General features: G+C 40.7%; 50 protein-coding genes and 2 pseudogenes (2 of these 52 only partly in view). 27 read left to right on the forward strand and 25 right to left on the reverse strand.

Annotated elements, in window-relative coordinates:
- The 12 genes from murE to lpxC form a co-directional block, all read left to right on the forward strand.
- Nucleotides 1-953 carry the 3' portion of a UDP-N-acetylmuramoyl-L-alanyl-D-glutamate--2,6-diaminopimelate ligase gene (murE, locus tag AAEZ18_RS05705; RefSeq protein ID WP_350549913.1) on the forward strand. 526 nt of this gene lie to the left of the window's left edge, so 953 of the gene's 1,479 nt are visible here — the last part of the coding sequence; the start codon falls outside the window, past its left edge; its stop codon occupies nucleotides 951-953.
- Nucleotides 950-2,332 (forward strand): UDP-N-acetylmuramoyl-tripeptide--D-alanyl-D-alanine ligase, encoded by a 1,383-nt coding sequence (locus AAEZ18_RS05710; protein ID WP_350549910.1) that lies wholly within the window; start codon nucleotides 950-952, stop codon nucleotides 2,330-2,332. The genes murE and AAEZ18_RS05710 overlap by 4 nt, the downstream gene beginning before the upstream one ends.
- Nucleotides 2,332-3,414, forward strand: a complete 1,083-nt coding sequence (mraY, locus tag AAEZ18_RS05715) for a phospho-N-acetylmuramoyl-pentapeptide-transferase (protein ID WP_011329155.1) — start codon at nucleotides 2,332-2,334, stop codon at nucleotides 3,412-3,414. The genes AAEZ18_RS05710 and mraY overlap by 1 nt, the downstream gene beginning before the upstream one ends.
- Entirely contained in the window at nucleotides 3,415-4,755 is a 1,341-nt protein-coding gene (gene murD / locus AAEZ18_RS05720) for a UDP-N-acetylmuramoyl-L-alanine--D-glutamate ligase (protein WP_350549907.1), read from the forward strand. It begins immediately after the preceding gene.
- On the forward strand, nucleotides 4,752-5,927 hold the full coding sequence (gene ftsW / locus AAEZ18_RS05725; RefSeq protein WP_041454565.1) for a cell division protein FtsW: 1,176 nt from the start codon (nucleotides 4,752-4,754) through the stop codon (nucleotides 5,925-5,927). The genes murD and ftsW overlap by 4 nt, the downstream gene beginning before the upstream one ends.
- Nucleotides 5,924-7,000, forward strand: a complete 1,077-nt coding sequence (gene murG, locus AAEZ18_RS05730; protein ID WP_011329152.1) for an undecaprenyldiphospho-muramoylpentapeptide beta-N-acetylglucosaminyltransferase — start codon at nucleotides 5,924-5,926, stop codon at nucleotides 6,998-7,000. The genes ftsW and murG overlap by 4 nt, the downstream gene beginning before the upstream one ends.
- A 42-nt stretch (nucleotides 7,001-7,042) precedes the next feature.
- Complete coding sequence (gene murC / locus AAEZ18_RS05735) at nucleotides 7,043-8,452, forward strand: UDP-N-acetylmuramate--L-alanine ligase (protein WP_225740939.1); 1,410 nt, start codon at nucleotides 7,043-7,045, stop codon at nucleotides 8,450-8,452.
- The gene (locus AAEZ18_RS05740) at nucleotides 8,449-9,369 is read left to right on the forward strand and encodes a D-alanine--D-alanine ligase (RefSeq protein ID WP_089368729.1); all 921 of its coding nucleotides are present in this window, start codon (nucleotides 8,449-8,451) and stop codon (nucleotides 9,367-9,369) included. Before murC ends, AAEZ18_RS05740 begins: the two co-directional genes overlap by 4 nt.
- A 1-nt stretch (nucleotide 9,370) precedes the next feature.
- Nucleotides 9,371-10,150, forward strand: a complete 780-nt coding sequence (locus tag AAEZ18_RS05745) for a cell division protein FtsQ/DivIB (protein ID WP_089368728.1) — start codon at nucleotides 9,371-9,373, stop codon at nucleotides 10,148-10,150.
- On the forward strand, nucleotides 10,147-11,379 hold the full coding sequence (ftsA, locus tag AAEZ18_RS05750) for a cell division protein FtsA (protein ID WP_011329148.1): 1,233 nt from the start codon (nucleotides 10,147-10,149) through the stop codon (nucleotides 11,377-11,379). The genes AAEZ18_RS05745 and ftsA overlap by 4 nt, the downstream gene beginning before the upstream one ends.
- Nucleotides 11,380-11,400: 21 nt before the next feature.
- A complete protein-coding gene (gene ftsZ, locus AAEZ18_RS05755; RefSeq protein WP_011329147.1) occupies nucleotides 11,401-12,651 on the forward strand; it encodes a cell division protein FtsZ in 1,251 nt (416 codons plus the stop codon).
- Nucleotides 12,652-12,754: 103 nt separating this feature from the next.
- The gene (lpxC, locus tag AAEZ18_RS05760; RefSeq protein ID WP_011329146.1) at nucleotides 12,755-13,666 is read left to right on the forward strand and encodes a UDP-3-O-acyl-N-acetylglucosamine deacetylase; all 912 of its coding nucleotides are present in this window, start codon (nucleotides 12,755-12,757) and stop codon (nucleotides 13,664-13,666) included.
- Between the two features lie 84 nt (nucleotides 13,667-13,750).
- Here lpxC and yjjG read toward each other — a convergent pair whose 3' ends face one another.
- The 3 genes from yjjG to AAEZ18_RS05775 form a co-directional block, all read right to left on the reverse strand.
- On the reverse strand, nucleotides 13,751-14,425 hold the full coding sequence (gene yjjG / locus AAEZ18_RS05765) for a pyrimidine 5'-nucleotidase (protein WP_350549901.1): 675 nt from the start codon (nucleotides 14,423-14,425) through the stop codon (nucleotides 13,751-13,753).
- Nucleotides 14,426-14,439: 14 nt separating this feature from the next.
- Nucleotides 14,440-14,985 (reverse strand): inosine/xanthosine triphosphatase, encoded by a 546-nt coding sequence (gene yjjX / locus AAEZ18_RS05770; protein WP_089368725.1) that lies wholly within the window; start codon nucleotides 14,983-14,985, stop codon nucleotides 14,440-14,442.
- 76 nt (nucleotides 14,986-15,061) lie between these two features.
- The gene (locus AAEZ18_RS05775) at nucleotides 15,062-15,967 is read right to left on the reverse strand and encodes a phosphoribulokinase (protein WP_011329143.1); all 906 of its coding nucleotides are present in this window, start codon (nucleotides 15,965-15,967) and stop codon (nucleotides 15,062-15,064) included.
- Nucleotides 15,968-16,083: 116 nt separating this feature from the next.
- Between AAEZ18_RS05775 and AAEZ18_RS05780 the strand changes: the two genes are divergently transcribed.
- Nucleotides 16,084-16,962, forward strand: a complete 879-nt coding sequence (locus tag AAEZ18_RS05780; RefSeq protein WP_011329142.1) for a hypothetical protein — start codon at nucleotides 16,084-16,086, stop codon at nucleotides 16,960-16,962.
- A 74-nt stretch (nucleotides 16,963-17,036) separates the two neighbouring features.
- Complete coding sequence (locus tag AAEZ18_RS05785; protein WP_011329141.1) at nucleotides 17,037-17,402, forward strand: hypothetical protein; 366 nt, start codon at nucleotides 17,037-17,039, stop codon at nucleotides 17,400-17,402.
- 260 nt (nucleotides 17,403-17,662) lie between these two features.
- Here AAEZ18_RS05785 and AAEZ18_RS05790 read toward each other — a convergent pair whose 3' ends face one another.
- The 6 genes from AAEZ18_RS05790 to AAEZ18_RS05815 form a co-directional block, all read right to left on the reverse strand.
- On the reverse strand, nucleotides 17,663-20,236 hold the full coding sequence (locus AAEZ18_RS05790; RefSeq protein ID WP_350549897.1) for a M1 family metallopeptidase: 2,574 nt from the start codon (nucleotides 20,234-20,236) through the stop codon (nucleotides 17,663-17,665).
- A 158-nt stretch (nucleotides 20,237-20,394) separates the two neighbouring features.
- The gene (locus AAEZ18_RS05795) at nucleotides 20,395-21,075 is read right to left on the reverse strand and encodes a site-specific integrase (RefSeq protein WP_011329139.1); all 681 of its coding nucleotides are present in this window, start codon (nucleotides 21,073-21,075) and stop codon (nucleotides 20,395-20,397) included.
- Between the two features lie 167 nt (nucleotides 21,076-21,242).
- Nucleotides 21,243-21,593, reverse strand: coding sequence for a DUF2750 domain-containing protein (locus AAEZ18_RS05800; RefSeq protein WP_011329138.1), 351 nt, complete (start codon nucleotides 21,591-21,593; stop codon nucleotides 21,243-21,245).
- A 17-nt stretch (nucleotides 21,594-21,610) separates the two neighbouring features.
- Entirely contained in the window at nucleotides 21,611-22,189 is a 579-nt protein-coding gene (locus AAEZ18_RS05805) for a glutathione S-transferase family protein (protein ID WP_011329137.1), read from the reverse strand.
- Nucleotides 22,190-22,249: 60 nt separating this feature from the next.
- Entirely contained in the window at nucleotides 22,250-22,531 is a 282-nt protein-coding gene (locus AAEZ18_RS05810; protein ID WP_011329136.1) for a peptidylprolyl isomerase, read from the reverse strand.
- 86 nt (nucleotides 22,532-22,617) lie between these two features.
- Nucleotides 22,618-23,193, reverse strand: coding sequence for a glutathione peroxidase (locus tag AAEZ18_RS05815; protein ID WP_350549894.1), 576 nt, complete (start codon nucleotides 23,191-23,193; stop codon nucleotides 22,618-22,620).
- Nucleotides 23,194-23,284: 91 nt separating this feature from the next.
- Between AAEZ18_RS05815 and AAEZ18_RS05820 the strand changes: the two genes are divergently transcribed.
- Complete coding sequence (locus tag AAEZ18_RS05820) at nucleotides 23,285-23,770, forward strand: GNAT family N-acetyltransferase (RefSeq protein WP_011329134.1); 486 nt, start codon at nucleotides 23,285-23,287, stop codon at nucleotides 23,768-23,770.
- A 42-nt stretch (nucleotides 23,771-23,812) separates the two neighbouring features.
- On the opposite strand, the gene queG is transcribed toward AAEZ18_RS05820, so the two are convergent.
- From queG to AAEZ18_RS05840, 4 genes are all read right to left on the reverse strand, one after another.
- Complete coding sequence (gene queG, locus AAEZ18_RS05825) at nucleotides 23,813-24,952, reverse strand: tRNA epoxyqueuosine(34) reductase QueG (protein WP_220488969.1); 1,140 nt, start codon at nucleotides 24,950-24,952, stop codon at nucleotides 23,813-23,815.
- 109 nt (nucleotides 24,953-25,061) lie between these two features.
- A complete protein-coding gene (locus tag AAEZ18_RS05830; RefSeq protein ID WP_350549891.1) occupies nucleotides 25,062-26,282 on the reverse strand; it encodes a methyl-accepting chemotaxis protein in 1,221 nt (406 codons plus the stop codon).
- Between the two features lie 24 nt (nucleotides 26,283-26,306).
- Entirely contained in the window at nucleotides 26,307-26,999 is a 693-nt protein-coding gene (locus AAEZ18_RS05835) for a glycerophosphodiester phosphodiesterase (protein WP_197181786.1), read from the reverse strand.
- A complete protein-coding gene (locus tag AAEZ18_RS05840; RefSeq protein WP_182676461.1) occupies nucleotides 26,996-27,862 on the reverse strand; it encodes a DMT family transporter in 867 nt (288 codons plus the stop codon). Before AAEZ18_RS05840 ends, AAEZ18_RS05835 begins: the two co-directional genes overlap by 4 nt.
- Before the next feature lie 311 nt (nucleotides 27,863-28,173).
- Between AAEZ18_RS05840 and AAEZ18_RS05845 the strand changes: the two genes are divergently transcribed.
- From AAEZ18_RS05845 to rlmB, 3 genes and pseudogenes are all read left to right on the forward strand, one after another.
- Entirely contained in the window at nucleotides 28,174-28,908 is a 735-nt protein-coding gene (locus AAEZ18_RS05845; RefSeq protein WP_086993265.1) for an enoyl-CoA hydratase/isomerase family protein, read from the forward strand.
- Nucleotides 28,909-29,165: 257 nt separating this feature from the next.
- Nucleotides 29,166-31,657, forward strand: a pseudogene (rnr, locus tag AAEZ18_RS05850) (ribonuclease R).
- Nucleotides 31,654-32,397 (forward strand): 23S rRNA (guanosine(2251)-2'-O)-methyltransferase RlmB, encoded by a 744-nt coding sequence (gene rlmB / locus AAEZ18_RS05855; RefSeq protein ID WP_011329127.1) that lies wholly within the window; start codon nucleotides 31,654-31,656, stop codon nucleotides 32,395-32,397. The pseudogene rnr and the gene rlmB overlap by 4 nt, the downstream one beginning before the upstream one ends.
- Before the next feature lie 186 nt (nucleotides 32,398-32,583).
- Here rlmB and AAEZ18_RS05860 read toward each other — a convergent pair whose 3' ends face one another.
- Nucleotides 32,584-34,740, reverse strand: a complete 2,157-nt coding sequence (locus AAEZ18_RS05860; protein ID WP_350594693.1) for a TonB-dependent receptor family protein — start codon at nucleotides 34,738-34,740, stop codon at nucleotides 32,584-32,586.
- A gap of 173 nt (nucleotides 34,741-34,913) precedes the next feature.
- On the reverse strand, nucleotides 34,914-35,759 hold the full coding sequence (locus tag AAEZ18_RS05865; RefSeq protein ID WP_011329125.1) for a LysR family transcriptional regulator: 846 nt from the start codon (nucleotides 35,757-35,759) through the stop codon (nucleotides 34,914-34,916).
- Nucleotides 35,760-35,886: 127 nt separating this feature from the next.
- On the opposite strand from AAEZ18_RS05865, the gene AAEZ18_RS05870 reads away from it, so the two are divergent.
- The 5 genes from AAEZ18_RS05870 to AAEZ18_RS05890 all read left to right on the forward strand — a co-directional run bounded on the left by AAEZ18_RS05870 (nucleotide 35,887) and on the right by AAEZ18_RS05890 (nucleotide 41,827).
- On the forward strand, nucleotides 35,887-36,486 hold the full coding sequence (locus AAEZ18_RS05870; RefSeq protein ID WP_179808116.1) for a hypothetical protein: 600 nt from the start codon (nucleotides 35,887-35,889) through the stop codon (nucleotides 36,484-36,486).
- 157 nt (nucleotides 36,487-36,643) lie between these two features.
- Entirely contained in the window at nucleotides 36,644-37,726 is a 1,083-nt protein-coding gene (gene gcvT / locus AAEZ18_RS05875) for a glycine cleavage system aminomethyltransferase GcvT (protein WP_011329123.1), read from the forward strand.
- A gap of 59 nt (nucleotides 37,727-37,785) precedes the next feature.
- Nucleotides 37,786-38,175, forward strand: coding sequence for a glycine cleavage system protein GcvH (gene gcvH, locus AAEZ18_RS05880; RefSeq protein WP_011329122.1), 390 nt, complete (start codon nucleotides 37,786-37,788; stop codon nucleotides 38,173-38,175).
- Nucleotides 38,176-38,339: 164 nt separating this feature from the next.
- Nucleotides 38,340-41,231, forward strand: a complete 2,892-nt coding sequence (gene gcvP / locus AAEZ18_RS05885) for an aminomethyl-transferring glycine dehydrogenase (RefSeq protein ID WP_350594690.1) — start codon at nucleotides 38,340-38,342, stop codon at nucleotides 41,229-41,231.
- Between the two features lie 455 nt (nucleotides 41,232-41,686).
- Nucleotides 41,687-41,827, forward strand: coding sequence for a helix-turn-helix domain-containing transcriptional regulator (locus AAEZ18_RS05890; RefSeq protein ID WP_350594688.1), 141 nt, complete (start codon nucleotides 41,687-41,689; stop codon nucleotides 41,825-41,827).
- Between the two features lie 65 nt (nucleotides 41,828-41,892).
- Here the strand turns inward: AAEZ18_RS05890 and AAEZ18_RS05895 are convergent, their stop codons facing one another.
- A complete protein-coding gene (locus tag AAEZ18_RS05895; RefSeq protein ID WP_182683938.1) occupies nucleotides 41,893-42,264 on the reverse strand; it encodes a hypothetical protein in 372 nt (123 codons plus the stop codon).
- A 524-nt stretch (nucleotides 42,265-42,788) separates the two neighbouring features.
- Here AAEZ18_RS05895 and AAEZ18_RS05900 point away from each other — a divergent pair.
- Nucleotides 42,789-43,403, forward strand: a complete 615-nt coding sequence (locus AAEZ18_RS05900) for an acyl carrier protein phosphodiesterase (protein WP_086997747.1) — start codon at nucleotides 42,789-42,791, stop codon at nucleotides 43,401-43,403.
- Nucleotides 43,404-43,455: 52 nt separating this feature from the next.
- Here the strand turns inward: AAEZ18_RS05900 and AAEZ18_RS05905 are convergent, their stop codons facing one another.
- Nucleotides 43,456-43,764 carry a hypothetical protein gene (locus AAEZ18_RS05905; RefSeq protein WP_011329115.1) on the reverse strand — a complete coding sequence of 103 codons (309 nt, stop codon included), beginning with the start codon at nucleotides 43,762-43,764 and terminating at the stop codon, nucleotides 43,456-43,458.
- Between the two features lie 366 nt (nucleotides 43,765-44,130).
- Here AAEZ18_RS05905 and AAEZ18_RS05910 point away from each other — a divergent pair, with 366 nt between their 5' ends.
- Nucleotides 44,131-44,469, forward strand: a complete 339-nt coding sequence (locus AAEZ18_RS05910) for a YajD family HNH nuclease (RefSeq protein ID WP_086997751.1) — start codon at nucleotides 44,131-44,133, stop codon at nucleotides 44,467-44,469.
- A gap of 392 nt (nucleotides 44,470-44,861) precedes the next feature.
- On the opposite strand, the gene AAEZ18_RS05915 is transcribed toward AAEZ18_RS05910, so the two are convergent.
- From AAEZ18_RS05915 to AAEZ18_RS05925, 3 genes are all read right to left on the reverse strand, one after another.
- Nucleotides 44,862-45,839 carry a GGDEF domain-containing protein gene (locus AAEZ18_RS05915; RefSeq protein WP_182676450.1) on the reverse strand — a complete coding sequence of 326 codons (978 nt, stop codon included), beginning with the start codon at nucleotides 45,837-45,839 and terminating at the stop codon, nucleotides 44,862-44,864.
- Nucleotides 45,840-46,088: 249 nt separating this feature from the next.
- Nucleotides 46,089-46,415, reverse strand: coding sequence for an SMR family transporter (locus AAEZ18_RS05920; RefSeq protein ID WP_011329111.1), 327 nt, complete (start codon nucleotides 46,413-46,415; stop codon nucleotides 46,089-46,091).
- Nucleotides 46,412-46,750, reverse strand: coding sequence for a DMT family transporter (locus AAEZ18_RS05925; RefSeq protein WP_011329110.1), 339 nt, complete (start codon nucleotides 46,748-46,750; stop codon nucleotides 46,412-46,414). The genes AAEZ18_RS05920 and AAEZ18_RS05925 overlap by 4 nt, the downstream gene beginning before the upstream one ends.
- A 101-nt stretch (nucleotides 46,751-46,851) precedes the next feature.
- On the opposite strand from AAEZ18_RS05925, the gene AAEZ18_RS05930 reads away from it, so the two are divergent.
- Both AAEZ18_RS05930 and AAEZ18_RS05935 read left to right on the forward strand, forming a co-directional pair.
- Nucleotides 46,852-47,754: a LysR family transcriptional regulator gene (locus AAEZ18_RS05930; RefSeq protein WP_089368717.1), complete on the forward strand. Its 903-nt coding sequence runs from the start codon at nucleotides 46,852-46,854 to the stop codon at nucleotides 47,752-47,754.
- Nucleotides 47,755-47,927: 173 nt separating this feature from the next.
- Complete coding sequence (locus AAEZ18_RS05935) at nucleotides 47,928-48,638, forward strand: VC0807 family protein (protein ID WP_011329108.1); 711 nt, start codon at nucleotides 47,928-47,930, stop codon at nucleotides 48,636-48,638.
- Nucleotides 48,639-48,701: 63 nt separating this feature from the next.
- Here the strand turns inward: AAEZ18_RS05935 and AAEZ18_RS05940 are convergent, their stop codons facing one another.
- The 5 genes and pseudogenes from AAEZ18_RS05940 to AAEZ18_RS05960 form a co-directional block, all read right to left on the reverse strand.
- Nucleotides 48,702-50,441, reverse strand: a complete 1,740-nt coding sequence (locus AAEZ18_RS05940; RefSeq protein WP_011329107.1) for a SulP family inorganic anion transporter — start codon at nucleotides 50,439-50,441, stop codon at nucleotides 48,702-48,704.
- Nucleotides 50,442-50,594: 153 nt separating this feature from the next.
- Nucleotides 50,595-53,541 (reverse strand): annotated as a pseudogene (locus AAEZ18_RS05945) (TonB-dependent receptor).
- Nucleotides 53,542-54,400: 859 nt separating this feature from the next.
- Nucleotides 54,401-54,916 carry a DNA starvation/stationary phase protection protein Dps gene (gene dps / locus AAEZ18_RS05950; protein ID WP_350546521.1) on the reverse strand — a complete coding sequence of 172 codons (516 nt, stop codon included), beginning with the start codon at nucleotides 54,914-54,916 and terminating at the stop codon, nucleotides 54,401-54,403.
- Between the two features lie 294 nt (nucleotides 54,917-55,210).
- A complete protein-coding gene (gene gss / locus AAEZ18_RS05955; protein ID WP_350594697.1) occupies nucleotides 55,211-57,079 on the reverse strand; it encodes a bifunctional glutathionylspermidine amidase/synthase in 1,869 nt (622 codons plus the stop codon).
- Between the two features lie 120 nt (nucleotides 57,080-57,199).
- A protein-coding gene (locus AAEZ18_RS05960; RefSeq protein WP_350594685.1) for a DUF6515 family protein crosses the window boundary here: on the reverse strand, nucleotides 57,200-57,671 show its 3' portion. The gene runs 140 nt beyond the window's last position; the window shows 472 of its 612 coding nt (coding positions 141-612); its start codon lies off the right edge, out of view — the gene reads right to left on this strand; its stop codon occupies nucleotides 57,200-57,202.

Below are 57,671 nucleotides of genomic sequence, written 5' to 3' on the forward strand. Positions count from 1 at the left end.
TGTCATCCCACGGATTAGTACAGCAGCGGGTTGCACAGTGTCAATTTAAAGCGGCGGTATTTACTAATTTATCGCGCGATCACCTCGACTACCATGGTGACATGGCGCGTTATGGTGATGCTAAGCTAATGTTGTTTAAAGACTTTGAACCTGAACTTGTGGTTCTTAATCAAGATGATGGACAAACAGAACAGTGGCTCGAAAAATACAGCTTTAACAGTTTAGTGTGTTACGGGCGAAAAAACTTACCACCTAAAAATGCACAGTTTGTGTACTTTTCAGACGTTACTTATTCAGCGCAAGGCATAGCAGCACAATTAACTACAAGCTGGGGCGATATTGCTATAAAGTCGCCGTTATTTGGCGAATTTAATTTATATAATTTAACTGCGGCACTTGCAACTTTATTGGGGCTAGGTTATCCGCTAGCACAATTAATTGCAGGCTGTGCGCAATTGCAACCGGTAGCCGGACGCATGCAAGCATTTAGCGCCAAAGGCAAGCCAACCTGTATTGTTGATTACGCTCACACACCTGAGGCGCTTGCGCTTGCGTTGCAAGCATTACAGCAGCATGTACCTGGTGGAGTAAGTTGTGTATTTGGTTGTGGTGGCGACCGCGATAAAGGCAAGCGGGCATTAATGGCACAAGCGGCAGAGCAAAATGCGGATAAGGTTATTATTACCAGTGATAATCCACGTTCAGAAAATCCTGACGCCATTATTGCCGATGTAGCACAAGGTTTAGCACAGCCAACAAAAGCTTATTTAGAGGCCGATAGAGCAACAGCTATTAGTTACGCTATAAGCAATGCCAAAGCAGACGAGGTTATTCTTATTGCTGGTAAAGGCCATGAAGACTATCAAATAATAGGTGATCAGCGCATCGATTTTTGCGATCGCCGTTACGTACAACAACAACTAAAAAAAGCAGTAAGAGGGACTCAAGCATGATCCCGATGGATTTTGATTGGCTAGCTAACGTGCTAGCAACCGATTATCAAGGTGATAATCAACCAGTGCTAAATATAAATACAGATACTCGCAGCATTTGCAGTGGTGAAGTGTTTTTAGCACTAAAAGGGCCAAATTTTGATGGTCATAAATTTATTGCCCAAGCAAAACAAAATGGCGCGATTGGCGTTATTGTGCAGCACAAAGTTGATGTTGATATTCCACAGTTTATAGTTGCCGATACCCGTTTAGCATTGGGAATTATAGGCGGCGCAGTAATGACGCAAGTAGCTCCTAAAACTATTGCCATTACTGGCAGCGTTGGCAAAACCACAGTAAAAGAAATGTGCGCTGCAATTTTATCTGTGCATGGTGATGTACTAGCCACTAAAGGTAATTTTAATAACGATATTGGCGTACCGCTAACCTTATTACGCTTAGAGCCGCAACACCGTTTTGCCGTTATAGAGTTGGGTGCAAATCATTTAGGTGAAATTGCTTATACCACCGCTATGACCAAACCCGATGTTGCCGTGGTATGTAATGTAGCCGCCGCTCACTTAGAAGGTTTTGGCAGCTTAATGGGTGTGGCTAAAGCCAAAGGCGAAATTTTTGATGGGCTTAAAGATGATGGCGTTGCCATTGTTAATTGCGACAGTGAGTTTAGCCAATATTGGCTAGATAAACTCGATGGCCGTAAAGTAACGCGTTTTTCGAGCAGTGAAAAACTCGATATTTGGGCTGAAAATATTAGCCTAGATGAAAATGCTCGCGCTAGCTTTACCCTATGCACTAAAAACGCACAAATACCGGTTAAGCTTGCGCTACCAGGTAAGCATAATATTAGTAATGCACTTATTGCAGCAGCACTAACCAGTGAGTTTGATGTCACCCTTGAGGATATAGCCAATGCGCTGGCAACCATGGGGGATGTAAAAGGCCGCGTTAATTTAATTAATGTTTCAGACTTATTAACTGTGGTTGATGATACCTATAACGCCAATGTTAAATCGGTTAAAGCCGCCATTGATTTACTAAGTGACATGCAAGGGCATCGTATTTTAGCACTGGGCGACATGGGTGAACTTGGCGAAGAAGCACGTCAATATCATCAAGAAGTAGGCGAATATGCATTAGAGCAAGGCATCAATGAGCTGTTTACTTTAGGTGTATTAAGTCGCTATGCCAGTGATGTGTATGGCCTGCCAAATAGGCACTTTTCAAACCGTGAGCAAATGCTGCAACAAATTCAAACAAGTATTAAAAAAGTAGATAAAAAAACCACCATAGTCGTGAAGGGATCACGCAGTTCTCGCATGGAGCTTTTAGTAACCGATTTAGTTAATGGCCAGCAACAAGCCATCAATGGAGTATTTTAATGTTAGTTTGGCTGGCAGAGTATTTAACCCAATATTACACGGGCTTTAATGTTTTTTCGTACTTAACCCTACGTGCGATTTTAGGGATTTTAACCGCATTAATGATGTCGCTTTATTTAGGGCCTAAGTTAATTCGCGCTTTGCAACGTATGCAAATAGGGCAAACAGTGCGCGATGACGGTCCACAATCGCATTTATCAAAATCGGGAACACCTACTATGGGTGGCTTACTGATTTTAGCGGCTATTTTTACCAGTACCTTATTATGGGCCGATTTATCAAATAAATATGTTTGGGCAACGTTATTTGTTATTGGCTCGTTAGGAGTGGTTGGCTTTGTGGATGACTACCGAAAAGTTATTCGTAAAGACCCTAAAGGTTTAATTGCTAAGTGGAAGTATTTTTGGCAATCAGTTATAGCCTTAGTTGTTGCTTGTGCATTATTTTTTACCAGCACTCAAGCCAATGAAACTTCGTTAGTTGTACCATTTTTTAAAGATGTATTACCGCAACTAGGCTTGTTTTACATTGTTATTACCTACTTTGCGTTAGTAGGAACATCAAACGCGGTAAACCTTACCGATGGACTTGATGGCCTTGCCATAGTACCCACTATTTTAGTGGCAGCAGCACTGGCAATTATTGCTTACTTAACTGGTAATGTGAATTTTTCGAATTACTTACATATTCCATATTTACCGCTGGCCAGTGAGCTTGTTGTGGTATGTACCGCAATAGTAGGCGCAGGGCTGGGCTTTTTATGGTTTAACACTTACCCAGCGCAAGTATTTATGGGCGATGTAGGCTCATTAGCATTAGGCGGTGCATTGGGTATTATTGCCGTATTAGTTCGCCAAGAGTTACTGCTTATTATTATGGGGGGAGTATTTGTAATGGAAGCCTTGTCGGTTATTTTACAAGTAGGCTCGTATAAATTACGCGGGCAACGAATTTTTAGAATGGCGCCTATCCATCATCATTACGAATTAAAAGGTTGGCCAGAGCCGCGGGTTATTGTGCGCTTTTGGATTATTTCAATCGTGCTAGTGTTAGCTGGCCTTGCGACGTTAAAGATTCGATAAATGCGATACTTAAGTGAGATAAAAAACAAACAAATAACAGTGCTCGGACTCGGTGTAACCGGCCTGGGCATTGTGCGTTTTTTAGTGTCTCAGGGTTTAACACCAACCGTGGTTGATAGCCGAATAAACCCACCGGGAATTGATTGGCTAAAACAAAATACGCCAACCTTAACTACCCGTTTTGGTGATTTGGACAGTGCCGATCTTTGCGCCAGCGATATGATCATTATTAGCCCAGGCCTTAGCTTAACAATTCCAGCAATTGCTAAAGCTATAAACGCAGGCGTTGAAGTGATTGGTGATGTTGAGTTGTTTGCCCGTATTAATACTAAACCTGTGGTTGCTGTTACGGGATCTAATGGTAAATCCACAGTAGTCACACTGGCGCAGCAGGTATTACTTGCTGCTGGTTATAAAGCAGCATTAGGTGGCAACATTGGCACCGCAGTGCTTGATTTACTACAAAGTGATTTAAGTAACAACGACGTTGATGTGTACGTATTGGAGTTGTCTAGTTTTCAGCTAGATACCACAACAAGTTTACAGCCAATTAGCGCCACCGTGCTGAATGTTTCAGAGGATCACCTCGATCGTTACGCCAGTTATCAAGCTTATATAGATTCCAAGCTGAGTATTTATAATAACGCAGCTTTAGTGATAACCAATGCAGACGACGAAGCCACGCATAGTAAAGCAAAATCCCAATTAAGTTTTGGTGCTAACCAGGGCGGTTACAGCCTTGGCGAATATCAGCAACAAACATATTTTATGCAGGCTAATAAAGCCTTTTTACCAGTAACTAGCTTGGCGGTAGTCGGCAAGCACAATTATTTAAATGCTCTTGCGGTAATGGCGCTACTTAGCCCGTTTAATATTAGTAAAGCACAATACAGTACAGCATTTAGCCAATTCAATGGCCTTGCACACCGCTGTCAGTTTGTTGCTGAACGTGCTGGAGTTAAATACTTTAATGACTCTAAAGCCACTAATGTGGGGGCTACTATTGCTGCAATAGATAGCCTTGCAACTAATGGCCAACAATTAATAGTTATTGCTGGTGGGGATGCAAAAGGAGCCGATTTAAACGCCCTTACACCTTACTTACAGCAGCATGTTAAAGCGCTAATTTGCTTTGGAAAAGATGCCAAAGATTTAATGGCATTAACCAATAAAAGCCATTTAACCAATAATATGAGCGAAGCGGTAACACTGGCTAAGCAATTAAGCGAGCCCGGTAATATTGTGTTACTTGCCCCAGCTTGTGCCAGTATTGATATGTACAATAACTACATGCAACGCGGCGATGACTTTATACAATGTGTTATGGCGGAACAGCCATGATGGCCTTTGCCGATATTAAAGAAGCACTAACGCCCAAGCCTTCGGCGCAGCTCTACGATGTACCATTATTGTATTGCATGCTGATGTTAATGGGGGTGGGTTTTGTCATGGTTACCAGTGCATCTATGCCTACAGCAGACAGATTATTTGGTAATATTTATCATTTTACTATTCGGCACGGTATATTTTTAGCTTTGTCGTTTTGTTTATTTTGGATCACCACTTCAGTGCCTATGAGCTGGTGGAAAAAAGCGAATCCGTACTTGTTGTTAGTGGGTTTAGGCTTATTACTTATAGTGCTTATTGTTGGCCGAGAAGTAAACGGTTCAACTCGTTGGATACCCATAGGGCCGTTTAACATTCAGGCATCTGAGCTGGCTAAGCTATTCTTTTTTAGTTATATATCAGGTTATTTGGTGCGTAAACGTAGCGAAGTCCAAGAAAACATAAAAGGTTTTATTAAGCCAATACTAGTATTTGCGGCTTATGCAGGATTAATTTTAATGCAGCCTGACTTAGGTACTGTGGTCGTTATGTTTGTAACTACCGTGGGTTTATTGTTTTTAGCTGGTGCCAAACTTTGGCAGTTTTTTGTATTAATTCTAACCGGTGTTGCCTTGGTTATCGGGCTAATAGTGCTAGAACCATACCGTATGGCGCGGGTTATTGGCTTTTTAGAACCGTGGGACGATCCATTTGGCAAAGGGTATCAGTTAGTGCAATCGTTAATGGCTTACAGTCAAGGTGATTGGTTTGGCCAAGGCCTAGGTAACAGCGTACAAAAGCTACAATACTTACCCGAGGCGCATACCGATTTTATTTTTGCGGTAATAGCCGAAGAGCTTGGTTTTGTTGGTGTATCGAGCATATTAATAGTATTAGGCACCTTAGTGTTTAGAGCCTTACTAATTGGCCAAAATGCGCTTAAAAATGGTAAAGAATACGAAGGCTATTTAGCGTTGGCAATAGGTATTTGGTTTGCTTTTCAAACCATGGTGAACGTAGGCGCAAGTGCGGGTATTTTACCTACTAAAGGGTTAACACTGCCGTTTATTTCTTACGGTGGGTCGAGTTTACTCATGATGACAATTGCTGCTGGTATTTTATTACGTGTTGATTTTGAAACTAAAATGGCGACCAAACAAGCCACGTCAGGTGGAGCTAAGCGATGAGTAAAAAGTGTGTTGTAGTTGCCGGTGGTACTGGCGGACATATATTTCCGGGTATTGCTGTGGCCGACTACTTAAAGCAGCAAGGCTGGCAAGTAAGTTGGATAGGCACTCCCGATAGAATGGAAGCAACGGTTGTTCCTAAGCATAATATTGATATTAATTTTATTAATGTAAAAGGCGTACGTGGTAACGGAATAAAGCGTCTTATTAAAGCCCCATTCATGGTGCTTAATGCAATATTACAAGCGCGTAAGGTATTGAAAAGCGAAAAGCCCGATGTGGTACTCGCTATGGGCGGTTATGTAACTGGCCCAACAGGTATTGCAGCTAAAAGTTTAGGTATTCCGCTGGTGATCCATGAGCAAAACGCCATTGCCGGTATGAGCAATAAGTGGCTTGCTAAGTTTGCTAATCGGGTATTGGCGGCTTTTCCAAGTGCATTTGCTACAGGGCAAGCCGAGTTAGTTGGTAATCCAGTGCGAGAAAGCGTGGCAAATATTGCAGTGCGAGAAGTATCAAGCCCAATCAATATTTTAGTGGTAGGCGGCTCATTAGGGGCGCAAGTACTTAATACAACTTTGCCTGCTGCGTTTGCAGAGCTGGGTAATACCAATGCTATAAGTGTTTGGCACCAAACGGGTAAAGGGCACTTAGGCAGTGTTGAAGCTGCTTATAAGTCGCATAAATTTAGCACTGAAAATACAAAAGTAGCTGAATTTATAGATGATATAGACACAGCTTACGGCTGGGCCGATATTGTTATTTGCCGCTCGGGCGCGCTCACTGTGAGTGAAATTGCCACTGCTGGTAAAATGGCAGTGTTTGTACCTTTTCCGCATGCGGTGGATGACCATCAAACAGCTAACGCACAGTATTTAGTTGTGGCAAATGGTGCATTACTAATGCCACAAGGGCAGTTTAATCAACAATCAATTGTTGCGCTTTTAAGCCCATATTTAGCTAAACCTTCATTAATTAAAGAAATGGCGGCAAATGCAAAACAGCAAGCCATTTTAGATGCCACAGCAAGCGTAGCTATGCACTGTGAGCAAGTAACCAATAAGAGAGCATAAGTGAAACAAACGTCAATAAGAGAGCAATATACACGACCAGCAATGCGTCGCATTGAAACCATCCACTTTGTTGGTATTGGCGGCGCAGGCATGGGCGGCATTGCCGAAGTACTCGCGTTTGAAGGTTATAGGATTACCGGTTCAGACATTGCGCACAGCGCTATGACAGACAGGTTAATTAAAGCCGGTGCAGAGGTGTTTATTGGGCATCACGAAAATAACGTAAAAGATGCCAATGTAGTGGTTGTTTCCAGTGCTATTGATGAAACAAATCCAGAAATTATAGCCGCAAAGGCCGCAAGAGTACCTGTGGTACGCCGCGCCGAAATGCTCGCTGAGCTAATGCGCTTTCGCCACGGTATAGCTATTGCGGGTACACACGGTAAAACTACAACAACCAGTTTAATTGCCAGTATTTATGCACAAGCTGGCCTTGATCCAACATTTATAATTGGTGGCTTGTTAAATAGTGCCGGCAGCAATGCAAAAGTAGGTAAAAGCGACTTTTTAATCGCCGAAGCGGATGAAAGCGATGCCTCATTTTTACACTTACAGCCAATGGTATCGGTGATCACTAATATTGAAGAAGATCACATGGAAACCTATGGCGGCAGCCTAGAAAAAATGAAAGACACTTATGTGGACTTTATTCATAACCTGCCGTTTTATGGCTTAGCTGTAGTGTGTATTGACTCTGAAGTCGCGAGCGAGCTTATACCGCGTTTTGGTCGCCCAGTGATTACTTATGGTGAGTCGAGCGATGCGGATTATCGCATGAGCGACTTTAGCCAGTCGGCAAACACGTGCAAGTTTACGGTAACCAATAAACAAGGCGAGAGCTTAACCGCAACGCTAAATATGCCAGGCAAGCATAATGCACTTAATGCCACTGCAGCTATAGCGGTAGCAAAAGATCAAAATATTGCTAATTTCGCTATTTTAGAAGCATTGCAAAAATTTGAAGGTATTGGCCGACGTTTTCAGCACTACGGTGAATTTGAAAACGAACGTGGTAGCGTAATGTTAGTTGACGATTATGGGCATCATCCGTCAGAAGTGGCCGCCACTATTACCGCTGCTCGTGAAGGCTGGCCAGATAAGCGTTTAGTTATGGTGTATCAACCTCATCGCTTTACTCGTACTCGCGACTTGTACGAAGATTTTGTAAAGGTATTAGCCGAGGTTGATCAGTTGTTATTACTCGATGTATACAGTGCTGGCGAAGAGCCAATTGTAGGCGCAGATAGTAAAAGCTTATGCCGTAGTTTACGCCAGCGCGGTAAAGAGCCCCGCCACGTAGCTAATAGCGCAGAGCTGGCAAGCGTATTAGCCGATTGCTTACAAAATAACGATTTAGTATTAACCCAAGGAGCTGGCAACATAGGGCAATTAGTAAAAACCTTAGCCGCTACGGGTATGTCGATAGAAAAACTTAAACAAGGTGAAGTATGACACAGTTAAATACGCAGTTTGGTAAAGTAGCGGTGCTGTTAGGGGGTAACTCAGCAGAGCGTGAAGTGTCATTAAGATCAGGACAAGCGGTATTAAATGCATTGCAAAATCATGGCATAAACGCCATTGCCTTTGACCCAAAAGAGCGCCCGTTATGGGAGCTAAATGAGTTAGCAATTGATAGAGTGTTCATTGCACTGCATGGTCGTGGTGGCGAAGACGGTACAGTGCAAGGTGCGCTTGAATTTATGAACCTGCCGTATACTGGCAGTAACGTACTAGGCTCAGCGCTGGCTATGGATAAAGTGCGTTGTAAGCATTTATTTAAATCGGCAGGGTTAAGTACCGCTCCTTATACCGTGGTTGATGCCAAAAAAGGCTTTGATGCAGCGGCAATAATGCAGCAATTTAAAAAAGTGATGGTAAAGCCGTCACACGAAGGCTCAAGTATTGGTATGGCACAAGCAAGCACGCCACAAGAGCTTGAAGATGCACTGAGTAATGCGTTTAAGTTTGATAGCCAAGTGCTAGTTGAACAGTGGATCAGTGGCCGCGAATTTACCATAACGGTATTAGGCGATGAAGTGTTGCCAGTAATCGAAATGACAACCCCCAATGGTTTTTATGATTACCAAGCTAAATATCAAGCAACCACCACGCAGTATCATTGCCCGGCAGATTTATCGCCTGCAGATACCGAGCACTTACAAGCAATGGCACTCGATGCATTTGATTTAGTAGGTGCTAGCGGCTGGGGACGCGTAGATGCAATGCAAGATCAGCAAGGTGATTTTTACTTATTAGAAGTAAATACAGTACCCGGTATGACCGAAAAGTCGCTTGTACCTATGGCGGCAAAAGCACATGGTGCAAGTTTTGAGCAATTAGTTGTTCGCATTTTGGAGCAAACACTTTAATATGCATCCCCTTTTAGAAAAAACGCTACAAATCAAACAGCAACTTAACTGGTCGCTAATTTTTGGGGTGAGTTTTTTTCTAGCTGTGGTAATCGGCTTAGTGCAAATTACTACAGGTGTATCGGATTGGTTGGTAGAAAATAAAGATGCCCAAATTAAACACTTAATGGTGCAGGGTAATCCTAAATATACCGACGAAATCGCTATTATTAGGGCGATTAAAAAAGCAGATTTAACTAGCTTTTTTGACCTTAATGTAAAGCATGTACAGCAATTGGTACAAGATTTACCTTGGGTGGCAAGTGTATCGGTGCGTAAACAATGGCCCGACACACTGCAAGTTTATGTAGTTGAGCACCGCGCTGTTGCGCATTGGAATAGTGACTTGTTACTTAATCAAAACGGCGATGCATTTGAAGCTAAAAGTAATAAGTTAAGTAAAAACTTACCTCAACTATATGGCCCAGAGGGCAGTGAGCAAGAAGCATGGATTGCGTTTCAGCAATTTGACGAAATGCTAAAAGTAAACGCATTAACGTTAAAAAGTTTAGCGTTATCGGAGCGTTTCTCATGGCAGTTGTGGCTAGATAATGGAGTGCGCTTAAATTTAGGGCGCAAAGATAAAGCTAAGCGTGTACAGCGTTTTATAGACGTTTATCCACGCATGGAAAAGCGTGCAGATGCTCAAATAGATGCAATCGATTTACGCTACGATACTGGCCTTGCAGTCAGCTTTAAGCCATTGCAAGAAGAACAATTACAAAATAAGAGTAAGGCATGACTAAGTCAGCAGAAAGAAACCTAGTGATTGGATTAGACGTTGGCACCTCAAAAGTGATTGCAACGGTAGGTGAAATCACCGCAGACAACAAACTCAGTATTGTTGGTGTAGGCACGCAGATATCCCGAGGTATGGATAAAGGCGGCGTAAACGATTTAAACTTAGTATCTGAGTCTATTCGCCGAGCCATAGACGAAGCCGAATTGATGGCTGATTGTCGTATTAGCTCAGTGTACCTTGGTATCTCTGGCAAGCATATACAATGCCAAAACGAAAGCGGTGTAGTAGCAATTAACAACACCGAAGTAACCGATGAAGACATTGAAAATGTGATTCATATTGCCCGCTCAGTGCCTATTTCAGCAGAGCGTAAAATGCTACATGCGTTACCACAAGAATACAGTATCGACATGCAAGAGGGGATTAAAAACCCACTCGGTATGAGCGGCGTACGTATGGAAGCACGTGCTCACATTATTACGTGCTCAAACGATATGGCAAAAAATATCGAAAAATGTGTACAGCGTTGTGGGCTTGAAGTTGACCAGCTTATTTTTACTGCACTTGCCTCATGTTACTCGGTACTGACCGATGATGAAAAAGAGCTGGGAGTAGCAGTACTTGATATTGGTGGTGGCACTATGGATATCACTATATACATTAATGGTGCACTGCGTCACTCAGCGGTTATTCCGGTGGCGGGTAACCAAGTAACTGGCGATATAGCAAAAATATTTCGCACACCTATATCACATGCAGAGGCACTCAAAGTACAATACGCCTGTGCTAGTAGCCAAATGGCCAGTAATGAAGACACCATAGAAGTACCGAGTGTAGGCGGACGCCCAGCTAGATTAATGTCACGTCATACATTATCGGAAGTGGTAGAGCCAAGATTTAGAGAATTATTTGAATTAGCGATGGAAGAAATTCGTCGCTCAGGGTTAGAAGACCAAATTGCAGCAGGTCTCGTTATCACAGGCGGAACTGCTAAAATGGCCGGCGCAATGGAAGTAGCAGAAGATATTTTCCAAATGCCGGTAAGAATAGGCAAACCAATTGGGATAGTTGGTTTGACAGACTATGTGGACGATCCTTCGTACGCAACCGCTGTTGGTTTGTTACAATACGGGCGTACCATGCAATCAATGAATGCACAAAAGTTGAAAGCAGAAGGGAATAATAATTTATGGAGCCGCATTACTAAGTGGTTCCAAGGCGAGTTTTAGTACTCAAGTCGGAGAGTAAACATGTTTGATATGATGGAACAACATAGCGAAGAAGCTGTAATAAAAGTAATTGGCGTGGGCGGCGGCGGCGGTAACGCTGTTGAGCACATGGTAAAACAGCAAATTGAAGGCGTATGCTTTATTGCTGCTAATACAGACGCACAAGCATTACGTAACTCAGCAGCGCACGTTACTGTACAATTAGGCACGCAAATAACCTCTGGGTTAGGAGCCGGTGCAAACCCTGAAATAGGTCGTCAATCAGCAGAAGAAGATGCTGATACAATTCGTGCCAGCCTTGAAGGTGCCGACATGGTATTTATTGCAGCAGGTATGGGCGGCGGTACTGGTACTGGTGCAGCGCCTGTAGTGGCAAAAATTGCAAAAGAGCTTGGTATTTTAACCGTAGCAGTAGTTACACGTCCTTTTGACTTTGAAGGTAAAAAGCGAGCTGCAGCTGCTGAACAAGGCATTAATGAATTGTCAGAAATTGTAGATTCACTTATTACAATTCCAAACAATAAACTGCTTAAAGTTTTAGGAAAAGGGACTACACTTTTAGATGCGTTCGCTAAAGCTAACGACGTATTATTTGGTGCGGTTCAGGGTATTGCAGAGTTAATTACTCGCTCTGGTCTGATCAACGTGGATTTCGCCGACGTACGTACAGTAATGTCAGCAATGGGTCCTGCAATGATGGGTACTGCGTCTGCATCAGGTCCTGATCGTGCACAAGAAGCAGCAGAAGCGGCTATCTCAAGCCCATTACTTGAAGACGTAGATTTAACAGGTGCTAAAGGTATCTTGGTTAATATTACTGCGGGTATGGACATTGCGATTGAAGAATTTGAGATTGTTGGTAACCACGTAAAAGCATTGGCATCAGAAAATGCTACTGTGGTTGTAGGTGCAGTAATTGACCCTGAAATGACCGATGAATTACGTGTAACTGTAGTTGCAACTGGCTTAGGTGGCGATCGTCGTCCGCAGTTTGGCATTGTTGATAATGGCTTTAAAAAAGCATCAGGTTCTGATGTAGCCAGCACTTCAAACCAAAGTAGCAGCATGTACGTACCAAGCTTTGCAAGCCAAGGCACAAGCGCTGAAGAAAACACAGCAAAGACGCAAGTTGAAAGTGACGAAAAAACAACTTCATCTAGTGCTAACAAAAGCACAACGAGTGCTGCAGCGCCAAGTAACAAAAAATCAGATAAGTCAGAAGGCGGAGATTATTTTGATATTCCTGCTTTTTTACGTAAACAAGCTGATTAATATAAACAGTATTTCGTTTGAAATGTGAACGAATATTGCAATTGCGGCGTATTTATGTTAGTATCCGCCGTCTAACTGTAACTGAATTTAAGTGAGCGAACCTATGATTAAACAGCGAACGATTGCACAAGTAGTCAAAGCCATAGGAATTGGACTTCATAAAGGTGAGAAGGTCACAATAACTCTCCGACCTGCGAGCGCAAATACTGGGATTGTATTTCGTCGTGTCGACCTTGATCCGGTTGTTGATTTTGAAACAACACCTGAAGCCGTTGGTGATACGCAATTATGTACCTGTTTAATTAACAAAGATGGTGTTCGCTTATCAACTACTGAGCACCTTATTGCCGCTGTTGCTGCAATGGGTATTGATAATCTAATTGTAGAATTAGATAGCTCAGAAGTGCCAATAATGGATGGTAGTGCATTACCATTCATTTATTTGTTACAAAAAGGCGGTATTGAAGAGCAAAATGCAGCAAAACGCTTTATTCGTATTAAAGAAAAAGTACGTATTGAAGAAGGCGATAAATGGGCCGAGTTAGAACCGTATGACGGTTTTCATATCGACTTTGAAATTGCCTTTGATCACCCAGCTATCAATGAAAGTCGCCAACGTATTGGTTTAGATATTACGACGAAAAGCTTTATTGAAGAAATTAGCCGTGCACGTACTTTTGGTTTTATGAAAGACATTGAATATATGCATGCTAACAACCTAGCATTAGGTGGCAGCATGGATAGCGCAGTAGTACTTGATGAGTTTAAAGTGTTAAATCCAAACGGTTTACGCTACAGCGATGAGTTTGTTAAGCATAAGATATTAGACTGTGTTGGTGACATGTTTATGACAGGTCATAACATTTTAGGTAAAGTAACTGCATTTAAATCGGGTCACGATTTAAATAATAAATTACTACGTAAATTAATGGCTACTGAGTCAGCATGGGAGTGGGCAACCTTTGAAACGCCTGTAACGATGCCTGCACCCGGCCTTGAATTAGCGCCAGCCTAATTTATTGCTCACACAGTTATAAAAAATGACGCTAATTAGCGTCATTTTTTTTGCCTATTGAAAATACTTTAAGTGCGTAGCTACCTACAGCTCTAAAATACTTTGTAACTGCTTCAAATGAGTAACGGTATAGGTAGGCTTTATACCCTCGGGCAACTGCTCGTTTGAGTGTTGTAACCAGCAGGTATCAATCCCCGCATTATTACCGCCTAAAATATCGCTTGTGGCAGTATCGCCAACCATTAATATTTGGCTTTTATCTGGGTTACCCATTAATTCAAAGGTATGGTCAAAAATAGCTTTATTAGGCTTAGCTATGCCCACTAATTCAGAAATGACTAACCATTCAAACATATCTTTTAAACCAGTATGCTCAAGGCGCACGGTTTGTAAACGTGCAAAACCATTAGTAATAATACCTAACTTAGCGTGGGGCTTAAGTTTATTTAACAGCTCTATGGCACCGGGTAGCGGCTCGCATATTTCTGCCATAGCATCTAAAAATGCATCATTAAGCTCTTTTGCTGGCACATTTAGTTTAGTAGCCCATTCGCTAAAGCGAGTAACCTGCAAGTAGTCGGCACTAATGTCGCCATTTTGGTAATCAACCCATAGTTGCTTATTGGTTTTTTGATAATGAAGATAGTCGGCTTGGCTAAAATCTACGTTATATGTTTTAAACATGCGAGTCATGCCCGCTAAAATATCAAATCTAAACAAGGTTTCGTCTGCATCAAACAGCACGTAACTGTATTTCATTAAACTTCCTAAAATTAATTTGTTTGGCAATAAAGCGCTGAATGTAAAAAAGGTGCCATGGCCAAAGTAAGTGCCTGAGTATAGGTACTTTCGCGGGTGGCGTGGTTATTAGTGAGTAAACCAATAGCGCCGCCTTGCTGCTTTATATTGGTGGTATTAAAAGTCTTATCCATAACATCGCCAAGCTCTGCACCATTAAGTAATGCGTTATACAGTATTTGCGGCAAAGGTAGGTTGCTACTGCGTCCTACAACTTGATTTACCGCGTTATCGATAACTACATAGGCAAAGGTTGCGGCACCGTAACTAAATTGCTCTGCACCGCCTTCCATGGCCACATAATAGTGGGCTTGGTAGTGCTCTTTGCAGTAATTCACTCGGTTTTGTGCGCCAATGCGAGTTTGCTCTTCACCAATAGGTTGATCAGGCACACCCGAGGGAGCATTTACACCTTGGCAGTCAATGTCACGCTCTGGAAAATATATGCTAAAAATGCACTTAGCAGCATTTATTTTTACTGGGTTTTTAGAGCCCACAATAACTTTTAATGGTTGCGACATGCTGATCTCACTTTAAGCAAAATCAGCAGTGTACGTGAGTTGGCTTTAACAAAAAAGGGCAGTGGGTTATCCAATATCAAATAGGTAAATCCAGTGGTGCTAGGTTTTCTAATGCTCGTTTTTTTAAAATAATATCTTTAATGAGTGGGGTAAGTACCAACTCCATTGCCAAGCCCATTTTACCGCCAGGCACTACCAAGGTATTAATACGCGACATAAAGCTACCTTGGATCATCTGTAAATAGTACGGAAAATCGACATCTTCAATGCCCCTAAAGCGGATCACCACAAAGCTTTCATCGAGTGATGGAATGTCTTTTGCGCTGAACGGGTTAGAGGTATCTACGGTAGGGACTCGTTGAAAGTTAATATGGGTGCGTGAAAATTGTGGAGTAATATGGTTAATATAATCGTCCATACTGCGCACTATAGATCCCATTACCGCTTCGCGTGAGTGACCACGATCAGAGGTGTCGCGGATCAGCTTTTGGATCCACTCAAGGTTGATAATGGGCACCATACCAATAAGTAAATCTACATGTTTTGCTACATCCACATTGTGCTCTTGATCTACAACAGCGCCATGCAATCCTTCGTAAAATAATAAATCGGTATTTTGCTCTAGGTTTTGCCACGGAGTAAATGTGCCGGGCAATTGGTTGTAAGGCACCGCTTCGTCAAAGGTATGTAAATAACGACGCAGTTTACCTTGGCCGGTTTCACCGTAGCTATCAAATAGGGTTTCTAGTAAACCAAAGTCGTTGGCTTCGCGGCCAAAGTAGCTAATATGTTTGCCTTCTTGTTGCGCGTCACGTACTTTTTTTTCCATTTCAGGGCGAGTGTAACGATGAAAGCTATCCCCTTCGATAAAAGCCGCACTAATGTTAAGGCTACGAAAAATATGTTTAATTGCATTCGTGGTGGTAGTTGTCCCCGCACCTGAAGAGCCGGTTATTGCAATAATAGGATGTTTAGCTGACATATTAATTCTCTTTTATAAGACCCGGTTAGTTATAAAGATGTTGCTGGTCTAGGTCAAGTGACGTAATCAGCAAATAACGTTATCATGGGGTGCTTAAAAATAAAACGAGATAGAGCATGAAATTTTTAAAACCACTACTAGGGTTGTTTTCAATAAGCGCTTTAACGCTCTCAGTAGCACAGGCAAGTATGCCCAAAAGCCAAGTATTATTAGCCGATTTAAATACTCCTTATGGCCTGCAAGTCACTATTGTGAGCGACAGTGATAGTTATAATAATCAGCCTCATATACACAATAATGGTGTTTACTTTACCCATGAAGTATTAAGTGTTGAGCAAAGCCAAACCGATATTGCTTACTACGACTTTGCAACAAAACAAATTATTAATATAACCAATACGCCAGTAAGCGAATACTCACCTACCGTAATGCCAAATAAACAAAGCTTATCGGCAATTGTGGTAGAGGCCAATGGCAAGCAAAAGCTATGGCAATATCCGCTTGATAGCGAAGTTGCAGCAAGTCGTATTTTTGACTGGATAGAGCCAGTGGGATATCACGCATGGGGTATAAATAACGATTTAGTAATGTTTATTTTAGGTGAGCCACATACATTACAATATAGCTTGGTTGCAGCGGCAAAAGGGCAAGTTGTGGCAAAAAACATTGGTCGTACGCTTATTTACAATCATACAATGGCGCAGTTTATATTTAGTTACACCCAAAATGAGCAACATATTGTAGCGCGTTTTAACCCACAAACTAAGCAGGTAGAAAACTTACTTAGATTGCCGCTACAAGTACAAGACTTTATCTTAAAAGACGACAGTACGCTGGCTTATGCGCTTAACAACCGTGTTTACCAACGTAACCTTAGTGGCAATAACACTGTATCGCAATGGCTGGATTTAACACCCTATTGCCATACCAATATTACCCGTATGAGTTATAACAACGACAAACTTGCTTTTGTTTGTGATGTAGCTGAGGACTAATTTAAATAAATTTCAGACTTTATAATGCGTATGCGTTAAGGTTATGCGCAAATTTAACTAATAGGGATTACAACGTGGCTTATAGTGCAGACGAGCTTACTGAGCAGCTAATTAAATTAGAGTGTAGAAGTAATTTTAAAATAAAGAATATTGCCGAATACATGTTAGTTAATTCAAAAGAAGCGTTTTACACGCACAGTGAAGGCGGCAAAGGTAAAATTATAATTCGCCCAGCATTTGAAGTGTTTAGTGATGATTTTACCGATATTGATGGGGTAGTGCGTACTCAGGGCTATTTTCATAGTAGCGAAATGACGCGTTTTCCTACGCGCATTTATAAAAGTGCACAGCCGATTCATTATGGTGTCGCGTTTAAAATAAACTCTGAGCAAGCAGCAAAAGATTTTATTGCTAAACTAACGATGATTTTAGGCGGGTAATAGTAAAGGTTTATAAATCAGCTTTCAGACTTCAGACTTCAGGCTTCAGATTTAACAAAATATCGGCCAAGCTGGGTTTAGGTTATAAGTAGGCAAGGCAGTATGCCGCGCTTTTTTAAAGCCTGGTAAATTTAACACCACAGCGCAAAATGCTAGGTATTAGTAAAAAACAAACCAAGCTCGCAGTAAATTATTAGCTACGAAGCTTGGTTTTGTTATCAGCTCTAGGCTCTAAAATAAAACCTAGAACCTTAATCTAGCTACTTACCTTTTAAGAAGTTATTAACCGATTCAAGCTCACGATTTTTCAGTGCAATACAATCATTAGTACTTTCTTCTAGTTTACTTAAAGTACGAGCGTAACCTGGTATTTCAGCTAACTTAGTATTAAAGAAGCTTTGTGTTGTGGCAAAGCTATTTGCATCACAATTTGCAGTTGTAAAATACGGTAGGTTAGGGATAAAAAACGGCGGTAAGCTTGCTGTTACTTTATCGTAATTACTGTAAACCCAGTCAATAAACAGCGCTTGGCGCTCATCAGTATAGCTTTGTCCTGCTAAAATAGTGCGCATGTCGGATGCGGTTACTTCATCTGTTAAGCTGTAAGCCAATACTGCTTTTTGCAGTGCAGGTTTTGCAAAGTAGCCCATAGCCGAGAGCATATTAGTACGTACTTGTGGATCTTTGGTGGTTTTAAAGGTTGCCATAAATTGATCAAGCAACGCTTTATCGCCGTTAAAAGCAGCTAAAGTTAAATAAGTACCTGCTAAGTACGGGTCTACTTTTTGTGGATCGTTTAAATAAACCTGAGTTTGCTGTTTTGCTTTATTGATCACATTTTGATCTTCGCCATCAAAACCTAAACGCGATACAACCGCTGCTCGAAGTTGTGAAATAGCGCCATCTTCACCTGCTTTTGCCTCTAAGCCGTATTTTTTAGCCGCAGGGGTTACTGCCCCACGAATAAATTTAGGCCATAAGTCTTTATTGCTATCGTCTTTAAAGGTGCGTTGTTGCGATACTAAATAGCCCAGCGCGGTATTAGCAACGCGAGGGTGGCTGTCGCTTATAAATACTTCAAGCGTTTGCATTAACTTAGCGGCCGATATAACACCAGCATCAAGTAGTGCATCGGTAGCAGATAATAACGCTAAACGTTCGCGGTCATCTAGCTTGTCAGCAGCATTGTCGATAAGCGCACTAAACTGTGCATCGTCCATCACCCAGCGGTAATAACCCAATGCGCCTTGATCGGGATAAATCCACTCGGGTGCAAAATCTAAATCTAGCGTTTGGCTTTGTTTATTAAGTAATACGTTCGCTGTTTTTACTTTATCGCCCGCGCCATATTTAATTGCAACAGGCACATTCCATAATTGCTCAGGCGCATCAACACCGGCATTTACAAAGCGACTTTGCGATAAAGTTATTTTACTACCTTGCTGAGCTACTTTAATCAGTGGGTAGGAAGATTGCTCAATAAACGATTTTAAAACACTCGCTACATCTTTATTAGAAGCTTTGCCAAGTGCTTGCCATAAATCGGCAGCTTCGGCATTTTTATAGGAAAATTCTTTTAAGTAATTTTGAATACCTTTTTGAAAGGCCTCTTCACCTATCCAGTTTTCAACCATAGCAAGTACCGAGCTACCTTTGCTATAAGCAAGGCCTAAACCATCCATAATATCGGCTTCGGTTTTAATTGGTTTACGAATTGGTTTAGTACTCAAACGTGCATCAAGTGGCATAACGTTATTTTGTGGTAAATCTAGGTGCGATTCAAATTCAGGGTTTAGTTGCTTGGTAATTTTTGCCGCCATCCAACTAGCAAACGCTTCGTTTAACCATAAATCGTTCCACCACTTCATCGTTACTAAGTTACCGTACCATTGGTGTGCAAGTTCGTGAGCAATAATAGACACATTGCGTTGTTTTTTACTGCGCGTAGCGGCAGCTAAATCAACCAATAAAATATCTTCTCGGTAGGTTACAAGTCCTGAGTTTTCCATGGCACCAAACGGAAATTCAGGTACAGCCACCGAATCTAGTTTTTGATACACATAAGGAATACCAAAATACGCCTCAAGTGCGCCTAGTACTTTTGGCATGTTTTCTTTTGCGTACTGGGCTAAATGAATTTTACCTTGTGGGGTAATTACGCGCCCTGGCACCGACATACCTTCAACATTAAGCTCTTCAAAAGGGCCCACAGCCATTGCTACTAAATAAGAAGGAATAGGCGGTGTTTTATCAAAAAAGTGGGTGGTCATGTCGCCATTTACTGTAGTTTTAAGCTCAGGTGTATTGGCATATACTTTTTGTGAGGTAGGCGCGGTAATAGTGAGCTGAAATGGAATTTTGTAGCTTGGCTCGTCAAACACCGGAAATGCACGGCGCGCATCACTCATTTCAAACTGAGTAAATAAGTAAGGTGTACCTTGATCTAATGTTTTATATAGCCCAACACTTTGGCGATTATATGGCGCTGAAAAATCAATTTTTAAGGTGTATTTACCCGGCTGAATTTGCTCATCACAGCTAAATTTTACTTTACCGGTTTTGAGCATTTCGCTGTTTAAGTCACAATTTTGCTCGCCAAGTAATTGTGCCATTTTAGTTGCGTAAGCCACGCCGTTTAGTTCTATGTAGTTAGTTGGCTTGAGTACTTCTAAAATAATTTCAGTCATTCCAGTAAAGGTATCTTGGCTTGGATCGAGTGTTAACGACACTGATTGACTGCTTGGTTTTGCGAGTTTTTCAATTACGAATTCGTTAGCATTTGCGGCGTTCATCGCGAATGCAACACTTACGGTTAAGAGGCTTTTAAGAAACATAGTATCCCTAGTTTATTATTGTTATAAATGACTAAAGCAGACAGCGTTACCACGCTACTTCAATAGAAACGGTATTATATGCGGATATCCTAGCAGCTTTCTTTTATGGAGTAATCGAATAACCCCGGATTTGGACGAGTAAAGAGTAACAAAGTTTGTCAGTGACTATCGCGATTGATAAAGCGCTGCCAATGCAGTTGTGAGTTAATAACGCGAATTTGCCCAATTATGCTATTTAACACTGCTACATTGCTATAATTTGGGTGTGGGTATTCGTTAAAGCCCATTAAATAATTAAACGCGTCTTTAGAGTTGGCTTGCAGTGCATAAATACGTACTTGCTGCTCAAAGTTAAGCCGCAGGCTACTTATAGCGGTTTTCATTCCGAGTTGGTCAATGTTTGGAATTGCACATTTTTGTAAGTAACCAGCGCGCTCGCCTTCGCCGCTAAACCAAATGCGAACTTTTTCGCTGTAGCGACCGGTTTTAGCTGGCAAGTCGAACATTAATCGCTGTTGGTTTTGGCTTTTTATAAATGCTAAATAGTCGTTAAAGCCAGCATTAATTAGCGCTTGATGTACAGGAATAAGTCGCGGTTTTATTTTTCCGTGGGTATGAAAACTAAAACATAAAATATTTTGCTCAACAGTTAAGTCATCAAGTGTTAAACAGCCTATTTCGTCACTATAAGCGCCCGTATAGTAAGCAATTAATGGCAACCAAAAATGCCAATGTTTTGCTTGTTCACGCACCACGCGCATATCGCCATAAATATAGCCAGTGTAAAGTGTGTGCAGCTCCATAGCTGAAAAAGGACGGCGACCAAGATGGGTTTTCAACGGTGTACCTTGAAAATAATGACAAAATACATTTTATACCCAAAACATAGCAAGATGCGAGTATGTTTTGGGTATAAATACTTATACCTCATTAATTAAAACAAAAAAGCCAACTAGCACGAATGCAGTTGGCTTTTTTTATGCTTTATTAATTAAGCTATAGTGAATTATTCACTTAATGCGCGTGCTAAACCTACTGGTTCAATTTCTACGCATACTTGGTCGTCATTCCAGTTAAGGCCAACTAAAGCATTGTCTTCGTTTAGGTCTTCAACCCATTCATCTAAAAATTCATCAAGGCCAATTTCTACTGGGCTGTACTCTTTCCACTCGTCTTTACACTGAGCTTTAGCAGCCGCTTCGCTTTCCCAAAGTAGTAATACGTCAGTCTCGTCAAATTGATTTGAATCACACACTACAAAGCCATTATCTTCTGCACCTAGTGCCCAAATTACTTCGCTCATACGTACTTTTTCAACAAAGTTGACTAGTTCTGATTCAATCTCGATATCGCTCATGTGTTTACCTTTTTAAATTAATGACTAGGACTGGTATTTATTGCTGCTTGGCGTTGGCCATATTGCTCATAAAAAGCAACAAGCGCTGAATGCTGACTAATGTCGGTTAGTTCACGAAAGCAAATCCAATCAAGCAGGCAGTATAAACTGATGTTGAGGTATTCACAGCCTTTAAATTCATCATCAGTTAAATGATCATTTAAAAAGTGTAATGTTTCAACAATACGTTCATTTTGCAAATTAAAAAATAACGCATCACTTTGCGTATCAAAACCAGAGCGCTGGCATAAAAGCATTTCCACTAAAGAGTCATTACAGGCATTAATAGTGGTAAGTAAGTGCTCTTGCGGCCAAGTTAATTTTGGCTGTGCTGTTTTTTCAAGTAAATAACGCAGTATTGAGTTTGAATCACTAAGGGTTAAATTGCCATCTACGAGAATAGGGATTTTGCGTGCTGGGTTTTTGCTCACCATAGTTGGGCGATCTTGCGCTGAAAAAATATCCAGATTAATAAACTCTAAATCACAGTTATTTTCCAGCGCCCATATTCTAATACGGCGTACATAAGGCGAGGTAACAGAACCAAATAGTTGCATAATTACTCCATAAAAAAGCCGCATAAGCGGCTTTTTTCAAAATTTACGGTACAGAATAAGTTACTCTGAACGGCTGGTTACTTCAAGTAAATGGTAACCAAACTGTGTTTGTACTGGGCCTTGTACTTGATTAATTGGCGCAGAGAACACCACTTTATCAAACTCTGGCACCATCATACCTGGGCCAAACTCACCAAGAGCACCGCCATCTTGACCTGAAGGACAGTTAGAGTGTGCTTTTGCTAACACAGCAAAGTCTTCACCTTGTTCAATTTTTTCTTTTAAATCTAAACACTGTGCTTCACTATCTACTAATATATGTCTTGCGCTTGCCACTGTCATAAAATCTCCTAATAATTAATCTGGTTGTTTTTTAATCATAATAACGTGTATTTTAGTTAGTTTAAACTAATTGTAACGGTTTTAACCTAGTTAATAGCTAATGTCGCTTCAATTGCTGCAGTTAGTTTTTCTGATTCGGGGGCTACTTTACTGTTAAAGCGCGTAATTGTTTTACGATCAGCAGACACTAAATACTTATAAAAATTCCAATTAGGTGAGCTGGTTTGGCTATTTAAGTGTTTAAAAATAGGGTTTGCATCGCTGCCGCGCACTGCGCTGGTGGCAAACATAGTGAAAGTAACCCCGTAATTAACAAAGCAGACTTTGGCGGTGTCTTGCTCGTTGTTTTCTTCTTGAAAAAAATCATCAGAAGGAAATCCCAATACCACTAAGCCTTGATCTTTATATTTATTATAAACCGCTTCAAGCCCTGCAAATTGCGGCGTAAAGCCACAGTTACTCGCTGTATTAACAATTAGCAGCGGTTGGTTTTCAAATTGGCATAAGTTAACAAACTCTTTTGAGCGTAGTTTACGCAAAGTAACGTTAGTAAAGTCTTGGCAGTTATTTTGTTTTTTAATGGGTTGCTCAGCTGTGCTTTGCGCTTGAGCTAATGCGGGTACAAGTAACGCCATTAATGCTAATAATATTATTTTTATCATTTTTAAAGCCTAAAGTTAAAAGGTTACATATTGTTTATAGCCTCAATGATACGCTAATATAAACGCAACTGATCAACCTTATCTAGACCTTATGACAATCCGTTTAGCACGCCCAGAAGATTTAAAAACTATAGTCGCAATTTATAACGAAACCATTGCCAGCAGAATGGTTACCGCCGATACCGAAGAGGTAAGCGTTACCGACAAGCAAGCTTGGTTTGATAGTCACACTTCTCAGCGGCCAATTTATGTATATTCTGAAAATGACCAAGTGTTAGCATGGCTTAGTTATAAACCGTTTTATGGGCGCGTAGCTTACGAAGGCACGGTAGAAATAAGTATTTATATTACCGCTAAAGCACAAGGCAAAGGTTTAGGTAAAACACTGATGGAGTTTGCCCAAACGCAAGCTAAGCAACTTAATATTAAAGTGCTGCTAGGGTTCATTTTTAGTCATAATTTACCCAGTATTAAACTATTTAAACACTTTAATTTTAGTGTGTGGGGCGAGTTACCACAGGTGGCCATTATGGATAATAACCCTTACAGCTTAACTATTTTTGGTAAGCACTTATAACCGTAGCGATTAATTAAAAGTGCTTACTCCACACCTAAACATTTAAGCGTCGCGGGGTAGGCCTTTTTCAACAATTCTGATAAGCCTTGCGGTTTTACGCAGTATAGTACCTTGCTTATTGCGTTGCTGTTGCAGCGCCCAATTTATATGCTCTAAAACCAGTTCACTGCAAGCTAAGCTTTTATCTTCTAGGGCATGAATAATGCTAGGGCTAAATTCAGCATTACCTAAGCCTACAGCCAAATTACGCAACCAACGCTCGTGGCCAATACGACGAATAGGGCTGCCTTCGGTGTTTTTTAAAAAAGTGGCTTCATCCCAAGCAAACAGCTCAAGCAGGTCTTTATCTTTTAATTGGGTGCGCGGATGAAAATCATTTTCGTCGGTAAGTTGGCCATAACGATTCCACGGGCAAACTAATTGGCAGTCGTCACAACCATAAATGCGGTTACCTAATAATGTTCGGTATTGCTCTGGAATAGGGCCTTGTAGCTCAATGGTTAAGTACGATATACACTTACGTGCATCTACCACGTAGGGCTCAACAATAGCGCCAGTTGGGCATAGCGTTATACAAGCTACGCATTTACCACAGCCTTCAAAGGTGTTTTCTGCATCTATGGGCAGCGGTAAATCAACAAATAACTCACCTAAAAAAAACCAAGAACCGGCTTCTTTATTAATAAGTAATGAGTGTTTACCGCGCCAGCCCAAGCCTGCTTTTTCAGCAAGTTGGCGCTCAAGTACCGGGGCTGAGTCGACAAAAGGCCTAAAACCGTATTCGCCAATTTCGAGCTCTATTTTTTGGCCTAATTTTTTTAAGCGATTACGCATTAATTTATGGTAGTCGCGGCCAAGAGCATAGCGACTTATATACGCTTTTTCTGAGTTTTTAAGGGTTTTGGCAAAACCTGCATCGGGGGGCAGGTAATTCATTTTTACCGAAATAACACGCTGCGTTCCGGGCACTAACTCAGCAGGGCGAGCGCGTTTCATACCATGAGCGGCCATGTAATCCATATTGCCATGGTAGCCGGCGTCGAGCCAGCGTTGCAGCTGCGTTTCATGCTTGCTTAAGTCTATATCAGTAATACCTACTTCGCTAAAGCCAAGCTCTTGTCCCCACGCTTTAATTTGTTGGGCAAGGTTTTTATAATCAGGAACTGCGTCGCTCACATGCATCACACGGTTAAATAAATAGCTGGGTAATTTAACATATTTAGCTTATGGGTAAAACGCTTGTTATACCCATAAGCTTGTTAGCAAATACCTATTTTTAATAAAATAGGTATTACTGCACAAAGCGTTTTAGTTGTTGTTGTGTTTGTTGGCTGAGGGTTTGTGATTGTTGGCAATCATTAAGTGCTGTATCTATGGTTTGTTTGGCTTGCTCGCCAAGCGCTACAATATGCTCTACCGATTGGTGGGTTTGATTTTGTGTTTGCTCAAGTAAGTGCACAGCCTCGGCAATTTGTTGTAACTGTTGCTGGTTATGCTCAAATTCAGTAAGCATATTAGTAAAACCATTAGAAGTACTATTAATTGATTTTTGCGCATTGTGTGAGTGAGTAATTAATTGCTCTGACTCTTTATTTGTTTCGTTTACTAGCTCGTTCATTTGGTTTATAAAATCACTAATTTGCCGCGTTGCACCACTTACCTTAATTGAAAGAGTACGCACTTCATCGGCAACTACCGCAAAACCACGTCCCGCATCACCGGCTCTTGCTGCTTCAATGGCGGCATTTAGGGCTAGTAGATTGGTTTGATCAGAAAACTCTTCCACCATTTTTAAAATGCTACGAATGTTTTCACTGTTTTCTTTTAAGCCTGAAATAGTTGCCGAAAAGCCGGTTAGCATATCGGTTATTAATTTTACTTGTTGCACTAAGGCCGACAACTCTGTTGCCGAAAGCTTAACAAAATTTAAATGCTCATTATTTACTTTATGCACGCTGTCGGTATTACTTACTATATTTTGTAAGCTCTGCGCTATTTGGTTGCTGGCATTTATAATGGTATGGCTTAAATGTATTTGTTGTCCGCTTAATTGCTCAGTCTGTTGCATAGACTGAGTTACTTGCTCGATACTTTGCACGCCTGCTTGGGCGCTATTGTAGGTTGTGTTTAGTAGCTGATTTAAATGAGTAGTAAAAAGATTGTATTGCTCGCTTAGTTCACGAAACTCATCATAAGTAAAATGGGGTAACTTTGCCGATAAGTCTGCATCTTGCTGGTTTATATTTATTAGCGTGTCGCGCATTGCCTTGACTGGGCGCACCATTAAAAATCGCATATAAAATAGGGTGAAAATAAAGCCAGCCACAATCACTAAAGCTAATGCCCAAAATAACCCAGTACTTTGTTGGTTTAGGGTTAAGCTTTCATACAGCCAAAATAAAGTAATAGCCTGAAATAAAAATACAAAACTTAAATTACCCACAATTTTGCGCGTTAAGGTAAAAAAAAGTGTTTTTTCTAAAAAATTATAAATTCGCATATAGCTACTCATTATGTACAGACCATTTGGTTATTATTAATCACCTAAGTAAGCTTTAGTTTGTGCCGGATAATTTGTAAAAATACCATCCACACCTAAATCTAGCATCAGCTTTATATCTTGTTGTTTGTCTACAGTGTACGCATAAATTATTAAACCACGTTGTTTTGCATCATCTACAAAGGCTTTATTTATAAAGTTTTTATCTACATGAACACTGTACGCGCCTAAGTCTTCAGCAAACTTTGCATAATTAATTGGTATAGATGACGTTAGTGCACCCATTTTTAGCCAAGGTAAGCGTTTTTTTAACCAGGCTAGTTGATGATGATCGAACGACGACACTAAAATGTTATCTGCTGATATGCGTTTTTCTGTAATGTTTTTTTCAACTTGAGCTGCAAACTGTTCAAGATTAAAAGTATGTTTTAGCTCTAAATTTAAGAGTGTTTGATTATTATTCCAATCAAAAAGTTGCTGTAAAGTTGGTACTTTTTCGCCATTACCAGCATTGAGTTGCATAATGTGAGCAGCAGTAAAGTTACACACTTTACCTACGCCGTTAGTGGTTCTATCAAGCCAAGTGTCGTGAATGATCATGTAATCATCAAGTGCGCTTTGTACATCTACTTCAATGCCGTCAACGCCTATTTGTAAGGCCGCCATAATGGCGCTTTGGGTGTTCTCTGGAAAGTGCCCACTGGCACCGCGATGGGCAAATACTTTCATTGGCGTGATTTCCGTGCAATAGACCAAGTTTCAAAACAAGCAGCGCTAACAATTAATGCACCACCAATAAAAGTGGCGATAGAGGGGCGCTCATGCAAAATAATAATAGCTAATAATGTGCCGTAAAGTGGCTGAAGGCAAGCAATTAGCCCCGCGGTTGCCGCCGATAAATGCTTTAAACTGGCAGCAAATAATGAGTGTGGAGCTGCGGTAAATATAACTCCCGCAACTAAAATAAGCACCAAATCGTGATTAGTGGTCGCATAAATAGGCACTTCAATAAACGCGCAAAGCATTAGGCTGGCAACCAAGGTTTGATAAAACATGGTTTGCGGGCCACCGTATTGATTAAAATAGCGCTTATGAATGATATTACGAATGGCAAAAAAGAACGCCGAAATAACCCCAGTGATCACCCCAAGTGTTACATCATTCCCTAAATTTGTATTAGGTATTAATAAATAAATGCCGATTAATACTACCGCCGCACTAATAATGTCTTTTGCTTTGGGCTTACTTTTATGAAAAAACGGTTCTAAAAATACGGTTATTACCGGGTAGCTAAAAAAAGCCAACATACCAATGGTGATCCCAGCAAGTTGCATTCCCGCAAAATAAGTTACCCAATGTATGCCTACTGCCACACCGAGTAACAGGGCAATTAAGTAATCTTTACCTTGGTTTAGCTTAATCGGTTTTTTTTGCATGCCGAGCAAAATAAAAATAGCGATGCCGGCTATGGCTGCACGATACACGGTAATGTCGAGTGCATTTAAACCAATTAACTTTGCAAATAGCGCAGTGCCGCCAAAGAGTAATACGGCAATGTGTAGGTAAATTAAACTTTGCTGTTGCGACTGCATGTTATTTCCTTATGTTGGCTCATCTAAATATTGCAGACAATGGTTAAGATGAATTTTTGATTTTTCGTGACAAATGTAAGCAAAGTTAGCTGTATTTAAGGTAATGTAACTAAAATCGAATTTACTTTTAATATTCGTTTAGCTTACACTCGTTAGTAGGTTACTGCGTTTAAAATTGATAAATACAGGAATTAAACGTTTATTTGTAAAGTTGTGCGTAAAAACACTAAACCAAGCTTGAGTGTATTAATAACAAAAACGCGCTGCTGAAACAGCATTAATAATTAAAATAATGAAAAATGAGGGAATAAATGACACGTTTTATAGCAATAAAAACCGAAGAAAGCACGGCCGTTTTAACCATGAATACCCCCGAAAACCGCCATAATCCAGAGTTTTTGGCTGAGTTTAATCAGCACCTTGATCAAATAGAAGCTGATAAAAATATTAAGTCGGTGGTGCTTACATCTAACAGTGAAAAAAATTGGTCATTGGGAATCGATTTAGAGTGGATGGCTAATACGAGTAATACCCCAGAAACAATTGCCGGCTTTATGAGCGATGTAACCGCGTTATTAAAACGCATTGTTACGTTTCCTATGCCGATTATTGCCGCGTTAAACGGCCATACTTTTGGTAATGGTGCAGTATTGGCCTGCGCTTGTGATTTTAGGCTAATGAAATCTGATAAAGGATTTTTTTGTTTTCCTGAAGTCGATGTGATGGTGCCATTTTTACCCTCAATGTTTCCTATTATTAATAAAGCTATTCCACAAGCCTTTTTTAACCGTTTAGCTATGTCGGGTATGCGAGTAGGGGCACAAGAGTTATTAGATAACAAAGTAGTAGAAGCTATTTTTGCCGATGAAGCTCAATTACAAGCAGGTGCGCTGGGCTTTGCACAACAGTTTAATAAAAACCGTTGGATTTACGCTCAAAATAAAACCCAAATGAATAAACAAATAGTGTTAACCATGGAAACAGAAGATCCGATCTTTATCGATAATATCAGTAAATTGTTATGGAAAAATTTACAGCAAAAATAATTCTAACTTAGCGTCAAACAGGCCTTGATGAGTTTGTTTGAGCTACTAATTTTAGTTACTAATTTTAGTTACTAATTTTAACTTATAGCAGAATAAACCCGCCACAAAATTAAGGGCGGGTTAAGCCCGGTTAGGCTAAGTTTTTAAATACAAAAAGTAAGGTAAAAGTGCTTTATTAAAAGTTTAATAGCTTTTACCTGTCTCATTTTAGCTATATGGGTTAAAATACCTACATAACCAAACTAACAAGATAGTGAATGTCAAACCAAGATCCAAATCTCAGTCGAGAACAAGAAAAGTACGAAAACCCAGTCCCTAGCCGTGAGTTTATACTTACTCACCTTCAAGAGCGTTCAAAACCTGCTAACTATGCACAGTTATGTGAAGAACTAGCGGTAAACGATGAAGAACGGCAAATCGCATTTAAACGCCGCCTTCGTGCTATGGAACGTGACGGTCAGCTGTATTTTAATAAGCATAAATGTTACGCCCTAATTGACGAAGCCGGTTTAACTAAAGGCAAAGTAGTAGGCCACAGAGACGGTTTTGGCTTTTTAGAAGTTGAAGGCGAGAATAAAGATTGGTTTATTGCTAAGCACCAAATGAACATGGTGTTACATGGCGACATTGTACTTGCTAAAGGCACTAAACGTGGCTCTGGCTCAAAATGCGATGCACGTATTATAAAAGTACTTACCAACGAGCGCGCGCCTATTGTTGGCCGCTATTTTGTTGAGCATGGTATTGCCGTTGTGGTTGCCGAAGATCCGCGTATTACCCAAGACATAATGATTTTACCGGGAAGCGAAAACGGCGCGCGCCATAACCAAATGGTGCAAGTTAAAATAACGCAAAACCCCACCCGAAATATGAACGCGGTAGGTAAAGTAATTGACGTACTTGGCGAGCATTTAGCCCCAGGTATGGAAATAGAAGTTGCCCTGCGTAACCACGATATTCCGCACGTTTGGCCTGAAGAAGTTGAAGCGCAAGTAGCCCACCTTGGCGAATTTGTTGACGAGGCTGACAAGCAAAACCGCGTAGATTTACGCGACCTACCTTTAGTAACCATAGATGGCGAAGACGCACGCGACTTTGATGATGCCGTTTATTGTGAGCCTAAAAAGTCAGGTGGTTGGCGTTTATGGGTTGCTATTGCCGATGTGTCGCATTACGTAGGTATGAACACCCCGCTAAACAAAGAAGCCATAGAGCGCGGTAACTCAGTGTATTTTCCTGAGCAAGTAATTCCTATGCTGCCTAAAGTATTGTCTAACGGCTTATGTTCGCTTAACCCTGAAGTTGACCGCTTATGTATGGTTGCCGAAATGACAGTGTCAGATTCGGGCAAGCTTTCGGGTTATAAGTTTTACGAAGCGATAATGAATTCGCATGCACGTTTAACTTACACCAAAGTAAATGCCATTTTACAAAACGATGAGAAACTACGTAAAGAATATGCGCATGTAGTGCCACATTTAACCGATTTACAGCAAATGTATTTAGCGCTTAAATCGGCTCGCCAAGAGCGTGGTGCAATTGAGTTTGAAACTCTCGAAACTCGTTTTGTATTTAACGCACAGCGTAAAATAGAATCGATAGTGCCGGTTATTCGTAACGATGCGCACAAACTTATTGAAGAATGTATGATTTTAGCCAACGTATCGGCGGCTAAATTACTTGAAAAACACGAAGCCAGCACGCTATTTCGTGTGCATGACGAGCCAGATAGCGAAAAACTAGGTAACTTTACTAAGTTTTTAGGCGAACTTGGTATTGAGAGCACGTTAAGCGACGAGCCAACACCTAAAGAAATTACTCAAGTACTAGCTCGTTTAGGCGATCGCCCAGAAGCAGAGCTTATTCAAACCATGCTGCTGCGCTCAATGAAGCAAGCTGTGTATCAACCAGATAACATAGGCCACTTTGGTTTAGCCTTATCTGCTTATGCGCACTTTACTTCACCAATTCGTCGTTACCCCGACTTAGTAGTGCATCGTGCTATAAAAGCGGTACTAAAAGCACAAGGCCAACATACTTCAGGCGAATACGCATACACAGATGACGAAGTAGATAAGTTAGGTGAGCAGTGTTCTACCACAGAGCGCCGCGCCGACGATGCTACTCGCGAAGTAGCCGATTGGTTAAAATGTGAGTTTATGCAAGATCACGTTGGCACTGAGTTTGATGGTGTTATTTCATCGGTAACCAATTTTGGTTTATTCATTCGTTTAGATGATTTGCAAATTGATGGCCTTATTCATGTTGCCAACTTAGGCAATGAATTTTTTGCCCATGATGCCGCAAAACATTGTTTAATAGGCGAGCAAACGCACAAAGTATATCGCCTTGGCGATAAAGTAACGGTAAGTGTTGCATCGGTTAGCTTAGAAGACAGACGCATAAACTTAACCCTTAAAGGCGATAAAGCGCAAGACCGATACACGCGCCGCCGTGGGCCAAAAGGCACTGATAAATCTGAGCATGCACCTGCGAGTGTACGTTCACAGTTAAAAGCAGGCAAAGTACCGGGTAAAAAATCGCATGGCGATGAAAAACCTAAAGGTAAAAAAAGGCCAGCAAGCAAAGATAAAGGTAAACCTGCAAATAAGTCGGCAACTCAACCAGCAGACAAAAAAGCAGTAGATGCCACAGCAAATAAAAAACGAAAAAAAAGGCCGTTAAAAAGCCTAAAAGAGTAGGCAAAAATGCCCGCAAACGTAATACCCCAGGAGCAGAAAATACGTGAGTAATGAATTAATTTTTGGTTTTCATTCTGTTGAAGCGATTTTAGCAAGCGAACCAGAGCGTTTTGTAGAAATTTACGCGCTTAAAGGGCGTGACGATAAACGCTCAACCCCGATTATTGATGAAGCACTTAAATTTGGTATTTCAGTACAGTACATGCAACGCAAAGCCCTTGATAGCAAATCAAAAGGCGAGCAGCATCAAGGTATTATTGCCAACGTAAAAGCAGCACCAACGTTTAACGAAAAAGATCTTGATGCGATTATTGCACGTGAAGATACTCCATTTTTGTTAGTGCTTGATGGCATTACTGATCCGCATAACTTAGGTGCATGTTTACGTAGTGCCGACGCCGCTGGCGTACATGCTGTAATTGTACCTAAAGATCGCTCAGCTAAGCTTAACGGCACAGCGCGTAAAGTTGCCTGTGGCGCAGCCGAAACAGTACCGCTTATTCAGGTTACTAACCTTGCACGTACATTGCGCGAAATTAAAGACGCTGGTGTTTGGGTTGTAGGCACTGCAGGCGAAACAGATAACCACGTATTTGATGCCAGCTTAACAGGGCCAATGGCTATTGTTATGGGTGCCGAAGGCGAAGGCATGCGCCGTTTAACCCGCGAGCATTGCGACTTGTTAGTTAAAATACCTATGGCGGGAACGGTTTCAAGCTTAAACGTATCGGTAGCCACAGGTATTTGTTTATTTGAAGTATTACGCCAACGTAGCGTTAATAACTAAGTTATTAACTGGCTCGTTTAAGCAATAAAAAACCGAGGTTGAAAATTCAACCTCGGTTTTTTTGTGTTCGTAATTTAATGCGGTTGTTATAAACGGTTCAATAACAAGGCAATAATTTAGATGTGTAGTGTTTCCTGCATAAAAAATTATTACCGCTGTTAGTGAGCCGTTTAACCAGCATAAAGCTTAAAAGCTGTAAGTGTAGCCCAACTGTAGGGTACGAGGCTTACCTGGTTGAATACCGCCATTAGCACGATTAGCAATGTAGGTTTTATCAAACAAGTTATCAACGCTTAAGTATACTTTTTGATTGTCGTCGATGCGGTATTTAGCGGCTAAATCCCATACCACACGGCTATTAATAGCATTTAAGCCAGAGTCGGTTAAATCTGCATGTGAGTCAGATACATAGCGCAGTTGGCTGTGTACAACAAATGCTGATAATTCAGCACCCATAGAGAGTGCTACTTGGTTTTTTGGCACGTAAGGCATAGCGTCGCCTTTTTCTACTGTGCCCCAAATTTCTGAATCAAAAGTGTTTTTAAATTCAGAATCGGTGTAGGTGTAAGTTAGCTTAACCGGGAACATAACAGTATCGGTGTTAAAAGTATGGCCTGCACTAAATTCAACGCCAGAAACAGCTACTTCACCATAGTTATATTGATCGCCAATGTTCTCATCGCTACACCCTACAGCGGCAGTACAATTACCGTGCATGTTGTCGTAATCAGAATAAAACGCAATAATTTCACCATTAATACCGCTTACGTTATAGCGTGAACCAAATTCAATATTTACACTTTTTTCTTCTTCTTGGTCGGCATTACCCGGCGCGGCTGGTGCATAACCTTGTTGAATACCAGCAAGTAGAGTGATGTTGTCGTTTACTGTGTAAGTTGCACCGAGTGACGGCACTAAAATATCAGTGTCGTTCGACACGTTTTTAGTTAAACCATTGCTGCGTGTAGGATCCGACTTTGCCCACTCTTCACGGGTAATCGTAATGTCTTCGAAGCGCAGGCCTGCACTGATCACTAATGCATCTAGCGTCCATTCGTCTTGAATAAATAAAGTACGTGCAGTGGCACTATCTACGCGGTTACTGTCAGAACCCGGAACTCCGCGCTCTGTCAGTGTTATGCTTAAGTCTTGATTAAGCGTGTACTCGTCTTGCCACTGAAAGCGATCCATTTCGTCTTCATGGTAACGCATACCCACAGTTATATAGTGATTGCCAGCAGGAATATGCAGCTCAGACTGAATACCTTTAGCTTGGTAGTCGCGGTTATTTGCTTTTATAGCAATGCCTTCAATACCTTGTGCGGTAGGGTTGGCTTCAAATTCGCTGTACTGCTCAAGGTAGCTTTCGCTTACTTTACTGGCTTTATACCAGTTACGATGAAAGTCGTTTAAATATGCCGTAGCAAGTAGTTCGTAACCTGCACCAAAGCGATATGCATAGTTAAGTTGATAAGCATTGTGACGGGTATTCATTTCATCATTTTGCGATGCCGCATAACGACGGTATGGCGTTGCTTGGTAATCGGCATCGGTTAAGCCCATGTAAGTTTCGTCTGATGTTTCGTCTGAATACTTAATTTTTAGCTCAAGGTTATGCGCGTCATTTTTACCAAATGTATGGCCTAACTTTAATAGTAAGTCAGTTTTTTCAAAGCCGGTGTTGTCATCGCCAACTGGCAGGTCTTTAAAACCATCTGCGCCGTAGGTAAATACTTCAATTAAACCCGCGGTATTGTTTTTTTCTTTGGCAAAATAAGCATGGCCTTTATAGTAGCCATCGCTACCTAAGGCAGCATCAAGCATACCTGTTGAGCTATTAGGCTCGGTTGGTAAACTGCGCGATAATAAGTTTAAAACGCCGCCTGTAGTACGTGGACCATATTTAACCGATGCAGCACCTTTTAATACTTCAATAGACTCCATGCGGCCCATAGTAGGGAAGTAATAAGCCGAAGGAGCCGAGTAAGGCGCAGGTGCTACAAGTACACCATCTTCCATTACTGATATTTTGTCGTTACGACCAGTGCCAGTTCCGCGCATACCTATATTAGGGCGCAGGCCGTAGCCGTCTTCTTCTTGTACGTAAACACCAGGTACAGAGGCTAAAACACGAGAAATGTCGGTAAATTCAAATTTTTGCAGCTCAGCATCCGAAATAAACGTTGCAGAGCCCGGAATATCGTTAATAGCTTGTTGTGAGCCTATAACTGTAATTTGTTCAAAGTTACGCTCTACCTTACCCATATCTTTTGCCATTGCAGTTGCACTAATAGACAAGGCAACCGCAGTTGCAAGGGTAGATACTAAAAACTTATGTGCCATTGAGACTATCCTAAATTGGGTCAATTAACTAAATTGGCGCAATTTAAACACGTTAACGAATGAGAATCAATGTTATTCAGTGTTTGCGTGTGTAAGTTTTTATAACTAAAAATCTTCATATATATAACTTTTAATATATGAAGGTTTGTTGGCTAGTATGTGTATAAAGCAGGTTAGCCTAAGCGAAGTTTTATAAATTCGGCCAGTTTAAAAACGGCATTTTCTGGCTCACTGGCCGTTTTTACTAAGCTAATACCAATATCACCCAAGGATGGTAAAAATTTGGTTTTAAGTTGATAGTTTAGCTCGTTTGGTACAGTACTTTTAGCCAGCACTGTAATGCCTAAGCCTTCTTTTAACGCAGCAATAAGCCCAGTTAAATCGGCGTTGCTATACACAATACGATACTTTATTCCCGACCTTTCTAGCGCCTCTATAGCTCGGCGTCTGTAAATACACCCCTCGGGAGCGGTAACCAAAGTAACAGTGTCGTTTTGTGCCAGCGACAAGTCGCCCACCCATACTAGCTGATCTTGCTTAAAAATAGGAAATTGCTCCGAGTCGAGCTGCTCGTTGAGTGCCAGTACTAAATCAAACTGATCTTGGCGTTCTTGCGATAATAAATGCTTACTTAAACGCGATTTAACTTCCAGCGATACTTCAGGGTATAAAGCTACAAAGTCGCCAATAATAGAGGGTAAAATACGCGCTGCAAATTCGCTTGGAATACCCAAACGTACTCGGCCGGTAATACTTTCTGAGGTAAATAGCTGCAAAATGGCATCGTTGTGTTGCATCATTTGTTTAGCCATTGGCAATAATAGCTCGCCATATTGATTAAGCACTTGGCGTTGGCCTTGTTTTTTAAATAATTTATAACCGAGCAAATCTTCTAAGCGCTTTATTTGCAGGCTAACCGCAGGTTGCGATAAGCCAAGTAAATCGCCGGCTTTAGCAAAGCCGCTGGCCTCTACTACCATTACAAAAGTGCGTAAACTATCTGTTGAAATGTTTTTCATATTTAAAATCACAATTAATATCGCCATATATATAAGCATTATTTATCAATTGATTAATAATTACAATTTGTTGTTGTACAGCGGGAGCAATATACTTTTGATATTATAAGTTTGATAGGTGTTTGTTATGACTTTTAGCCCCATTATGTTTGCCCGCCATAGCAAAGCTAACAGCGCGGTTATTAATTCTTTGCAGGCCAGCAACAACCACGTTGTAATAGACTTTAGCGGCACAGAAGCCTCGGTATTTTTAAGTAATATACTAGGCCACGATTTAACTAAGTTAACTGCCAGTGGTTTGGGTTTAATTGGCACCCTTGATGGCGATTTTAATTCTGATTATAGCTATGCCGTTTACTGCTTTAGCGAAACCGCTTTTAGATTTATATTACCGCACTGCGCAAGTCTGCAATTACAAGCACTTATAAACGAGCAACAACTGCGTTATGACATTGATTATGTTATGCGTACTGACCTAGCAAGCTTTATTTTAAGCGGCAGTAATGCCTTTGACTCAATTGTAGAAGCCTTTAAATTAACGCCGGGTTTACGTCTTTCAGATGCACAATTATGTTACGGTACGCAAAGCGGTGACGTATTTATCACAGTCATAAATAAAAACGACCAGCAACAATTTGTACTGGTGGCTAAAACTCCTGAGCTGCAAAAGTGGCAAGAGTATATGCAAGCCCAAGGCTTTGCCCTTATTCAAGGCGCTGCAGCGTAAAATATTCACCCTAACTTGGGTGCTCACAGCTTAGTATTAATATTTGGCTGTGTTTAATTACAATTTGGCAGGCGTTAAATGCAGGCCATATTATTCCCCCTCATTAAATTGAGGCCACGCCCAAATAACTGGGTTAATTTAAAAGTGAAGGAATATCATGACTTCTAAAACAGTACTTTATGCTAAGCACCTTGAAGCGGGCGCTAAAATGGTTGATTTTCATGGCTGGGAAATGCCAATTAACTACGGCTCGCAAATAGAAGAGCACAATGCAGTACGCAACGATGCCGGTATGTTTGACGTATCGCACATGACCATTGTTGATATACAAGGCGAGCAAGCACAAGCATTTTTACAAAAACTAGTAGCAAACGATGTTGCTAAACTTACCGTACCTGGTAAAGCGTTATATACCCCAATGCTAAATGAGCAAGGCGGCGTAATTGACGACTTAATAATTTATTTTTTCAGTAACACCTCTTATCGCCTAGTTGTTAACTCAGCAACTCGCGAAAAAGACTTAGCTCACCTTGCTAAAATATCAGCCGATTTTGCCGTTACCGTTACAGAGCGTAACGAATTTGGCATGATTGCAGTGCAAGGCCCTAACGCTAAAGCTAAAACTGCCACATTATTAACAGCTGAGCAAAATGCAGCAATAGAGGGTATGAAACCGTTTTTTGGCGTGCAAACAGGTGATTTATTTATTGCCACAACGGGTTATACTGGCGAAGACGGTTACGAAATTGTAGTGCCAAAAGAGCAAGCTGCCGATTTATGGCAACAACTGTTAGACGCAGGAGTTGCACCAGCAGGTTTAGGCGCACGCGACACGCTACGTTTAGAAGCGGGCATGAACCTTTATGGCCTAGATATGGACGAAAGCGTATCGCCACTAGCGGCTAACATGGCTTGGACTATTGCATGGGAACCACAAAGTCGTGACTTTATTGGCCGTGATGTACTAGTACAACAACGCGCCGACCAAAGCACTGATAAACAAGTAGGCCTAGTGCTAGAAGAAAAAGGTATCTTGCGCAGTGGCTCTAAAGTAATTGTTGATGGTGGCGAAGGTGTTATTACTTCTGGCACTTTTTCACCAACACTGGGTTACAGTGTAGCGCTTGCACGTGTACCACGTTCAACGGGCGACACCGCTCAGGTAGAAATGCGTAAAAAATTAGTTACCGTAAAAGTAGTAAAGCCTGGCTTTGTACGTAACGGTAAATCAATACTTTAAAGTATAAATAAATTTAATTTTGGTGCTATCACCCAATATAAACCAAAGGACAAAACAAAATGAGCAATATCCCTAGCGAGTTAAAGTATGCCTCTTCACACGAGTGGGTTCGCAACGAAGGTGACGGTACGTTTACTGTTGGTATTACTGAACATGCGCAAGAGTTACTTGGCGACATGGTATTCGTAGAACTTCCAGAAGTAGGCGACGAAGTAGATGCAGGCGAAGAGTGTGCAGTAGCAGAATCGGTAAAAGCAGCATCAGACATTTACGCACCAATTGGTGGCGAAATTGTTGCAATTAACGAAGAGCTAGAAGACGCACCAGAAACAGTTAACACCGACGCGTTTGGTGACGGCTGGTTATTTCGCATTAAAGCATCAGATGAGTCTGAGCTTGAAAACCTACTAAATGCAGAAGACTACGCAAACACTATTGACGAAGATTAATCTTTAGTGAGTAAAAAGCCCCATTATTTAAAACATTGGGGCTTTTATGATTTTGCTGCTTACCTTTCCATACACTGTAAGTTATTAAATCATATTAATTTTAAGTTATTGCTGGTTACCCATTAGTAATAATCACATTTTTTGGATCATAGGAATCTGGACACATGTCAAACGCCAAATCTCTTGAGCAGTTAGAGCAAACGCAAGATTTTATTCGCCGCCATATTGGGCCAAGCCCAGCGCAAGTAAGCGATATGCTTAGCGCGCTTGAAGTATCGAGTGTTGAAGAGCTGATCGGTCAAACTGTACCTGCAGGTATTCGCCTTGAGCAGCCTTTAACCGTGGGCGAAAGCCGCACCGAAGTTGAAACACTAAGCTACTTAAAGTCAGTAGCAAGCAAAAATAAAGTTTTCAAATCGTATATTGGCCAAGGCTACCACCCAACACATGTACCGCACGTAATTTTACGTAACGTACTAGAAAACCCAGGTTGGTATACTGCGTACACTCCATATCAGCCAGAGATAGCGCAAGGGCGTTTAGAGTCGCTACTTAACTTTCAAACTATGACCCTAGATTTAACCGGCCTAGATTTAGCAAGTGCATCGTTACTTGACGAATCAACCGCTGCAGCAGAGGCTATGGGCCTTGCAAAACGTGTATCTAAAGCGAAAAAAGCCAATGCATTTTTTATTGCCGACGACGTACACACACAAACAATTGACGTAGTAAGCACCCGCGCCGAGCAGTTTGGTTTTGAAATAATTGTAGGCAAAGCAGCCGACGCTGTTAACCATGAGATTTTTGGCGCGTTATTTCAATACCCATCAACAACTGGTGAAGTGGTAGACATTACCGACCTAATTGCTGGCGTACAAAGCAAAAAGGCAATTGCCTGTGTTGCTGCCGACATTATGAGTTTATTACTATTAAAAGCACCGGGTAAATTAGGCGCAGACGTAGTATTAGGTTCGGCGCAGCGTTTTGGTGTACCTATGGGTTACGGTGGCCCACATGCTGCATTTTTTGCAACACGTGACGCGTACAAACGTTCATTACCAGGTCGTATTATTGGCGTATCTAAAGACCGTTTAGGTAACGATGCACTGCGTATGGCAATGCAAACGCGTGAGCAACACATTCGCCGCGACAAAGCCAACTCAAACATTTGTACCGCGCAAGTATTACTTGCCAACATGGCAGCGTTTTACGCTGTGTACCATGGCCCACAAGGCTTAAAAACTATTGCTCAGCGTATTCATCGCTTTGCCGATATTTTAGCTGCAGGCTTACAAGCTAAAGGCGTGAGCCTTAAACACAACACCTGGTTTGATACCCTAACGGTAGTAAGCGATAGCAAAGCCGACGTTATTGCGCGTGCACTAGCAAGCGGTGTTAACTTTGCTACTAACCGCGATGGCGAATACTCAATTGCCGTATCAGAAACCACCACACGTGCAGACGTAGCGCAGTTATTTGATATTGTATTAGGCGAAGGCCATGGCCTAAGTGTTGATGCAATTGCAGCCGATATTGAAAACAATGGCAGCACGTCAATTCCAGCAAGCTTAGAGCGTGATGACGAAGTATTAACGCACCCTAACTTTAATTCGTACCACAGCGAAACTGAAATGCTGCGTTATATTAAGCGCCTAGAAAACAAAGATTTAGCGCTTAACCACTCAATGATCTCGTTAGGTTCATGTACCATGAAACTAAACGCGACTGCTGAGATGATCCCAATTACCTGGCCAGAATTTTCAAACTTGCACCCATTTTGTCCGCTAGATCAAGCACAAGGCTATCAAATTATGATGGGCGAACTGCATGATTGGTTGGTAAACATTACCGGTTACGATGCGGTTTCATTGCAACCTAACTCAGGTGCTCAAGGTGAATACGCAGGCTTAATTGCCATTCGTAAATACCACGAGTCACGCGGCGACGCTCACCGTAACGTATGTTTAATTCCAAGCTCGGCGCATGGTACTAACCCAGCGTCGGCACAAATGGCCAGCATGAAAATTGTGGTGGTTGATTGTGATAAAAACGGTAACGTAGACATGGCCGATCTTAAAGCGAAAGCAGAAGCGGTAGCCGAAAACTTATCGTGTATTATGATCACTTACCCATCTACACACGGCGTATACGAAGAAACAATTCGTGAAATTTGCGATATTATTCATCAGCACGGCGGCCAAGTTTACATGGACGGCGCAAACATGAACGCGCAAGTTGGCGTAACTAGCCCAGGCTTTATTGGCTCAGACGTATCGCACTTAAACTTGCATAAAACCTTTTGTATTCCACACGGTGGCGGTGGCCCAGGTGTTGGCCCAATTGGTGTTAAATCGCACCTTGCGCCATTTATGCCTAACCACAGCATTATTAACGTACCAGGTACTAACGAAGGTAATGGAGCGGTATCGGCAGCGCCATATGGTTCAGCGTCTATTTTACCTATTTCGTGGGCTTACATTACCATGATGGGCTCAGAGGGCTTAAAACAAGCCACTGAAATGGCAATTGTAAATGCTAACTACTTAACGCATGAGCTAAGCAAGCACTTTCCAATTTTATACCGTGGCCGTAACAACCGTGTTGCGCACGAATGTATTGTTGACTTGCGTCCGCTTAAAGAGTTGTCGGGTATTACTGAAATGGACGTGGCTAAACGCCTACAAGACTACGGTTTCCATTCACCTACTATGTCGTTCCCAGTAGCGGGCACGTTAATGATAGAGCCTACCGAGTCTGAGTCTAAGGTTGAGATCGACCGCTTCATCGAAGCAATGGTGTCAATTAAGAGCGAAATCGACAAAGTAATCTCTGGCGAATGGTCAATCGAAAACAACCCGTTAGTGTTTGCACCGCACACCCAAGGCGACGTGTTAGATAACGAATGGGACCGTGCATACGACCGTTTTTACGCAGCATTCCCAGTGCCAAGCGTGGCTAAAAACAAGTTCTGGCCAACCGTAACACGTATTGACGACGTATACGGCGACCGCAACTTAGTGTGTGCTTGCCCACCGGTTGATACATACCGCGACTAATTTTTTGATAAAAATTCCACTGTAGAGAGGAATTTATCAAAATTATAAAAGCCGTTGTAGCAATGCAACGGCTTTTTTGTGCATAGTGATTCGCCATAAATTATATGAACGTAGGTTGGGAAGAGTGAAACGAAACCCAACGAATCACAAATATACTTACTCGCTCAAAAGCCAAGAGTATGTGCTATTTAATGTAGGCGTTAAGCTTGCTGGCGCGCGAGCGCCAGCCCAAAAGTTATAAATAACATTGTGCATTCGTAGCCTTCAGGCTACATTTGTTCAGCAAGTTGAATAAATTGGAGTAATTATTATGGCGCTACAAACATCAGATTTTAATCCGTTTGACTATATATGGAAACACAGCAGGAAATTAATACATTTTTAGAAGAGTGTTTAGCTGATGATGATCCAAATACCTTTATCGAAGCACTTGGCTTATTAGTTAAAAACATGGCGTGAGTGATATTGCTAAAGCAGCGGGGTTAAATCGTGAAAGCTTATATAAAGCAGTTAACGGTAAAACCAAACCACGTTGGGAAACTATTTTTAAAGTGATGAAAGTACTGAATCTTCGCCTTACAACGCAAATAAGGTAGGCCGGATAAGCGGCGCAGCCGTGCCATCCGACAGTCCACATAATTGCTTAAATAAACTTAAGAGCTTACGCTTCAGCCCCCAATAAACTATCAATATAAGCGAGTTCTTCGCTAAAAATACCACTAATGAATGCACTTTGTTCGCTAATTACAGCGTCATGAGGTTGGGCTTTATAGTCTTGTTGGCATCTGACAAGTTCGGTGGCTAACCATTGGCATGTGTTGTTTGCTGTATTTATGGCTGTTTTTAAAAAAGATGACCATTTTATTTTTTGTAGATTAAAGCGGTATAGCGCGACAGCAATTAAGCTATAGGCTTGTTGCTTGGGCGATGGTGCGTTATTGCTCTTTAATGTGTAGCTGTTTAAAAGCTTGGTGCTGATAAGGGCTTGTTGCAGTGCGACTTGCTGTAATTGGCTTAAAAAAGTAGTTGTCATAACGTGTTGTGCCTCTGTGAGCTTAATAACCTGAGCTTCGGATAATAAACTTATCTCAAGCAGCTATTTTCAGCGCTAACTGCGTTGAATTTACTTGCAATAGACTAGCTATTTACGCGTAAATTCGCCTTGTTTTCACTGAAAGCCTTTGGCTAGAGAAAATAAAATTAAATATAAATATGATTCAATACGTTAGTAAATCTCTTAACCAGAGTTCAGGTTTAATAGTTAAGGTTAAGCAAGGCGTTTTATGACTCATGCAGTACCGAAAAAATACAGCAACATTGATAGCAAAATAGGGCTGACTCTTTACTGAATTAATCAAACATAATTGTAATTGGGTGGGGAGCAGGTTTGTGTTGTCTTTTTTATGGGGAGCGCAGGAGTCTGTGTTTTATTGGTGAAAAAATCACGAACTAAAATATCATTCCCTTGAAGCTTAAAGCCTTTCACTTTTCCTTTATATGAATTTCATCTACAACTGCGTTATTATCTAAAAGGTATTAACCAAACCCGAGAACACGTTGAATTATTTAGCTCATCTTTATTTAGCACAGCCTACGGCCGATTCGCACTTTGGTAATTTACTGGGCGACTTTGGTGGTCAACGGCATTTAAACCAGATACCTATAACGGTAAAGAATGCGCTCGATAATCACTATTTAGTGGATAAATTTACTGATTCTCATCCTATAGTTAAAGAGGCTAAACAGTATTTTTCATCTAAGCGTAAGCGTTTTGCAGGGGTGGCTATTGATGTGGTGTTTGATCACTTTTTAATTATGCATTGGCAAAAATATAATCTACAGCCATTAAACGACTTTAAACAAACTAGCTTTGCGCTTTTGCATAAGCGTATGCCTGTAATGCCGCCGCGAATGCAGCACGTTGTAAAACACATGACCGACAACGATTGGTTTAAAGAGTACGAAACTCTTGATGGGGTAGGGCTAGCACTTGATAATATAGCCAAGCGCATTCGCTTTACTAATACCTTTGCTGGTGCTGTTGATGATATAGCAAAGCATTATGATGAATTGAATGTTGTATTTTTAGCATTTTTTCCGGAGCTGATTACGCATGTAAATCAGTTTAATCTTGAAAACGCTAAAAACATCCGTGGGTTTTATACTTTATAGCCGGGGGATTTAATCCCCGAATCTACTTTTTATCCTCGGTAATAAACCTGATTTAGCTATCGGGTGCTTCTAATGTAAATACTAAATGTTTACGCATATCTTTTAAAACAACGCCTTTTTTTAGCATGGCTGCGCTTAAGCGTTTTTGCCATTTTAATAACTCTGGTTTTGCTGCAGCTAAGGCTTGCTCGTTGTCAAATTGAAAGCACAGTAATAAGGAGCCAGGGAATAAGTGATATTGAACGTCAAACCAGCATTGCAGCATACCAGGGAGTTCTGCTAGGCCTTGTTTTTCGAGTGTATCGGCAATATTAAGGACAAGCGCTTGCTGTTTTATTTGCACTGCAGAGAGTTTTTTCATTGTTTTATCCAAGTTGTAGGCTAACAAATACAGCCATAAGTGCTCATTATACCCAAGCTTTTAGGTGAGCAACAACTTTGAGGATAGTTAACCTAAACTCTGGATAATAAATTTATCTCAAGCAGCTATTTTCAGCGCTAACTGCGTTGAATTTATTTGCAATAGGCCAGCCATTAACGCGTAAATTCGCCTTATTTTCACTGAAAATCTCTGGCTAGAGAAAATAAGTTTAAACATCATTATTATTATTAAATGTGTTAGTAAATATCTTAACCAAAGCTCGGTGGTTAAAATAAAAGGCGCTGTTCAAAGTGGTTTTTAAAGGCTAATCTGGGCTTGTTGTAAAAAGACGGTAGTAATAAGTTAATGAGTAAAACCACGAGTGGTATGCAGGCTTATCAGCAGCAAGAAGAAGGTTATCGAATTAAGGCGTTAAGATTGTACCCTTGGGTATGTGGGCGCTGTGCACGTGAGTTTGAGTATTCTAATTTACGAGAGTTAACGGTGCATCATATTGATCATGACCATAATAATAACCCTGATGATGGTAGTAACTGGGAGTTATTGTGTATTTATTGCCATGATAATGAGCATAATAAATATCACGAATATGTGTTGTACGGCGGCACTACAGAGCAAAAAGTGGTGGCGGCTACACATAACCCGTTTGCCGACTTAAAGGCGCTGCTAAACAAAGATAAATAATGGGTAAAGCCATTTTGGCCAAGTGGTTAGTTTAGCTTACTTATTTCAAAGCTTTAGGGTCTGTTTATCTTTCAAGGTTAAATTTGCAACAGTGTGTTTGGTATTTAGGCAAGGCAGAGCCTATGTGGTGTGGTTATTCCCCATAAATAGGCGATAACGTAGAATCAATACCAAACATGCGCTGCCCGAAGGGTTCTTAGGGGCAATTAACTCTTTGTTAGGGGCGTGAGCAGGATGCAAAAGCTTTGCTCGGTTTTTGCTTATTCTTACATGGATGTAAGCCAGTAGAATAACGCAGGAGCAGTTATCGAGCCCACTAGGTTACAAACCTCGCGCCGTGATTAACTCGCCCCTAGTTTGAACGAATTTTAATCCGCAAAGGTCAGCAGACCCTAATCTTTACTAAATACGGCGCAGTCGCGGCCTTGTTTTTTTGCTTGATACATAGCATCGTCGGCGCGTTTAAACCAGCTAGCAACTGTGGTGCCCGGTATCCAAGCTGCAACACCAAAAGATACAGTAACTGAGTTACCCGCAGGTGTTTTTAACTCGTTTTTTATTGTTTCGCGTAGCTTGTTTATAAAGCTAACTTGCTCTTTGGGCGGGATTTCGGGAATTATTAGCACAAACTCTTCGCCACCAAAGCGGTATAGCTTATCTGATTCTCTTATATGTGAATTGGTAATTGACACTAACTGCTTTAGTACTCTGTCTCCTTCGGCATGGCCGAATTCGTCGTTTACCTTTTTGAAAAAGTCTAAGTCTAAAAACGCTAATAAATAAGTGCTGTTATAACGCTCTGCTCGCGAAATGGCGGCTAGTGTATCATCGTTAAGCGCACGGCGATTTAATGCGCCGGTTAAAGGATCGGTACTGTTTAGTTCTGCAAGTAAAGCAAGCTGCTTGTTGCCAAAAGAGGCATATACAAAAGCACAGGCAGCTAGCATTAAGTTGGTTGTAAAGTAAGAGTTTAGTGGCATAACATCGAATAAATTAGGTATGCTCGCAATAATTGCCACATTGCTAAGGGTGAGTATGAGCGCTTCTATTGGTTTAACTAAAAAAAACGTAACGGCTACTACCGGATAAACCCATAGCATACTGTTAATGCCGTTGGTAATTATAATGGCAATAACGCCAATATTAACAAGCAATGCAATAACGGCGCTAATAACACGCGGCTTTTTAGTGTAATGGGCATAACCGACTAAGGTTAAAATACCGCTTACAATGGCTAAGTCAATTAGCGCTGCGACTATGTTATTTTCTATAAAACGAATAATAATAAATGGCGTAATACCAAATACTGACACAATACTGAGTATAAGCAGAATAGAAAGCTGATGTTTTTCTTGTAGTTGCTTGAACATAAATGCCTCAAGGTAATAAGTATAATAATGCCAAACCTAAACTAGTGATAGCTTAAGCAAGCGGTGCGCTTTTAAGTTTTTATTTACTACTTTGTAGGTTGGCACAGCGCAACGTGTTACAAGTTATAGCGTTGCGCTATAAAATAGTCAACTAAGTTAGAAGTTTAGCCTAAAGTTAACTAAGGCAAAACAGCAGGAAAAACTAGCTTGAACTGCAGAGCACTTTAGCTAGTTTTTAATAAGAGGTATTTACGCGGGGCCAACTAATTGCATTGTCACAATAGATAAAATAAGTACTGCTAAACCAAAACAAACAACCCAGTTTAATTTATGACCAAACAACAACCAAGTTGCCAGCGCAGTACCGCTAATTGAAAGAGCTCCCCACGTGGCGTAGGCAATAAACAGTGGGATGCCTTGCACAGCGAGGGTGAGTAAGGCAAACGCGGCCATAATAAAAACAATGGCAAGTATGCCAAAGCGTTTATGTTTAAATCCGTGCGACATTTCTAAAAATACGTTGGCGGCAATGTCAAAAATTACTGAGCCAAGAATATAAAGCCAATATACTGTCATTGTTTTTGCTCTTGCATAGCGTGGCCGCTGTTAATTATAACAATGCCGATAATAGCTAATAAAAGTGCAAACATTTGGCCAATAGAAATAGCTTCGCCTAAAAATACAAATGACACAGATGCAATTAATATCATCCCCAAGCCTTCCCAGAAGGCGTTAGCAAGTGCGATAGGAATTTTGCTGGTGGCTTGGCTAAGAGCAAGATAAGCTAAGCCAACCATTAAAGTTACAAATAAGCTACCTAATAGTAACTGGTCTTCGTTTACCAGCCACTTCATTACTGTTGTACCTATAACCTCAAGAGTTACAGCTATTATTAAATATATCCAATGCATTTTTCCTGCTCTTAATACTAAAACATTGTGCGTATAATACTGCTTATTATTTTTATACTATAATTGCTCAGAGTCAAAATAATTGACACTAAGGGGGCTTGATGAAATTAGAGTCGTTACAGTACTTTGTGATGATTGCACAAACCGGCTCTATTGCTAAGGCGGCAGCGCGCTTGTCGGTTAATCGTAGCACTATGAGTATGGCGCTATCGACGCTAGAGGATCAGTTGGGTACTGCGCTATTTATTCGCACTGGTAATAGTATGCAATTAGCCCCCGCGGGTGAAAAAATAATTGACGATAGCATTCGCTTAATTAACCTTGCTGAGAGTATTAAGCACCGCTGCCTGCACGATGACGAGCAACTGCCACACCGCTTAGTTATTGGCCGTGATGATGCTTTACCCGAAGCCTTTTGGCGCGAAATTATTCGCAGTATTCGCAAGCGCTACCCAGGTATATCGTTAGAAATGCACTATGCGAGTGCAAATGCGTTGCAGCAAATGGTTGAAGAGGGCTTTATGGACTTAGCTTGTTGCTTAGATCAGAGCTTGTATGCAAATACTCAGCTACCTTTACAAGTTTTGGGCTGGGTGGCATTGCATATGGTTATTGCCAAAGATCATCCGTTAACGCAAATGCGCTATGTAAGTAATGAGGACTTAGCCAGTGTGCCGCAAATTGCTTATTTAGATTTAAGCCAAAGTGACATTCAAACCAATGTATCTGAGCGTTACGATATTGCGTTAAGTAGCTTTGAGTTAATTAGGGATGCAATACGCGACAAGCTAGGTTGGGGTTATGTGCCAGAGCCATTATTAAAAGGGTTTCAACCACAAGAGGTGGCGCGCATTGCTCATGGCTATAATGTTTCGTGGCATGGGTATGTGGCTATATCGCAGCAAGTAGTTGAAAACGAGCAGCCAATAATTCGTGAGATTCGCCGCCTTATTAGCGATCAGATGGTGGCTTTACCTGGCATCGATATGAGTTTGCCTGCGTAATAGAGGGCTGTTTGTGCACTTATACACAAAAAATAATTGCTCCCTTTCGGCTTTTTAATCAATACAAAAACGACAAGCTAGAATGGCGAAGGTATTGCGAGTATTATAGCCTTTGGCAGTAGCGAAGAGGTGCTCTTTTCGTCTTAGCAATAATATATTAATGGAAGTAACGAATGACAACCAGTGGTCAAAATAACAGTAAAGGTAAAAAAAACAATCCATTATTTGAGGTCGTTTTTAATATTATAGTGCCTTCAATTATTTTAATGAAGTTTTCGGGGCCTGAATATTTAGGAACCGTTGTAGGGTTAATTGTCGCGCTTATATTTCCTGTGGGTTACGGTATTTATGATTTTATTAAAGCACGCTCGTTAAATTTTATTTCATTATTAGGTTTTTTAAGTACTTTATTAACGGGTGGCATTGCGCTGTTTGAGCTTAATGTAGAATGGTTGGCAATAAAAGAAGCGGCTATACCGGGTATTATTGGCCTGACTGTTTTAATGTCGGGTTTTTTTGGTAAGCCATTATTGGCAAAGGTGCTGTTAAACTCGATTTTATTTAAGTTAGATGTAATTTACGATACGTTAGATGCGCGCGGTAATACCCAGCGTTTTAAGCAGCAAATTACCAAGGCTAATTATATTTTAGCGCTTACTTTTGCTTTTTCATCAACTATGAATTACGTGCTTGCTAAGTGGATAGTGACCAGCCCTGCGGGTACGGTAGAGTTTAACGAGCAGCTTGGTGAAATGACCTTGCTCAGTTACCCTATTATTGCTATTCCGTCTATGTTGGCAATGATTGGTATTTTCTTTTATGTGATTAAAGTAATTACTAAATTAACCGGCATGAAGTTTGAACAAATGGTTCATTCACAGTAATTTAAGTTACTAAGTTTTTAGTATAAAAAGGCTTACAACTATGTGTTGTAAGCCTTTTTGCGTTTATAGCGGCTCGGGTTTTGCCTCATTGGTATGAGCTTCAAATAAGGCGACTTCGTCGGTAGGCTGGCTTACGCTATTTTTTTGTAGCGCAACATATAGATCGGAGTGAACATAAATGCCATTTTTACCCGATACCATTCCGGCAATTTCAAACCACGATAGAAGCTGGCGCTTTCTACCTGCTAGTTCAAGGCTAATGCCACGCTTTTTAAATATAACGTCTAAATCGGCAAGCATGGCCATAACGCTTAAATCTAAATGGGTAAAGCAAGGTACGGCATCAATAATAACGCATTGGGTATCGTCTTTTTGTTTTGCGTATTGCTCAAGTAATCTGCGTTTAAAGTAACTGGCATTAAAGTAAGTTAATGGCGAATTAAAGCGGTAAATAAATACCCCTTGCACGGCTTTTGCTTTATCGGTGGCATCTAAGCTTCTTACCACGCCTTTTATGTCTACGCCTAATATGTTGTCGGTAGGGCGCATTACGGTGCGAATAAATTGAAATAAACCCAGTAATACAGCAAGCGTAATACCCGGAATAACACCAATAAACAGCACGGCAAACAAGGTAGCTAAGGCAAGGTAAAACGCCTGCTTATCTTTAAACTTTAGTTGCCATACCGCTTTTAAATCTAACAAATGCACAGAGGCAATAATAAGTACCACGCCGAGTGCTGCACTAGGTATAAACTCGAGCGGGGCGGTTAAAAAAATAGCAATAATAGCAATAATAGTGGCGGCTATAATCGACACTAATTGCGTTTTACCGCCATTAGCGTCGTTAACCGCGGTGCGAGAGTCGGCGCCACTTACAGCAAAGCCTTGCGACAACGCAGAGGCGAAGTTGGCAATACCTAGGGCTCTAAACTCTTTATCTGCATCTATGTCGTAGCCATTTTTTGCGGCAAAACTACGCGCTGTTAGCATCATACTTACAAAGCTCACTATGGCTAAGTTAAGTGCCGGCACAACTAGTTCACGAATAATACCAATATCAAATACAGGGGTGTTAAATACCGGCAGTCCGCCGGTTACTGTGCCTATGGTTTTAATATTAAATTGCTCTAAATTAAAAAACCACACTAATATTGCGCCCAAGGTAATGGCAAACATTGATGCGGGCCATGTAGGCTTTAGTCGTTTCATAACAAAGTAAATAACCACAGTAAATAAGGCCATTAATAAAGTGGGAATATGGGTTTGTGATAAATAAGTGGGCACACCCCCTAAGCGTTCAAGTAGGTATCTTTCATCAAAGGTAAAACCAAATACTTTAGAAAACTGACCCACAATGATAGTTATGGCTACACCGTTTAATAAGCCCATTAAAATAGGCTTAGATAAAAAGTCTGCTAATACACCTAATTTAAATTTACTGGCTATAAAACACCAAAAACCAGTCATGGCGGTCATGGTTACAACTAGCTGCCAGTGCTTAAAACTGTCGCCTGCGGCAAGCGGGGTTACTACTGCAGCTATAACTGCACAGGTTGCTGCATCGGGGCCAACTATTAATTGTTTTGAGGTGCCAAAAAGTGCATATAGCATCATGGGTAGTATGCAGGAATACAGCCCAACTGCAGCATTAACACCAGTTAACTGTGCATAAGCAATAGCAACGGGTAGCGCCACGGCGGCAACCGATAATGCCGCTCTTAAATCATCAGCAAACCATTGTCGTTCATAATGAAGTAAAGTATTTAAACCCGGCATAAAATTATATAAACGCGACAGCACTACCTTTCCTTATTAATAGTAATTGCTCTTTGATATTAAGTTTTATATTAAGATAAGTATAGCTAGGGAGAGGGTTTTTTATGCAATATAAAGCTGCTTTTGTATAGGCATAAAAAAGCCTGCATAAAAGCAGGCTTTAGCCTTCAGGGAAAATTAAAATTTAGCGCGAATGCCTAAGCTATAACGGCGATCCGCCTCAGTGTACTTCCAAGCACCGCCTAGTTCAGATAGGTAGATTGAAGGTTCACCGGTTAAGTTTGTTGCGTTACCTACTAGGGTAAAGTTTTCGTTTATGTCCCAACTTGCAGAAAAGTCTAATTGGCCTCTGTCATCGCGGTAGTTATTACCATAAACAGTACCGTCTTGTGAAATGCTGCCGTTAGAGTTAATGTTTTCTACGCGTTTTTCGTTTTCAGTACTTAAGAAACCGTCACGGTAGTTATAGGCTAGGCGAGTAGAGAACCCTTCATATTCCCAAAAAACTTGTAAGTTATAAGTATTTTCAGAAATGTCTAATAGTGGGTTTCCGTTTGGTTGCTCACTGTCTGCGTAGGTGTAGTTTGCATTAACACCTAAACCAGAAAATGCACCCGGAAGGCTTGTAAAGAACTGCTGGTAACCTACTTCAAAACCTTGAACCGAGCCATTTTCGCCGTTTACATTTTTAACAGTATCGATACCCGTTAGTCCTGCATCACGCAGACCTGCAACATGGTTAAAGCCATCTGCATCTACAGGATAGTTAGTTGCATCAGAGTAAACCATATTATCTTGAGATACGCCGGCAGTATCAAGCTGACATACTTGGTTCCACTGTGTTACGTTTTGCAGTGCAGCGGTAGTTGATGAGGCAACACACGTGCTTTCGTTGCTTAAAAATGACTTAACATCTTTATAAAATAGTGCAAAAGACAATACGTTACCTTCATCAAAGTAATGCTCTACAGATAAGTCGTATTGGGTTGCGCGGTATGGTTCTAAATCAATAGCTCCTTGAGTTGCACCCGTTCGGTCGTTATTTACGTCAAATGCTGGGCTTAGCTCGCTAAAGTCGGCTCTGCGCATAACTTTTGCTGCAGCAAAGCGAAATAGTGTTTCGTCTGAATAGTTATATGTCACGTTTAAGCTAGGTAAAAAGTCGGTGTAATCATTTTCACCCGTCACTTTTACACCGTTTTGGTAAACACTTGACTCAAGATCTGTTGTTACATAACGAGCGCCCACAATGGCTGTAACACTATCAAAGTCTAAATAAGCCGATATATAAATTGCAGCGGTGTCTTCAACTACATTTTTGTATGCGCTTTCTTGAAACTCTTGGTTGTCGTGTAAGCTCCCAGTAGACGCTAAATTAGTGCCTGCTAATAGTTGCTGTAATTGAGCATACGTATTACTTGGGTTAGATAAACCATTATAAGTAAGGAATGTTAAAAGATCGTTTTGACCAGAATGACCTAGTTGATTAAAAGAGTTATCGTGGCTCATAGTTGTAAAGCTGCCAGGAAATAGGGCGTTATAATCATCGGCCCATAAAGTTGCTAATGATCCATCTGAGTCGTTAATAGCATTTTTATAAATATCTTTAATTTCTACTTTGTATTGTTCATATTCGTAATCGCGTTTAGTAGCACGAACACCTGCTTTTACTTTAGAGATCCAGTTTGCACTGCTTAGCGGCTCAAACATTTCAATATCAAAACGAACCGCTGTTTCATCATTATTGGTTTTTCTATCTTCGCTTTTGAATGTTCTTAATGCTAAATTTTGTGGATTAGTAAATGCAGTTGGATCTGAATGTATAATGCTTGGTAAGCGATTACCGTCTTGTGAAAATGCGCCATCATATAAATTATTTACTAAATCAACACCGCCACTGGCTTCAAACGTCGATTTTTCGATTGGACGTAATGTGAATTCTGAGTCAGGCCTTATGCTTTTTGACGATGCAACAGCAACTTCACCAGAAATTTTGATGCTATCGGTAAGGTTCCATTCTGCACCAAGTGCATTTGAAAACGAGTCAGTATCACGAAAGTCACTGTATGTTTTAGGAATGCCAAATTCGTTAGTTAACGTATAGTTATTTACGCCGTTAGCGTCTTGTGTGGTGTTTGCATCTGTTGATAGTGAACCTGCTACACCTTACACCTAAAATAGAGTTACCAGCTTGCTCACCAGAGCGCTTAGTACCACTTAAATCAAGGTACACCATGCCATTACCCGACTGTGGTGCCCACTGAAGTGATAAATTTACAGCAGTACGTTCACGTTTTTCTACATATTGCTCAATGCTGTGCTCATCTCTGACGATGGCGTTACCGCTTGCTGTATTTCCTTCTTGACCGTTAATTAATATGTCTTGAGGCTTTACGCGGCTAGACGTTTCGTCTTGGCGAATTTCACGATCTTGATATGAAACCATGACAATAGCGCCAAACGTACCCATTTCATCAAAGTCCCAATTATTACCAACAGATCCACTGAATATAGGCGCTACGTTTTCGGTTTTATCTGCGTATTCTGCATCTAACGACATAGCTGCTGTTAGTTTATCTAATTCTAATGGGCGCACTGTTCTTAAACTAACCGTACCACCAAGCGCACCTTCAATCATATCGGCAGTTGGCGACTTAACAACTTCTACCGTTTTTAAGAAACTTGATGGAAAATCTTGAAGGCTAATGCCATCACGAGAATCGCCAATAGTAGAGCGACCATTTAATTCAACCCGGTTTTGCGGTAAACCACGAATCGAAACACTATCACCCACACCAAAGTCAGAATTAATAGATACACCAGTAATACGTTGCAGGGCTTCGGCAATATTATTGTCTGGTAATTTACCAATGTCTTCAGCAACAACAGCATCAACAATACGACCGTCAGTACGTTTAAGCATTGCAGCGGCTTTCATACTGTTAAGAATTCCTTTTACTTCAATAACCTCTATGTTTTTATCTGCAGTGGCTGAGGTGTTTTCAGACTCTTGTGCAGCTAAAGTAGATGATGTCATTAAAATAAGTGCGGCCGCGCTAATAAGTGCAGGATTACTTTTATGTTGTTTATTGATTAGTGAGGAAGTAATTCGATTAAGCTTCATGTATCTCTCCCGTTTGGGTAATTGTGTGTTGATGATGTGCTTTGGTATACCAATTTTTAGGTTCTTTTCTTTTTTTTGGTAATGTTTAAAGTGTGATTAAAATTAGTCCAATTAAGTTTTGATTTCAAGCTTTGTTTACCAGTGGTGTGAATTTGGCATTACAATTTTGGTTTCTTTTTATTTAATATTTAATATTTAACAAATTTAACAAGTTATGTTTTTAATTTGTTTTGTAATCGCAGTTAAAAAGTTTAATTTAATGTTGGTATATAGGTTTGTTATTGCTATTTATTAATTATAATTTTTAAAAGCAAGGTGAGTTTAACCTTACTTATTTGGGAAGGTTGGGGTTTTAACCTATAAAAAAATTCATTGTTTTAGATAAGAAAGTGCTGATAAGTACCAAGGCGATAAAAAGAAATTAACTTACTGAGGGGGTATGAGGCGTTTATTTAAAATAAGAAATGTAAATTACTTACTGGTAATGGCTTTGTAGTTTTTATTTTAAGTTTAAAATTGGTTTGGTTAACCAATTTAATTGCTAATATAAATAAAATATCGACTGGTAATAATAATATAAAATTTAAATGCAGATGTACGAGGGGTTAATTGGGGGAGGTTCTTTTTTATGCATTTGCTGAGCGTGACATTATTTAATGGCTACTTGGGGGTAAACTTTTTAAGAGCAAAATGCAGATACTTTGCTATGTATGATGTGTAATTATTTTAGTAGGTTATTATTTTAGTAAGTTATTAGCACTTAAAAAGCCCGCATTATTAATAATGCGGGCTTTTCTTAATTTTAAATTATTAACTAACAATAAATATTTAGCTATGTATGCCAGTTATAATAGTGCACCTACTTTTGTAGTTCACCTGTTGATGATTCAAGGTGAGCACGAATAAACCATTGAAATTGCTCTAGCTCGGCTAGTTGGCTGGTGATCATATCCTCAGAAACCGGATCAAGATCAGCAAGCGTATCTATGGCTTTACGATGATCGCTATTAATACCGTTATATACATTATCGAGTGCACTTAAATGCTCGGTAACGAGGGCTTTACCAATTGAGTACTCGTCCCATGTACGGCGATCAACAATTGATTTTGGCGTACCAACAGGTATCCCACCTAGCGTTGCGATGCGCTCAGCAATGGTGTCTGTCATTTCGCGTACAACCGCAACTTGCGGGTCTAGCATTTCATGCACGCCAATAAAATTAGGGCCAACTACGTTCCAGTGAATATGTTTAAGGGTAAGTTGTAAGTCAATTAGCGCAACCATACGATTGTCGAGCGTAGAGATAGTTTTTTCTGCTGAATCGTTACTCATACCTGGAGCGGTAAATTTAGCTGTTTTGTTACTATTACTCATAATTTCTCCTACTTAATTATTTTGCCCATTAATTACTATATGAACATACTTTACTTTATTTAAAGCAATCACCATGCCGAGAAGGGATTTTAAATAAAGTTGTTTATATACAATTAGATAGGTTTTTTAATATGAGGGGAAGAATGGTGTTAAGTATTACATATTTGAAAACTATGCACTTTTTTGTAAATTATGCACAGTGTAATAAATATAATAGCTAAAGGGCTTAGCTATTATATTTAATGCTAAGCCCTAAAACTAAGCCCGCAAAGTATTGTTTATTAATTTGACGAGTTATTCAATCCGCAGTGCCATACAGTCACTATGGCCATTAATAATCATGCTTTTATCGACTCGCACACCCGCACCAGAATATTTTCCTGCTGTGGTAAAACTGCATATTTGTACAAAGTAATCGTCTACTTTTGGTAGCGCAAATAATTGCTGATATATTTGCTCTTGGGATGCAAAGTGTCCGGCGGTTTCCTCAATGGTTTGTTGTTGCTGATCGACTACTTGAATATTTGCTCCGCAGCGGCCAACAATGGGTTTTACTACATAGCCGGTTTGTAATAATTCATCACTGAGCTCAAACGCGGTATTGAGCAAATATTTATGATTAGGAAATAAACTCCACAGCACCGGTAAGATTGCTTTATTACTGGGGATCAGTGTCCATAGTGGTTCAAAAACCATGATATTTTTACGCAATAATACATCAGCCAACCGCGGGGTTGCTCCTGCTTGCCATTGCGGCTCAAAATTATGATTTTGAGCTTGATCAGCCTCGCATTCTTCACGAATTTGCTCAAGTGCAGTTTCCCACGACCAGGTTTTCCATACATAATTAAGTTTATTGCCATCGGCATCAATAATATTGCCAAAGGCATCCCAAGACAGAGTATTTAAACCAATAATAATTTTGCACTCAAAACCTGCTGCCGCAATTGTTTCTTTCATAAATAAAGCGTGGTAATGCTCTTCTGGCTCGTCATCTTGAAGAATATGAACTAAACCTTTTACTTCACTTTTTCGCCATGCTTTTACTAAGTCTTTAAATAAGTCTTGGCCTGCATCAATACCCGTTTTAACCCCAAAGTGCTTTGCCCATTTACCCTGAACTTTACCGCTTTCCATATAACACGAAGCGGAGTCGCAGTTGTATTCATACACTTTTAAGCCTGCAGGGGTTAGTGCAAAGTCAAAGCGACTGGTGATCAATTGATTTAAGCGGTTATCCCACGATTGACGAATTTTATTGAGTACTACTTCAGGTAAATTAAACTTTTTTAATAGCTCAGGGTGCTGTAACACATAATCGGTGGCATGCATAAATAAGCCATGCAGTTCATTGGTGGCGTGCTCAATGGCTTGTTGGGCTGTGTGTGAAATAGTAAAGTAGCTATGTTGATCCTCTGCATTGGAGGTAAGCTTGTGGCCTTGCATCATATCTACATAGGCGGCTTCGTCATCATTAGCAATATTTAACCATGACTTTGCAGCTTGGCCTGTATCGGCAATGTAATTAGATTTGATTGTAAATAAATCGGTGTTTATTTCAGTGGTAGGTTCTGCGTGTTCAATTTGATCAGTTTGGGTCATCCAGCCTAAAATAGTTGCATCGTTATAAGAGCATTCAATCCAATAGTCGCCATCTTTGGTTACTTTAGCTTTAAGCTCGCGGCACCAATTTTGATCTTGTGGCCATGTTTGATGGCCAACATTTTGCTCAGCAAGACGAATTTTATCAGGGTGAACTTCTACTACTATGGCAACATGGCCGGTTTCTTCAAACTCACCACCTTCTTCCCAAATAAGTAAACTACCAACTTGAGGATGATGCTTTACGCCATTTTTAAATGCTTGTAAAGGGAGTCTATTTTGGCTGTTAACGTCACGCACTGAGCGTAGCTCAAAAATATCGTAAGCCATCGCTATGTCATCAAAAATATAACCATGATTGAGATACATCCAGCGCCTAGTAAACTCAACACACTGCCATTTATAGCCCATATAAATGCCATCTAAATAACTGCGATAGGCACTGCGGTTGGGGTAAATGCTTTCGTCGGCAGAGTCATAGTCAGACGAGTAAACAGCAACATTACCAGGTGCGTAACCTAATAGTTCACCAAAATCACGAGCTGGAGTGCTAGTTTTCATAACAAGTTTGTTCAAAATAAAGGCCTATAATCTGCTGACTATAGGAGCGAAGTAGCTTGATAGCAAGATAAAATGCTATGCCCTTATTTATGTTTTTATTTGCGACAGATAAAGACAGTATTAATTGAGTTTAACAGCGAGATATTTAATTTCATCACCACTAATTTGCGGTAAAAAATAGATGTCATCATATTTAAAGTACTGCACTGAGCTAATAGTTACGGGCTTTGCTGCCGTTGGTAGCGAGTCGTAAAACTGCCCAAGCTTATAGCTGCTGGTGTTGTTTACTTTAATTGCTCGGTTAACCTGTATTTTAGGCGTATCTACTACTGTGTAGCCGTTATTTTCGGCAATATAATATACATTTTGATAGGTATAATAAGTGTTATTGCGATGCCTTAAGCGTGAGTGGTATCTGGGCAGTGATCTAATATGTAAGCCTCTTGGTGGCATAACTTCTCGATAGCCTCTGCTGTGTTTACGATAGTAAGTGCCATTATGAGTATTAAATACCGCACCATTAAAACGTACCGATACGCTATTACTAGGAATATGACGTATCACTTTACCTGGTTTATGGTGTTTGTTGTGT

It is taken from the genome of Pseudoalteromonas sp. 19-MNA-CIBAN-0066, assembly GCF_040308705.1.
Lineage (GTDB): Bacteria > Pseudomonadota > Gammaproteobacteria > Enterobacterales > Alteromonadaceae > Pseudoalteromonas > Pseudoalteromonas nigrifaciens.

Excerpts from the sequence above, each read along its gene's own strand:
- AAEZ18_RS05710 (WP_350549910.1), top strand. The coding sequence starts at position 950 with ATGATCCCGATGGATTTTGATTGGCTAGCTAACGTGCTAGCAACCGAT.
- mraY (WP_011329155.1), top strand. The coding sequence starts at position 2,332 with ATGTTAGTTTGGCTGGCAGAGTATTTAACCCAATATTACACGGGCTTT.
- murD (WP_350549907.1), top strand. The coding sequence starts at position 3,415 with ATGCGATACTTAAGTGAGATAAAAAACAAACAAATAACAGTGCTCGGA.
- ftsW (WP_041454565.1), top strand. The coding sequence starts at position 4,752 with ATGATGGCCTTTGCCGATATTAAAGAAGCACTAACGCCCAAGCCTTCG.
- murG (WP_011329152.1), top strand. The coding sequence starts at position 5,924 with ATGAGTAAAAAGTGTGTTGTAGTTGCCGGTGGTACTGGCGGACATATA.
- murC (WP_225740939.1), top strand. The coding sequence starts at position 7,043 with ATGCGTCGCATTGAAACCATCCACTTTGTTGGTATTGGCGGCGCAGGC.
- AAEZ18_RS05740 (WP_089368729.1), top strand. The coding sequence starts at position 8,449 with ATGACACAGTTAAATACGCAGTTTGGTAAAGTAGCGGTGCTGTTAGGG.
- AAEZ18_RS05745 (WP_089368728.1), top strand. The coding sequence starts at position 9,371 with ATGCATCCCCTTTTAGAAAAAACGCTACAAATCAAACAGCAACTTAAC.
- ftsA (WP_011329148.1), top strand. The coding sequence starts at position 10,147 with ATGACTAAGTCAGCAGAAAGAAACCTAGTGATTGGATTAGACGTTGGC.
- ftsZ (WP_011329147.1), top strand. The coding sequence starts at position 11,401 with ATGTTTGATATGATGGAACAACATAGCGAAGAAGCTGTAATAAAAGTA.
- lpxC (WP_011329146.1), top strand. The coding sequence starts at position 12,755 with ATGATTAAACAGCGAACGATTGCACAAGTAGTCAAAGCCATAGGAATT.
- yjjG (WP_350549901.1), bottom strand. The coding sequence starts at position 14,425 with ATGAAATACAGTTACGTGCTGTTTGATGCAGACGAAACCTTGTTTAGA.
- yjjX (WP_089368725.1), bottom strand. The coding sequence starts at position 14,985 with ATGTCGCAACCATTAAAAGTTATTGTGGGCTCTAAAAACCCAGTAAAA.
- AAEZ18_RS05775 (WP_011329143.1), bottom strand. The coding sequence starts at position 15,967 with ATGTCAGCTAAACATCCTATTATTGCAATAACCGGCTCTTCAGGTGCG.
- AAEZ18_RS05780 (WP_011329142.1), top strand. The coding sequence starts at position 16,084 with ATGAAATTTTTAAAACCACTACTAGGGTTGTTTTCAATAAGCGCTTTA.
- AAEZ18_RS05790 (WP_350549897.1), bottom strand. The coding sequence starts at position 20,236 with ATGTTTCTTAAAAGCCTCTTAACCGTAAGTGTTGCATTCGCGATGAAC.
- AAEZ18_RS05800 (WP_011329138.1), bottom strand. The coding sequence starts at position 21,593 with ATGAGCGATATCGAGATTGAATCAGAACTAGTCAACTTTGTTGAAAAA.
- AAEZ18_RS05805 (WP_011329137.1), bottom strand. The coding sequence starts at position 22,189 with ATGCAACTATTTGGTTCTGTTACCTCGCCTTATGTACGCCGTATTAGA.
- AAEZ18_RS05810 (WP_011329136.1), bottom strand. The coding sequence starts at position 22,531 with ATGACAGTGGCAAGCGCAAGACATATATTAGTAGATAGTGAAGCACAG.
- AAEZ18_RS05815 (WP_350549894.1), bottom strand. The coding sequence starts at position 23,193 with ATGATAAAAATAATATTATTAGCATTAATGGCGTTACTTGTACCCGCA.
- AAEZ18_RS05820 (WP_011329134.1), top strand. The coding sequence starts at position 23,285 with ATGACAATCCGTTTAGCACGCCCAGAAGATTTAAAAACTATAGTCGCA.
- queG (WP_220488969.1), bottom strand. The coding sequence starts at position 24,952 with ATGCATGTGAGCGACGCAGTTCCTGATTATAAAAACCTTGCCCAACAA.
- AAEZ18_RS05830 (WP_350549891.1), bottom strand. The coding sequence starts at position 26,282 with ATGAGTAGCTATATGCGAATTTATAATTTTTTAGAAAAAACACTTTTT.
- AAEZ18_RS05835 (WP_197181786.1), bottom strand. The coding sequence starts at position 26,999 with ATGAAAGTATTTGCCCATCGCGGTGCCAGTGGGCACTTTCCAGAGAAC.
- AAEZ18_RS05840 (WP_182676461.1), bottom strand. The coding sequence starts at position 27,862 with ATGCAGTCGCAACAGCAAAGTTTAATTTACCTACACATTGCCGTATTA.
- AAEZ18_RS05845 (WP_086993265.1), top strand. The coding sequence starts at position 28,174 with ATGACACGTTTTATAGCAATAAAAACCGAAGAAAGCACGGCCGTTTTA.
- AAEZ18_RS05860 (WP_350594693.1), bottom strand. The coding sequence starts at position 34,740 with ATGGCACATAAGTTTTTAGTATCTACCCTTGCAACTGCGGTTGCCTTG.
- AAEZ18_RS05865 (WP_011329125.1), bottom strand. The coding sequence starts at position 35,759 with ATGAAAAACATTTCAACAGATAGTTTACGCACTTTTGTAATGGTAGTA.
- AAEZ18_RS05870 (WP_179808116.1), top strand. The coding sequence starts at position 35,887 with ATGACTTTTAGCCCCATTATGTTTGCCCGCCATAGCAAAGCTAACAGC.
- gcvT (WP_011329123.1), top strand. The coding sequence starts at position 36,644 with ATGACTTCTAAAACAGTACTTTATGCTAAGCACCTTGAAGCGGGCGCT.
- gcvH (WP_011329122.1), top strand. The coding sequence starts at position 37,786 with ATGAGCAATATCCCTAGCGAGTTAAAGTATGCCTCTTCACACGAGTGG.
- gcvP (WP_350594690.1), top strand. The coding sequence starts at position 38,340 with ATGTCAAACGCCAAATCTCTTGAGCAGTTAGAGCAAACGCAAGATTTT.
- AAEZ18_RS05895 (WP_182683938.1), bottom strand. The coding sequence starts at position 42,264 with ATGACAACTACTTTTTTAAGCCAATTACAGCAAGTCGCACTGCAACAA.
- AAEZ18_RS05905 (WP_011329115.1), bottom strand. The coding sequence starts at position 43,764 with ATGAAAAAACTCTCTGCAGTGCAAATAAAACAGCAAGCGCTTGTCCTT.
- AAEZ18_RS05910 (WP_086997751.1), top strand. The coding sequence starts at position 44,131 with ATGAGTAAAACCACGAGTGGTATGCAGGCTTATCAGCAGCAAGAAGAA.
- AAEZ18_RS05915 (WP_182676450.1), bottom strand. The coding sequence starts at position 45,839 with ATGTTCAAGCAACTACAAGAAAAACATCAGCTTTCTATTCTGCTTATA.
- AAEZ18_RS05920 (WP_011329111.1), bottom strand. The coding sequence starts at position 46,415 with ATGACAGTATATTGGCTTTATATTCTTGGCTCAGTAATTTTTGACATT.
- AAEZ18_RS05925 (WP_011329110.1), bottom strand. The coding sequence starts at position 46,750 with ATGCATTGGATATATTTAATAATAGCTGTAACTCTTGAGGTTATAGGT.
- AAEZ18_RS05930 (WP_089368717.1), top strand. The coding sequence starts at position 46,852 with ATGAAATTAGAGTCGTTACAGTACTTTGTGATGATTGCACAAACCGGC.
- AAEZ18_RS05935 (WP_011329108.1), top strand. The coding sequence starts at position 47,928 with ATGACAACCAGTGGTCAAAATAACAGTAAAGGTAAAAAAAACAATCCA.
- dps (WP_350546521.1), bottom strand. The coding sequence starts at position 54,916 with ATGAGTAATAGTAACAAAACAGCTAAATTTACCGCTCCAGGTATGAGT.
- gss (WP_350594697.1), bottom strand. The coding sequence starts at position 57,079 with ATGAAAACTAGCACTCCAGCTCGTGATTTTGGTGAACTATTAGGTTAC.